Genomic DNA, 57069 nt, shown 5'->3' on the forward strand with positions numbered 1-57069 from the left:
GTGATTGGTATAAAACGTCTGCTATTCCATCAATGGCCGTGATTTGAATGCTTGTTCGCTGAGGATTAATGGCACACGCGTAGATACGGCATGTAATGCAATATTGTGAATCATTTCATTCACGGTAGTGGTGCAGTCCATTAGGATTGAGACTTTGTATTTCTCTGCAGCTTTTGAAATCGCAGTATGCGTGACACAGTTTTGCGTCATCATGCCACAGATCAAGAGTTCATCAACCGCGAACTTTTGCAGTGTTTCTTCAAGGGTGGTCTTTTCAAAACCATCAGCAAAAGACTTGATTACCACCGCTGAGTTTGGTGCTAATGCCATGATTTCATGATGAATCTCAGCCCCATGACTGCCTTGATTAAAAAAAGGTGCAATCCCCATTGCTGGATCGGCAATATGCTGAATATGGATGACTGGGATATTACGGGCATTGGCGTTGTTAATGGCGGCTTTTATGTTGCTAAGGGTTTGCTCGGTATTCCAAAGAGGGAATTTTCCCTCCGCGAAGTAATCATTTTGTAAGTCGATAACTAACAGTGCTTTTTGGCTCACATCAATTCTCCATTAAATCTATTGTTGTTTTGCTATGAGAGAGATTATAGATGTGTTGCAGTGCGCATATAACAGTCTAAAATGACATAAATCATGTCGAAAACGACACTTTAAAGAGGTTTGCTTATGAAACGGATCTTGATAGGCATCTGTCATTACCCAAACGCTCTGCAATCGGCGATTTACGGTTTACAATAAATGTTGCAAATGGCAAACAGCATTTGTGCAGAGCAAGCACTTAGCGTGGAGTTTGACGCGGTTATTTTTAATAGTCATTCTCTACCAACGCAACGTTTTTCTGTGATTGTGCTTCCTCCTAGCTTGCATAGTGAAGGTTACATAAGTCCTGATATCGAGCTGATTGATTGGCTTAAAAAGCAGCATAGTCAAGGTGGTGTTTTGGCCTCAGCCTGCGCAGGAGCGTTTATTCTGGCTGCAACCGATACCTTATCGAATCGAAGCGTAACGACTCACTGGGGATTATCGGAATTGTTTTATCAGCAGTTTCCTGATATTTCTTTAGATACTCATCAGATCCTTATCGACCATGGTGATGTGATCAGTGCAGGTGGCATGATGTCATGGCTTGATCTTGGTTTTGAATTAGTGACCAAATACACCTCAGTGAGTGTGATGCGCCAATTAGGGAAAAGATTGGTAGTGGATACAGCCCCCCGAGAACAACGATTTTATCAACAATTTAATCCATCACTCTTACACAATGATACGGCGATCATTGCTATTCAGCAGGCAATGAATGTGCGTTTTGCTGAATCATTGTCGGTTAAGTGGCTTGCTGAACAAGCCAATCTCACTGAACGCACGTTGCAAAGGCGATTTCTCAAGGCCACGGGATACAATCCCAATCAATATTTACAGCGACTTAGGGTGCAAAAGGCCTGTGATTTTTTGGAAAGTACTCAGTTCTCTTTTGATTGGATTGCCAATCAAGTGGGTTATGAAGATAGCAGTGCGTGCCGTAAAGTGTTTATCAAAACGATGGGGCTTACGCCTAGAGAGTTTCGCGCACGCTTTAGTTAGAGGGTGAGAATACTTACTCACTTTTTTGATACTTAGCCAATGCGCTGTGTAAATTATCGATCACTTTATCGCGAATATGTGGCGGTGATAGCACTTCAATTAAGTTGGCGTTTTTCATTAACCACCATTCAAAACCTAGGCTGTCGCGCACTTTGGCTTTGATGGTGGTGATGTTTTTATCTTTATAGATGATTTCTTGGCAGGCAGAGAGCTTGCTTTCTTCTATTAAGTGCAAGCCCTCATAATTGTCAATATTGAGTACGATTTCAATAAACTCACCACCGGAAAAGTGTGGTACGTTTCGCTGAATATACTGTTTTGCGTTAAAGGATTTGTGCGCATTTTGTAGGCTAAAGCCGAGCTTTAGTCGTTTGATCCTATGAATCGCAAAGGTTCGATATTGGTCGGTGTTTTCTTTGACTGCAATCAGATAAAAACTACGGCCATGCAGTACGATCCCGACAGGTTCGACGCTATATTCTTGAGTGTAGGAATCTCCGCGTTTTTGGTAGCTAAGATGTAGGCTACGCTTGTCGACAATGGCCTGTTCAATGTCCTCAATAATGGACTCTTCAAACTGAGGAGAAGTGAGCTGAAACTCTATCGGAGAATAGGTAAAGCGCTCCTTCCACAGCTCGGTTCTTTTATCCAATTCGGCATTGCTGGTACTGATAAGGTTCGCCACTTCTTTGCGCATCGTTGGGGGGAGCATCTGCAACACTTCATGTTCAATAATTTTCAGTGATAGCACGCTACTCATTGCAGAAGGGTTGATTGGATGGGGATGACCTTGGGCAATCTTAATTTGATGAGGGCGAGTATCGGTATTGATCTCAATTGAATAGTAATCAGAAGCCACTTTCGTGATGACTCTTTGCACGGTTTTCATTTGGCTTTTGTCATCAAGGGACGAATCGAGCAATTCGTGTGAGAGGAGCATTTGTTTAAGCTCTAAACTGGTGACATAGGCGGGATGGCAAGGAATGTTTTGCAATACCAACTGATAACGCTCAAATGTTTTCGACACTGTGAGTACCTGATTCATCAACGAAAGACAATAATTGTATATTAAGAGACACTTTTTGTCTCTATGTCAGGCATAATAGTCCCCAGTATTCCGCCATGCTCTGCATAGCTCTTTGATTCAAGGAAAAACCATGACCTTAACGTATGTGATATTTGGCTTAGTATTAGTGATTGCCTCAGTGGTATCGTATTGGGCAGCAAATCGCGCCCAAGCTCAGCTGAAACTAGAGCTTGAACTGGCCAATGCTGAATTGGCGAATCAAACTGAGTTTGCACAAAGCTATCAGCAAAAACTAGAACAAGCGCAGGAAGATATTGGTGATTTAGAAGTGCGCTGCGCACAACTTGGCTCAGAGATGCAAGCATTGCGCGTTTCAGAACACGCTTATCGTAAACAGTCGACCGAAAATGAGCATAGGCTTCGTCAAGCAACGGAAGCTCTTGGACAAGCACAAGTTGCACAAAGCTCAGTCAGTGCCAGTTTAAAAGCCAAGCAAGAACAGTTGCTGGCACACAATGAACGTACCTTAGTATTAGATAACGAACTCAAAGAGCTTAATGATAAATACTCCTTAGCCACAAGGAAGATTGGCGAATTGCATACTGAAATGGATACCAAAGAGGAGCACTTCAAAGCACAAATAGCCCTGCTAAAAGAGAATAAACAAGAGCTGAGCAAAGAGTTTGAACGTTTAGCCAATGAAATCTTAGAGCGTAAAGGTAAGGCTTTTAAAGAGCTGAATACAGAAAGCATGAGCTCCATTTTAAACCCTATTCATCAAGAGCTGAGAGGCTTTAAAAACAAAGTTGAAGATATTCACAGTAAAGAGAGTGAGCAACGTGTTCAGTTGCGCACTGAGTTGCAAAACCTGCAAAAGCTGAATCGTGAAATCACCGATCAAGCCGATAAACTGACCACCGCCTTAAAAGGCGAAAAGAAAGTGCAGGGCAATTGGGGCGAGTTGATGCTGGAGAATGTGCTGGACAACTCTGGGCTGAGATTGGGCACCGATTACAAACGAGAAGTAAGTATAGACAGCGAAGAAGGCCGCTTTAGACCGGATGCGATTGTTTACCTTCCGCAGAAGAAGCATTTAGTCATTGATGCAAAAACGTCATTGAATGCTTACACAAGATACGTCAATTCGGAACAGGCTGCTGAGCGAGAGGTGGCGTTGCGTGAACACGCGAGTGCGGTACGCGATCGCATCAATGAGTTATCGGCTAAGGAGTACAGCAAGCTACCGGGCATTAACTCACCGGAAGTTGTGGTGATGTTTATTCCCATAGAATCGGCCTACGTTGAAGCGCTTAAGGCCGATCCTAATCTATTTCAGTCGGCATTAGAGAAGAACATATTAGTTGCTACTCCAACGACATTGTTAACCAGTTTAAATATTGTTCGTCAATTGTGGCGATTTGAAGAGCAAAATAAACACACGGCTGAATTAGCCAATCGCGCTGAAAAGTTCTATACCAAACTCAATACTTTCTTAAACTCTATGGAAGGTGTTGGGAAGCAGCTGGACAAAGCCAAAGAAACTTATGATAGAGCATTGGGACAGCTGCATACTGGGAAAGGGAATTTAATCAAACAAGCTTCAGAGTTTAAAGAGCTGGGCGTTGCCGTCACTCGAGAGTTACCTCCAGAGTTGGTCGAAAAGGCCAATTTGGAGCTAGAGTATCCAGCAACAAGCTCCGAATTTACGGTGATAGAGCATCGCCAAAATCCAATGATTGAGGAATAAACAATGGCATCACGCGGCATTAATAAAGTCATTATTTTAGGTAACCTAGGTACTGATCCTGAGCTAAGACATTTCTCCAATGGCAATGCGGTAGCGAATTTCACAGTGGCGACTTCGGAAACATGGCAAGACAAAGCGACGGGTCAGCAACGTGAAAAAACGGAATGGCACCGTGTTTCAGTGATGGGGAAATTGGCTGAAATTGCGGGAAATTACCTTAAAAAAGGCTCGCAAGTATACATTGAAGGTCAATTGCAAACACGTAAGTGGCAGGATAAGTCGGGTCAAGAACGGTATACAACAGAAGTGGTTGTGCAAGGCTTTAACGGCACGATGCAAATGCTGGGTGCTCGTCAACAAACGCAACCATCGCAACCTCAATATCAAGATCAATCTCAGCAAAATACGTCTAATCAGCCAGGGCAGTTTACGCCAACTCCTGATGACTACGATGATATTCCGTTCTAGCGAGTGTTATGTCAGCAAGAAGACTGAATAAGTGAGATAAAAAGCCGCTCTATTCATTTTAAGAGCGGCTTTTTAGTGCTTAGTGTGCTTTATTATTTAACCAATCTAATATCTCAATGAAACGGTCGTCATCAAGGTTGAGTAGGGTATCGCCTACGTAAATTTCAACTACCGATTGATTTGGGTTTCCGGTCACTTGAGGAAAGCCGAGCCACACTTTGTGTTCGCTAGCCAGTTGATCTCTGACTTCTAGGGCCGTTTTATGATCAAAAGGCAAAATTAAATGCAGCATATTAGCCTGTGGCTGCGTGGGAGTAATGGCAAACTTAGGGTATTGAGATATTAACGCATACAACTGTTTAGTACGTTCAAATAACGCTGGCATTTGTGCCAACCTTTGATCAAACTGCATCGCTGCTGAAACAATATAAGGGCTTCGGTGAACCACATTGCCCCCTTGTCGCTGCATCCAACGTTTTGCGCGTTTTATAAAGGCGTCTTCTCCCAACAATACCGCGCCGCCTAGACCGCCAAGCCCTTTATATAAAGAGACATACGCGCTATCAAATCCAGCGCTGATTTCATGGTAAGGCTTTTGGTAGTAGGCCGCTGATTCCCATAATCTTGCACCGTCCATGTGTAGGTGAATATTATGATCTTGGCAATGGGATTTTATCTTTTCTAGCTCTGCCCAAGGCAGCAATTGTCCGCCAATTTCTCGCATTGGTAATTCATACAACACAGCGGCGAGTTCGTCAGGACAGTTTTTAAGATCGTCAACGGTCCAAGGTTGGTATCGATTTCCTAATGTGGCGACGGTAAAGCGTTGCTGTAACTGATAGTTTTGGTTTTCGTGGCGCACTATGTGGCTACTTTCGTGCATCGCGACTAATGGGTTTCGTTTATTGCGGCAGGCCAGATCCAGCGCGGTGACTTGCGCCATGGTACCTGTGATGACAAATAAGCCCGCTTCATAACCCAATAGCTTAGCGACTTTCTCCTCGAAGCTTTGAATCAGCTCCCCTGAACCATACACATCGTGATGAATGTCATTTTCTTCACACCATTTCGCCATTTGAGCATAGGTTTCGGCAGGGGTTGGTTCATGATGCCCATAAAGAAACAAGTTACATTGATCTTGCAGATGTTGTGTCATTAAAGTCATCCTTTAGTGAGAGAGCTTAACTTAAGAATAGTGCGTTATATCATTCTGTTGTCAAACCAAATGGTAGAGAGGTTCATAAAGCCCAAACCGTTGACCTCAGTACCTCTAAGGCTCTGATGGCTTTGAAACGAAATAGATTTTCGCCAAAGGGGTACAATTCTATTTTGCTCTAAATACCGACGTTCTAGTTGGGCTAATATGTCTTGAATATTGTTACTTTTTTGCACTTCTGACTGCCATTGTTGTCGCTTAAATGGCGTCAAGAGATTCACCGCAGGTTCACTTAACAGCATCCAGTAATAGTGATCCAATATTGAATCTTGTCCCACGAGGAAATCATTGATCCACAGCTCGGCTTTACTCAGCTCTTCCACGTATTCAATTTGCACCCCAAGCTCGCTAAAACGATGCCACATATGATGTAAATCTTGATGATGATTTGCCAAAATTTTTATGGAATGAGGCAGTGCTACTTTGAGTTCAGAGTCATTGTCGGTCAGCGATAAGGGCATGTCACTGGGTTGAAATAGATGACTGCACAGATGATGCGTTTCTTGGTAGTGACTGAGTAAAATTTGACGACAAACTCGCGCGATGGCATTGCGACTGGTGTTATCGAGCCTGTGGCTTAAGCATAAGCTCTTAGTGCCCAGTTGAGAGGTGTGAATACCGTCTCTTGCTTGAGACTTAGTGTCCAGTTCTTCATATTCGAACAAGTGGCCAATAGAAGTCTTATTTGTTCTGATGACATGCCAAAAATCGGCTTTTCTTAATATGCCGTGCTGAGCGAAATATTGGGTGTTTTTTTGCAAGCTCCAATGATCCGTCTTGCGGTTTCCCCAATAATAAGGACCCGTACCATAAGGGTATTCAGGTTCACTTGGGTTATCTAGAAATATCGCCGCATGAATATCCGCTAAAGCATGTAAAAAGATAGGGTCATCGTAATGTAGGGTAATAGATACCCATTGTTTATCGACATCAATGCTTTTTACGCATCGGTAAAGATCATTGGCAATGATCGAATCATCGCTATGCGCAAGTAAGGAGTCTTTAACATGCTCTGGGGTCAATAATACGCCATTATGAAAATACACATCAGGCCGAATACGGAAATAGTAAGTAAGATCTTCTTGGTAGTATTGGTGCGCAAGATGAGGCTCGAATTTTTTCGTCGCCTCGTTGAATCTAATTAACGTATCAAACAATACCGTGACATACATACCGGCATTTCGGTCTTGCATGTACATAGGATGACAAAGGGGCAGGGTGTACGGAACCAATGAGACAAGTTCGTCAGAGCGTTCGCCACCGTTTGATAGCTCTGCTATCCAATCGGGAAGGTGCTGTTTAAATACGGTTTGATATTGAAAAATATCGGCATAACGAGAGGCTTCATTAAGCTCTCCTTTAGCAACGTAATCTTTTATCACGTCACAGAGTACTTCGTGAAAAGAGCGTTTGACTTGCAGTTGAGTTTTGATGCCGCGTCCGCGTCCAGGAGTCCAATCTATCCAATCTAGATCGCGCAGATTCTTCATGGTTTTCGCGACATTTCGCGTTGAACATGACATGACCTGAGCTAACGTTTGGCTATCAACCACTGTAGCTTCTGTACCGAAAAATCGGTCCAGTTGTTTAAGACGATTGAGGTGAATGGTGCTGCTGGTCTTTTCGGTCATTATGCCTAACTTAAGATGAACAAATAGATGAACTACTAATACAATAGTTCATCTATTTTAAGGATCAACACCTAAGGCATTGCCTTGGAAGGTTTATTTGCAGGTTACAAAGATTAGTCGTCTTCTCTGTTCTCTGGTCTCCAGCTTAATGCGCTGGCAATACTACCCACAACAACGGTATCACGTTGGCTGTCAGTTAGCTCAGGAAGCATTTGAATGCTGATTGAACCATTGGTCTGTGTTGCTGCCACTTCTTTACCGTCAATAGTAAAGCTGTAACCTAGAGGTTGACCTGTTTCAAATGCAGAACCTTGTGCTTTCTTCACTGCTGCAAGTTGGATTTTAACGCCGTTTACGCTAACAAAACCGCTTTCTTTACTGGCACCCATTAGAGAGTGTTCTGCGGTGATTTCATAAGTACCAACAGATTGACCATCTTCTGTGATGTCACATTTGAATGGTTTAGCTTTTGAAGATAAGCCTAGGCTTGCAAGACTTAGGTTAGATTCTTTACCAGAACATTGAAGTTTCCAGTGTTTGCCATCTTTACTATCTAGCTCAGCCATCATGCTGCCTTGGGTAGAACCCATAACACCAAAGTAGCTTGATTTGTTAGAATCACGAGTAAAACGGCCATTATATAGCTCAGCAACTTTAAAAGAGCCTTCGTCACCAAAACCACCAAATTTACCGTCAACTGTTACAGGAAGAACAGGTTGAGCGCTAACAGCGTCTGACTTAACCATAATTGCTGTAGAGGCACAACCAAATAGGCTGCTTGCAACCAGTAGACCTAACGTTAACTTTTTCATAGTATTCCTAAAATATGCTCTATCGATGAATTCACTATATGAAACACTCACAGACAAAAAGAGGAAGAGTCTTCTCTTGGGAGTTCCACTTTTAAAATGCATAAATCGATGTTGATTTGCGTGAAGGGTCTCAGAAAGAAGAGTTCAAATGCGTCCTATATTTTGCATTCGATGCGTAAACCCCTTGAATAAAGGTGAATAGCAACGGCTATTTTTGCTTATATAGAAAGCAGAATAGCAGGTACAGTGTTCGGTATCGTCAGGTAAAAAGGCTTGAAGCTTCTGGCTTTGTGTCAATATTGAAACCATTGTTTGAGTATATGCGTGCTTATTTTGCGCTTGATTAAAAGTGGGGGTGTCTTTATTTAGGCTTGTATGTCCAAAAGTGTTCTTTTTATCTTCATGAAGCATAAAAGTGGAACTGGCTAAATATCACTGTTCGCTTTTTAAGTGTGATTCCGGTCGTATACTTTTTGCATTCAAGTTGAAGGAGAATTCACAATGAAAAATTTCAAGTGGGCAATTTTAGGCGTTGCATTAGTAGCGGGTTATGCAAGCGCAGACGAAGCCAACACGACAACAAGTAATGATGATGCCGGATTTTTCTCTGGTATTACTCTTGGTGCAGGTTATGCGAGTGACAGTAACGTCGATGGTAAAACGTTAAACGGTTACACAATTTACTCTCGTGGCTACCTAGTACCGTCATTAAAAGATTACTTGTTCACCGATTTTCGTTGGTCACACACATCAAGTGATGATGAAGATCCGGCGGTAACTGGACCAAATCATATTATCTCATTTTCTAAATATGATTTAGAACGCACTCAAGCAAACATTGGTGTTGACTATCCATTCCAAGCGACTCAAAGCATCAGCATCAAACCATACTTAACCGCGGGTTGGGCATGGGACACATTAGAAGTTGATGGTCGTAAAGGCCACGACAACGGTGTGATTGCAGCATTAGGTCTAGAAACTCAATTCGGTCAACACGTTGTGACTAACTTGGGTTATTCAGAGCAATTCTCTGGTGACTTAAAAGCAGACCAATTTATGCTTGATGTTGGTTACAAATTTAAGTAATCGCAAAGTTGTAAATAGTACCGTAAATTACACGTTATCTATCGCCCCCAAATACTTCGGTATTTGGGGGCTTTTTTTGTCTTTATGCTTCTCAATGTTGTCTTAAGAAAGGATTGAGAAGCTACACAGGGTCATTTATTATCTATAGTCTTCAGTATCCTGTGATAGCAGATACTGTGACCATTCAATCTCATACATTGCACCTAAACCACTCTTATTCGTTGGTCTTAATGAAAATACTGCACACTTCAGATTGGCACCTTGGCCAAAATTTCTTCAATAAAACCCGTCTTTATGAACATCAGCAGTTTATTGATTGGCTATTAGATACCGTCGCCTCAGAAAAAGTAGACTGCGTGATCATCGCCGGTGATATCTTTGATACCGGCACTCCTCCTAGTTATGCCCGTGAATTGTATAACCGTTTTGTGGTAGAGATGCATCATTTGAATTGTCAGCTCGTGGTGTTAGGGGGCAATCATGATTCTGTGGCAATGCTCAATGAATCCAAGCAGTTACTAAAGCAACTGCACACTCAAGTAGTGGCCAGCGCCAGTGAAGAAGGCACGGTATTAGAGGTGCAAAACGCGCAAGGCGAAACGGGCGCCATCATTTGTGCGGTTCCTTTTATTCGCCCCAGAGATGTATTGAAAAGTGTGGCGGGAGAATCTGGCGCGGAAAAACAAAAAGCGCTAGGTGAAGCCATTAAAGTGCATTACGCCCATTTATATCAACAAGCGCTTGAGCATCGTCAGTTGCTAGGCGCGCAAGTGCCTATCATTGCAACTGGGCACTTGACTGCGTTAGGCGTGAGCCAATCAGAGTCTGTACGTGATATTTATATTGGTTCCCTTGACGGCTTTGCAGCTGATGGATTTCCTCCTGCTGATTACATTGCACTAGGGCACATTCATCGACCGCAAAAAGTAGCAAAGACCGAACATATCCGATACAGCGGTTCACCTATTTTCCTTAGCTTTGACGAGCTAAAGTCAATAAAAAAAGTGATGCTGGTAGAGTTTACCTTAGACACTCTAGTCCAGATAGAAAGCAAACCAATCCCCAGTTTTCAGCCTATGTATAGCTTAAAAGGGGATCTTCTGAGCCTAGAGCAACAAATTAATCAACTGGTTGTTCCTGACGAGCAAAGCGTGTGGCTGTCGATTGAAGTGGAAGTGCAAGATTATTTGAGTGACTTGCAGCAAGCCATTCAAAAATTGATTGGTGATCGTAATATTGAAGTGCTGCAATTGCGCCGTTCTCGCGTTCAAAAACAGCGTACATTGTCACAGCAGAGTGTCGAAACCTTATCTGAATTGACGCCAATGGACGTATTTGAAAAGCGTTTAGCCATTGAAGAGTTTGATGGTGAACACGATCAAGCGCGCGCCAAGCGTATTACCACCAAATTTCAACAAATTGCCCTTGAAGTGCAACAGGAAAGCAAATGAAAATACTGCGTTTGACCTTTGAAAACTTGAACTCTTTAAAAGGTAAATGGCATATAGATTTTACCTCTAAGTCCTTTGTCGAAAGCGGTTTGTTTGCGATTACAGGCCCAACAGGGGCAGGAAAAACCACCATTTTAGATGCGATTTGTTTGGCTATTTATCATGAAACGCCACGTCTTGGTCAGCTCTCCACTAGCAACAATGAGATCATGACGCGAGGCTGTGCAAGTTGCAGTGCAGAAGTTGAATTTGAGGTTAAGGGCAAGGCTTATCGTGCGCACTGGAGCATGCGACGCTCTCGCAATAAAGCCGATGGTAATTTGCAACCTGCCACCGTTGAGTTAGCGGAGGTGGCGTCGGGCTCAATCATTGCGGATAAGGTGAAGACCAAGCTTGATCAGGTAAATAGCATTACAGGGTTAGACTTTGCCCGTTTCACCAAATCCATGATGCTGTCACAAGGGCAGTTTGCCGCCTTTTTAAATGCCAATGCGAATGCGCGCGCCGAGTTACTTGAAGAGTTAACGGGCACAGAGGTGTATGGTTTGATCTCTGAACGCGTACACCAAAGTTACAGCCAAGCAAAAGTCACACTGGACACGCTTAATGCCCGAGCTGATGGCGTGGCGCTGTTGTCCGAAGAAGCTCGCCAAGCGTTAGATGCGCAATTAGCAGAGCTTGCCGATACAAGCGATAGGCAACAACAACAATTGGCTCTGCATCAAAAGCAGCAGCAGTGGTGTGTTGAGCACAATAAACTGCAACAAAACGTGACAGTGCAACAAACTGCGTTAGAGGTTGCGGCGGTCGCGCACCAAGAACTGCAACCTCAACGGGGCAGACTGCAACGCAGTCAACCCGCGGAGCGAATGCGTGCAGACTACGAGTTGTGGAACAGTGCGCAACTTGAACAAACCCGTATTGCTGAGCAAATACAAAGTCAAAAATCACACTTGGCCTTGCAACAAGATGCGTTGCAGTCTCTGCAAACTTCAGTACAAACCGCTGAGCATGCACTACAGCAAACACGACAGGCGCAAACGACGCTTCGTCAATTGATTCAGCAACAAGTAGTGCCTCTAGATACGCGCATTCAACAGCAAAATACCGCCCTTGCTGAGCAGAAACAGAAAAGCGAGCAAGCGAATAACGCATTTAAGCAGCTTAATGCGAAAAAGGTGAACATTGAATGCGAGAGAGAGCAGGCAAAGCAGTCGCTTGAAAAAGGCCAAGCCTATTTAAAAACGCACGCCGGTGATGCGATTTTACAAAGTTCACTGGCGCTGTGGGAGCAGAGGTATAAACAGAGCGTTGAAGCCCATCAAAAGGCACGACAAGTCACGCAACTTCTTGAACAGTTGAGCGCGCAACGTACTGATAAATTAGCGACGCTCAGTCAAAAACAGGCACATGAACAACAGACAGTGCAAGCACTGGATGTGTTGCAAAAGGATCTCAATACCGCCCAGCAACAGTTTATGGAATTATTGCAACAAGGGGATGAATCGTCACTTCTGGCTAAGTTACAATCGTTGCAAAACCATCATCCAAATTACCTAAAGCTCGAACAAGGTAATAGCCTTTATTCTGATACCGTAACAGAACGTCAGCAGTTGATTCAAGCGATTGAGAAGCAACGCATAACGCTTGAAGCACAAACGAAACAAGTGTCACAGCTTCGCCATGAATTAACGTTATGTGAGCAAAGCATTGCTGATATTAATCAGCTATTAGCGCAAGAAAGTGAGCTGGCAAAATACCGTGCCCAGCTACATATGGGGGAAGCGTGCCCTTTGTGTGGATCCCTTGATCATCCTGCGTTAAGCACTGCGGATAACCTCGACAATGATGTGCTTGCGTTAGGTCAGCGTTTGACACAGACCCAAGCCCGTTTTACGTCACTGAATCAAGACTATAAACAGCAAGAAGCTCAGCTAAATACCTTGAGTAGTCACTTGCAACACAGCGTAGAACAAGAACGTCGTTTGGCTCATAAATGCGCGGAACTAGAGCAAAGGTGGCAGAGCTTTACGCATCAGTTAGGTTTATCTTTGAGCTTAGGTGAGCCTCAAGCCGTTACGCAGTTAATCGATGATAATCAAGCGCGACAGAGCTCAATTAATAATCAGCTTAATCAGTTGCTGGCATTACAAAAAGCCAGAGATGAAGCACAGCGGATTTTTCATGCTAAGCAAAATGCCTTAGTCGAGGTGAAGCGAACCCTTGATGCTGAGCAAAATGCAATCGCTTTGATTGAGAGTCAATGGCAAGTGGCTACTCAAGATGCTAAGCAGTGGCATGAATCTGCTGTTGTGGCTGGGCAACAACTGACGCATGACATTCAAGGAGCTGGCTTTGATTTTTCAATTGAGCGTGCTGATATCTGGTTTGATCAAAAACGAAGTGATCTCGCCATCTGGAATACGACTTCTGAAGACACCCGCAAAGCTGAACAGGTGCACGCTAATCTTCAAACTCAAATGGGTGCGCTACTTGAATCAATAGAGGCTAGTGCGTTATCTGCGAGCAATGAAGATGCTCGGCTGCAAAAAATCCAATCACAGCTTGATGAAGATCAGCACCAAAGGCGCGCTGTATTTGGTGATAAGTGCAGCAGTGGTGAATCTGAGAAAATGCGTATTGAGGTTGAACGTTGTGAGCTTGCCTGCAACGATGCGCGCGCTACGCGTGACAACGCATTGGCAAGGGTGGCAAAGCTTGCTGGTCAACTCGATACGATGACCGTTCAATATACTCAGTTAACGAATGATGTAAAACATCGAGGGCAAGTCTGGAATCAGCAGTTGCAACAAAGTCCTTTTGCTGAGGTTGCTGAGTTTAAAAGTGCGCTGCTGTCTGAGCAGGAAAGAGACGCGCTTGTTGAGCAAATTGAACGCAGTAATCATGCTCTTGAAAATGCAAAAACGCTGTACGACAGCGCATCAACGGCTTTCTTGGAACATCAACGCCAGTTTGAACAAGCCAGTGGCGACAATGAAACATGGGCTACATTTTCATCTCAGAGCAAGGCGTTAGAGGATCACCCACTGACCGATTGTTCTATTGCGGATATTGAGGCAAGTATGGCCGAGCTTAGTGCAAGCATAGAGCAGACGATGAAAAGACAAGGGGAGCTGTCTCAACAACGCGTAACCGATCAGAGTAATCGTGAACGTTTAAAAGATTTGGTTGCTGAAATTGAGACGTTTGAGCAAGAGTTCAGTGATATTTCTCATCTTAATTCTCTCGTGGGCTCTGCAAAAGGGGATAAATTTAGAAAATTTGCCCAAGGCCTGACTTTAGAAAATTTGGTGTATCTAGCCAATAAGCATCTCTCTCGTTTTTATGGTCGTTATGAATTGCAACGGAAATCGGATGATGGCTTGTCGCTACAGGTACTCGATACATGGCAAGGGGATAGCGTGCGGGATACTAAAACCTTATCCGGCGGAGAGAGCTTTTTAGTCAGTCTGGCATTGGCACTGGCGCTATCGGATTTAGTCAGTCACAAAACCAGTATTGATTCTTTATTCTTAGATGAAGGTTTTGGCACGTTAGATGCGCAAACATTAGATATGGCGCTTGACGCGCTCGATAATTTGAACGCTTCTGGAAAAATGATTGGCGTCATCAGTCATGTCGATGCGATGAAAGAGCGCATCCCAGTGCAAATTAGAGTTTCCAAACGCAGTGGGCTAGGAGTGAGTGCGCTTGAGAGTGAGTTTTCGGCGTAAATGCATCGCTAAACTTGAGCTTAGATGAGGAATTTCAGGCAATAACTTCTTTATATGACGGTTAATATGTCATCTGTAACATAACTGCTGTATAAAGGCGCCATGAAAATACCTAAAAGAATACAGCCTTTAGTTGACGACGGTCTGGTCGACGAGGTTAAAAGCCAACTGATGAGTGGCAAAGAAGCTTCGGTGTACATTGTGCGCTGTGGTGAGACGATCCGTTGTGCCAAAGTGTATAAGGAAATCAGCCAACGCAGTTTTAAGAAAGCGGCAGCCTACCGTGAAGGTCGTAAGGTACGTAATAGCCGCCGCGCCAGAGCGATGGAGAAAGGCTCTGGATTTGGTCGCGATCAACAAGAAAAAGTGTGGCAAAACGCCGAGGTGGATGCGCTGTATAAATTGGCGGCCGCTGGGGTAAGAGTGCCACAGCCCTTTGGCTGCTTTGATGGCGTACTGCTGATGGAGCTGGTCACTGACGATGAAGGCTATGTTGCGCCTCGCTTAAATGATGTGTTGATGTCAGAAGAGCAAGCCATTGAAGATCATCTAGTGATGATGAGCTACGTGGTGAAAATGCTATGCGCGGGTTTGATTCACGGTGATTTATCCGAATTTAATGTGCTGGTTGATGAATACGGGCCAGTGATTATTGATTTACCGCAAGCGGTGGACGCATCCGCCAATAACAACGCTGAATGGATGCTTACTCGAGATATTAATAACATTCGTGATTATTATGCGCAGTTTGCCCCGCAACTTGCCCAGACAGAATACGCCAAAGAAATCTGGTCACTGTTTGAAAAGGGCGAGCTAAAGCCTGACAGTGAGCTAAGTGGCATATATCAGGAAGTGGAAACGGCGGCAGATATTGACATTATCATGCAAGAAATTGACGCCGCGCGCGCAGCAGAGCTTGAACGTAGAGAGCGTGCGAAAGAAGCCAGTGAAGGGATAGACGATAGTAAGTTTAACTGGTCTGAGTCTTAATTAATCTATTTTTTTACCAACACTATGAATATAGCCCTGTCATCGCTTCATCACAGTCTGCGATAGGGCTATTTTTGATTTGCATCAGCGAATGCAAACTTAATTGTGAAATGTATATAACCGCGTTAAATTGTCAGAAAATCTCTGCAAAACCTTACTTTTCTTAGCACAACGTATACCATCAAACTGTCTCATTTATAAATTCAGGGAAGACAGTTATGAGTGCACTACGTATCCCAATGATCAAGTTTGGCTTTGACTTCGATTTATTGATTAAGTCTTGGGAGGATAAGTTAGATGGTTTTCGCGTGGTCGATGACACGCTTACGCCGCTTGAGGGCGGTTTAGGTATGGGCTTTGATATCCTTCGAGAGTTTGATACCGCAGGTTGGCGCGAGCAAATTCCTACCAAACTGCTTGAGATCACCCAACCTTTTCCTGAATATCAATACCAAATGTTATGGCTTGCCGCCAATGAGCCGACGGCGCTTGAGTTCTTATACCAACGTCCTATTTTATTAGCGCTGATTTGTCGTCACTGCAATGTGGATAACAAAGTGGCACAAATACTTTGTAGGCGAGGGCAACTGGGTGCACTTGAAGCTCTAGGACTGGATGCGACAGATGCCGCACTATCGTTTATTGATAAATTAACGTTAGATTTTGATGTTGGCGATGAGTACGTACACATTAGTCGACTGCTCGATAACGGTGAAAAACGCTACCGCGAATTCAAAGAGTATCCGCATATTACTTACGCATGCCTTAGGCTAGACAGCATTTTTCCAGAATTTAGTGGTAAACCGTTAGGTTTAGCGATGTTAAATCATGGAGAGGCACAAATTAGCCCCGCGGATTTTCAAAAAATCTATGAGGTGGGTAAACAATTGAAGATTGAGAATGTGTTAAGTGTGATGAGTGAGCAAGACTCTTCTTTGCAGTTGAGTGCACTGTATGAACGCTGGGTAGCATTAAAACGACAAGATACGCATTTATCACTGGTGTAAGTACAGCGTGACTCTCTATTGTGTGCTGAATTTTTCGGTGAATTTAGATTGAGCGGCCAAATTACTTGATAGAAGTGATTTGGCTTTTATCCATCAACAACCTAGAACCGTATTAATAACTCTTGTTTTAAATAACCCTTCTTTTTGCACAATTCTGCACCCAAATTCGTAGTTTGCACTCTTTATAGCTACACTCATCTGACCACCTTCGTGTCGATTGAATCTACAACTTGATTCTCCATGTTATTGTTTAGGGAGAGACAAACATGTATCCATTGTTCCGACTTGCTAAAGTGACTTGGCAAGCCAACAAGCAACCCTCGTTAACCATAGCGGACAAAAGCACCACTGAGTTTTATTGTCACCCTTGGGATTTAGACATATTCAATGAACTAAATAATGGTCGAGTGCTGACTCTATACGATCTTGGTAGGACTAATCTTGGTATTCGTTGTGGGTTAATGAAAGTACTTGCTCGGCATCAATGGGCGCTGGTGGTTGCGGGCAGTTCTGTACGTTATAGGAAGCGGGTACATCTATTTAATAAAATCACGATGCACACGCAATGTGTCGGTTTCGATGATAAGTGGCTGTATGTCGAGCAATCCATGTGGGTGAAAGGAGAACCGACTTCTTCGGTATTAATTCGAGCAGGTATCACCTCCAAACAAGGTATTGTCAGTCCTATTCGAGTATTAGACGCCATACAACAATCTAATCCATTTACTGAGCTTCCTATGTGGGTTAACGAGTGGGTTGATTCCGAGCAGCATCGCCCATGGCCGCCTTTAGCGGGCAATAACGAAGCTGAAACGGCGCAGCAAAGCGTATAATGAACTGGCGATAGAGGTGCATAAATAAGATGAGAAAAGCCAGCATGGGTTGCTTTGCAACACAAAAGTGGCATGAAGTGATAAAAGTATTGGGTGTGATTAAGGTATTATCTTAGTTTCGTTGCCATATTGCTTGCTAAAAGCAGGGCGCATGAGTTTTGGCTAGGGTAAATAGATGGATTGTGATTCAGAGAGCAGTTTTGTTGGCAACTTGCTAGGCATGGTCTTATTTGGCTTTATGTTTTATGGGCTATATAAAATGGCCGTATTGTGCTTTAAAGCCCTTGCTCTGCTTATCATTGGCATATACAAAATTTTTGATTTTTGCGTGCTAGTGATTGCCTTGCTCATCAGCCGATCTGAAAGAGACGATCATTGGTATGATAGTTCGGGTCTGCGTGCCTTGCTCACGATACCGCTCATGATATTGACTTGTACATTGACAGTGTTTGCGATGAATAGCTCAAATGAGCATATGGAGAGAAGTCATCTAGTGCGCAGCGCCATTGCTCGACAATCCCAAACCGCACTTACAACAGATTCCTCTCAAATTAAGCAATCTCAAACAAAACAAGCCGCCACAAAGCCTCAAGTTGTTCACGCGCAGTTATTGAATATTCGCTCTAACCCCAACGCAAAAGCAGGCGTTGTTGGTCAAGTAGGGCGAGATAGCATTGTTTTGGTCAATAAAACTCAAGGTGCATGGTCTGAAATTAGCGATAACAACACGCGAGGATGGGTAGCATCTCGTTATTTAACAGCGGCACAGAATACGATTTACGCTCATGTTTCGGCAATTAAGTTAAACGTGCGCAATGCACCGCAAACTGGCGCAGTAGTGTTTCAGCTAAATAAAGGTGACACGATCACCATCGACTCTAGCCGTAATAACTGGGTAAAAATCAAATATAAAGAGAAGTCTGGTTGGGTTGCTCAACGATTTTTAGATTTAATGTAATGAATGATGGGGGACTAACATTTCCGATAACTTAGGGATTTCGTTTGTCTTATTCGTTTTTTATTTACTTTAAGTGAGCAAGGCAAAGTGTTGACCATATGTATTGCTAGTTGTTCTTTCGATTTGTTATACGAACCGCTAACTGACTTGCCGTCAATCACTATTACTTCACCTTGTCTGAGTTCATTCCCCTATTTTATCCACTCAATAAAATTACTGAGGGTTAACTATTTCCATGTCTCTAGCAATCGTTTTGGCCGAAGGACTACCTTCGGCCAAATATCCATAACTCTTTAAAAATTCAAACGAATATTTCCGTAATCTCGGATGTCTTCTAATGAATAGTTCATTTATTTATAGGTTAAAAGTTGCGCGTAGAATTTATATAGAATGCATATCTTTCTTGTTGTTCTGGCTAATATTAGTGTCTCGGTAAATCTGTTTAGCGATTTTCTCAGCCCCATATTTTGAAGGTTCAATTGGAGATACTGGCGCATAATCTTCAGGTTGATCACAGAGTACCCGTAAATCTAGAACTGACAAATTACGAGTCTTAGCTTCATGGAGGATCACCTCATTAAACAAGCCTAAAGCACATTTTTCCTGGTTTGATAGCGTAGGTATTTTGTCATATACAGTACATAGAGTAATGTCATCGCAGAAAGGGTGGTTGGCAAACTTCGATTCCATCGTATCTAACATTGCTTGGTAGGTTGAACGAAATTTCTCTCGAATATGAAAGAGTGTATCCAAGGCCTCACCTACGTTTTCGATAGGTTCATCCATTAGTCCTGCGAGATTGAGATACAACAAGTCATTTCCACCACAAGAGACGAACGGGAAGTAATGTGTAACTGGGTCAATAGTCAGCTTACGTAACTGTTCTTCAACGTGATGCAAACAGTTCCCATCCACAGCGAGTAGATTCACTTGTGGTTTATGTTCTCCTAAGTTGTCGTTATCCATAAGATTTTGTAACTGTTCTGAAACAGATTCCCCTTGATTGACATAAGGCGCATTGTCGAAGATAGAATCGCCGAGTAAAACAACTTCATGTTTCAAGTAAGTGGTAGTAGGTTCGTTTATCGTCATTAATCGTTATCTCTTGGTTTTCGAGCTCGTTGAATGCATCATGAAATGCGATAGGTAGCTCTTCTAGATTAAAGGTTCGTGCTATGTTCATAATCAGGGGTAAACCACTGATAAATAAAGTTTGGATACGCTTGAGCGAGTAGTCACCAGTGTTTGCACCAATGTCTTTTCTCAAAACGACTTTAAATCAATATTGTCTAAGGTTTATAGATGGCAGATATCTGGAAATGCTTGCTCTATGATTGAACAACTTTTATTCCATGTATTCGTCTTCATCGTCTTCGGGATCGAGTTCAATTTTCACATCACCAAGTAGCTCTTGAATGACAGTGATGGCCTCTTCAATTGTGATGTCGTTCAGTGCTTCAATGAAAAGGCTGGTGGTTTGTGCCCAGCAGAAAATCACACCATCTAGATTGTCTCCCAATTCAGCATTAAGAAGTTCGACTAACTCATTATGTTTATAGGCACTGTGGATAAGTATTTCGTACATTGATTATCCTTTCGTTTTTGTTAGGTAATGTCGGTTGATCCGCAATAAATCGTCAATCGCTTCACTAACGGTGTTGCAGTTACAATCAAAGTCTTTGAGAATAAAATCTGGAGCTTGGATTGGGGATCTAGAAGCATCAACCCCCATAGTTTTCCCATAGTTTTGGATAAACCTTCAGACCAAGCGAAAAGGTTAATTAGCCCTTGGTCTGATATATTGCCGTCACCGTTGGAATCACAAAAAATACGTCCAGCCCCGACATTGGCATCGTGAACTCGTGCTAATTTGTGCAAAGTACTGTCCTCAGAAACATCTAAGTCAATGATGTCGAATGTATAACGTAAAAAGAGAGTGATGTGATTGAGTCGTGTTTCTCGGCTCTGAGGCACTCTCAAATCCAGCCTTGGACAACAGGGTTTTTGTATTGAGTTTTCATCTTTTTTGTCACAACTAATTGCGGATACAGTAACAGGCCAAGTAATGAACCTTGAGCGCGTGAAAGAAAATTGTTATCGGTCAATATTTTAGGCTCCTTGAATCGTATATCAGATGCAATTATGTTAAGTTGCCTAGCTAAAATATGATATGTGGTAAAAGTGTACATATCCGCAATGTATTGAGGCTTTTATGAAGTGGGATCAACACCAAAGGTTTAGATTGATTGAGTTAATTGCTTACTGGGAAGGGCGGCTAACAACCAATCATTTATGCGAAAGCTTTGGGATTGGTCGACAGCAAGCCTCTAAGGATATCAACTTCTACATCCAGCATATTTCTGCAACCAATCTGACTTATGACAGAAGCATTAAAGGGTACGTTACTAGCGATACTTTTGAGCCAAAATTCATTACTGGTAACGCACAAGAGTTTTTAAACTTACTTGCTAGTCAAGAGGCGAATGCTAATATCTTTGCCCCAATGGAATTTACAGGCGGGGCAGCATGTTCATTACCCATTCCTGTACGTGAAGTGAATGCAGATCACGTTAGAAAGATCTTACTTGCGGCAAAAGCGGGTCTAAGGTTAGAGATTAGCTACCGCTCGATGAATAAACCTATGGCAGAAAAGCGGGTGATTGCCCCACACTCTATCGTCTGTACGCCACTGCGTTGGCATGTACGCGCGTATTGTGAAAAGAACAACGAGTATAGAGACTTTATACTAAGTCGGTTTGAGGGGCAGCTGACTCCGCTTGAAGGATCAACCAATACCAAGCAGCTTGATGCGAAGTGGCAGGAGAGCGTCGATATTGTCTTCGCGCCAGATCCCCGTCTATCTGATGAGCAAAAAGTAATTATTAGCTATGAATACGATATGGTTGAGGGGAGATTCGTTGTTCCATGCCGCGTTGCACTGCTTCGCTATACTCTTTATGCACTCAATGTATTTCTTGAATATGAAGATACGGTGGTTGGACGACAGCAATTGATTGTTGTGAATCGAGATGAGATATATCAGCATATTGCTAGTCCTGCATAGATGACAATCATCGGCTATGCAGTTTCAAAGCATAGCCGATTTCATTATTATCTTGCGTGAATGGTGCTAGCTCAATTGCAAAACAGATGCATTTTTACCCGTTTCGCCAGAATCCCAAAGTAATACAGTTTCACCGATGCCGCCTTTCTTGTAGCCGGAAGTCAACTGAAGGTGTCCTAATTTTGGCGCTTTTATCTGTAAGCAAACACGAAGAACAAAATCCAAGTCGTAAAAGTTATCGTATTTTTCAATTTTGACGGCGTTCCCATGAGGTACGTTTTCGTAACGATATTGTATGTCACTGCTAGTGATGCTCACAGTTTCATCGTCTACAGTTTGAAAGCCATTGCTATCTGAAAATACTAATTCAAGCGTTTCATTCGTGTGGTTTACCAAATAGACCTCAGCACCCTGACGAGACAACCATAGTAGCGGTAATCGAGTCTCTGCTGGTCTTGGAGGTACATTGCCTCCGAAGCGACTTTTTCGTTTTTCAGGGGAAATCCAGGCAATCCCCTCTGTTTTGATCTTATGTTCGCGCATTACATTTCCCCATCTTTACTTTCTGGTATGCGGGTAATCCTGACGACCATGAACAGAGAGTGGGTCGACTAGATAGGCGATTTAGTAAAGTGAATCGCCAATATAAGAGTGGTCAGAAAGCAAATTAGACCGATGTTTGTTAGATAGTGATGATTCACAAGTTGGTAGTGGGAAAGTGCTCAACTGGACGCAATACTTAAAGCAACCAGAAAACATGAGTAATAGTGAAATTAAACAAATCTTACCCGGCAGAATTCTCATCAATGGATTCATAAATACATGATTAGGGTCAGCTAAAAACAAAAACGCCAAGCAAAATGCTTGGCGTTTTTGTAAATTTGGTGGGTCCGGGCGAATTCGAATCGCCGACCCCTACCATGTCAAGGTAGTACTCTAACCAACTGAGCTACGGACCCAAATTTTTGTTGTTCAATACAATTGCATCTGAATGCAAGAGGATGGTGGGTCCGGGCGAATTCGAATCGCCGACCCCTACCATGTCAAGGTAGTACTCTAACCAACTGAGCTACGGACCCATCTTCTTGAACGAGACTGATGTTAGCGATAAGCGGGGTTGGGTTCAAGCATAAATCTTCGCTTTGTGAACTGTTTGCTGTTTTTGTAATCGAGATTGATGTTTTTTAATCAAAAGAGCATCCAATATACGTTCAATATTACTCAGAGAATAGGTAAAAGGCGTATAGCGCACACCTTGTAATCATGAGTTTGCCTTTAATGTTTTAGCATGTCGCAAAATGCCTATTTAACATCTACATTTTAGTTACAGTGACTGTATATCAACTAAAACTTATGGTGAAACATGGCGTTAACTGCAAAATTCTTTCTAACCTCTTTTTCTGTAGCGGCTTTGCTTGCAACTCCTTTAGCGATTGCTGAAGCGGCCAACTTTGAGGGACCGGATTCGGTGGAAAACACCATTGCTAGCCAAAAGAAAGAGCAAAAAAATTGGCGAACAGATTTAGCAGATAAAGGGTTCGTATTTGGCGGTGATTATGTTGCGCTGGGACTGCACAGTGGGGATGCGAGCGATGGCGGTGATGCCTCTTCGGCCTCTGGCGTTGCGCGAATATACGGACAATGGAATTTAATCGGTCGAGAAAGTGGTCATACAGGTAGCCTAGTGTGGAAAGTTGAGCATCGCCACAGTTACAGTCATACACCCCCGAAAGATTTTTCAGGGACGACATTTAATCCCGACGCTGACAATATTGGGTATATAGGTATGGTTGGGCCAGCGTTTAGTGATCAAGGCTTTAGAGTTACGGATCTTAATTGGAAGCAAAGCTTTAACGGTGGAAAAAGTACCGTCATTATTGGCTGGCAAGATGTGACTAACTACGTGGATACCTATGCCTTAGCTAGCCCATGGACAGGGTTCACTAACTTGGCGTTTAGTACTGGTGCAGGTGCGATGGGATTACCCGATGATGGCATTTTGGCGTTATCAGCCGGTCACATGCTAACGGACAACTTTTATATAGTGGCAGGTGTGGCCGATGCAAAAGGTCAGTCTGATGATATTTTTAATGGCTTTGATACCTTATTTAACGATCATGCATTGTTTACCACTTTAGAGCTGGGCTGGACAGCTGCTAAAGATCAGATTTATACAGAAAATATGCACGTCACTTTATGGCATATGGACGAGGGATCTCGCCACAGCTTATCTTCATCGGTGCTCGCTAATGGTGATGTTAATGGTGGTGAGTCAGGGCAAGGCATTAACTTTTCTTATAGCACTTTTATTACTCCAACCATCATGCCGTTTGTGCGTGGCGGATTTTCAAGTGGTGATGTGGCGCTATACAACAAATCTATTTCTGCCGGTGTAGGGGTGTTTGGCTTAGGCGGTGAGAAAAATAATTTAGGTGTCGCAATTAACTGGTCAGAGACAAATGATGTTTTTGATAATAAAGATCAGGTGACCGCTGAGCTCTATTACAACATGCAGTTTGGTGATCACCTGCAAGTTACGCCGGATGTGCAGTTTATCAACAATCCAGCGCTATCAAATGAAGATACAGCGCTGGTGGTTGGGGTGCGTGGACGCGTCTTTTTCTAAGTTAGATGTTACTCATCATAGACTTTTAGGGTGACGTCTCTTTTATAACAGACAAACCACGCTAGTGGCAGTGCCATAACGAATGCCATGATATGAAGTGACGCTAAAGGCATTAGATTTACTATACCAACCAAAGCGGATGCGCCGGCCATTTGGAAAAAACCCAGTAGAGAGGCCGCAGTTCCGGCGCGCTGAGAAAAAGGCGCTAATGCTGAGCTGCAACAAATGCCTAATATCAAACAAAAGCCGGTGCTTGCGATAAAAATAGGCCCCATAAATGCGAAAGGATGGTCGATGTTACTGAGCAGTAAGATAAGCAGAGCAGCAAGAGTGCACATGCTAATGGCAAATTGAAGCGCTCTTGTTTTCCCTAGCTTTTTGATTGCGATTGGCGCCATAAACGAGGCCATAATATTGATGATGGCGTTACTGCCAAACCACAGTGAAAAAGAGGTGGGATCTAAGTGGAGTTCGAGCATTAATCTTACTGGCGCAATGCTGACAAAAGCAATAATGATGGCCATCGCCAGCATAACGAGTCCGCTATTAAACTGAAAAGTGGCGTTGTGCAAAATGGGCTTGTATTGCTGCCAATTGATTAACTTAGTACTACACACAGTATTCGCTGGGCGGGTCTCAGGTAAGCGCCATAAACAAATAATGGCAATCAGTAGCGCATATCCGCTCATGAAACAGAAAGTGGCGCGCCAGTTCCAAGTTTCGCTGAGCCACCCGCCGACAAACGGAGCTAACGCTGGAATCACGCAGATCACCCCGTTGATATAACTGTAAATTGATGCGGTTCTTTCACTGGAGTAGCTGTCTCTTACTCCCGACATGACACTGACTGAAACCGCGCAGGTCCCCAGTCCTTGAAAGATTCTCGATAACCACAGTATTTCTATTTGTTGTGAAAGCGCGGCAATGCTAGAGCTGATGATATAGACAATTAAACCTGCAATGATCAGTGGCTTACGGCCATATCGATCGGCTAACGGGCCTGCGATTAACTGCCCAAGCCCTAAAGCGGCTAAAAACAGAGTGATGGTTACTTGGATATCATTGATGGGAGAATTTAGATTTTGCGCCATTTGTGGAAAAGCAGGCAGATAAATATCGATGGCCATTGGGCTAACGATGATAAGCAGTAAAAACAGGTAGATAGGTGGTTTCTGATTCATTATCACATTGTCATGGTCTTGATTAAGTGTTGTGCGAGAGCTTATCAAGCTTGAGATATGAATAATATTGAATTATCGTCATCTAAGAGTTTCCTTAATGGAATATTATATGAAGTTAGACCATATTGACTTAAATCTATTGCGCTTAATGCTGATCTTACTTGAAGAGAAAAGTGTTAGTCTTGCGGCTGACCGATTAAATATTAGTCAATCGGCTGTCAGTAAGCAATTAACCAAGCTTAGGGAGCAGTTAGGCGCTGTGCTTGAAGATCCGTTGTTTATTCGTAGTGGAAGAGGGCTAACCCCAACGTTACGTGCCAGTCAGCTAGAACAGCCTTTGCGTCAATGGTTAAGAGACTCACATACTCTGTTGTTACCCGAGTCTTTTGACCCTGTAAAAGACACCCGTAATTTTACCATCAGTATTTGTGAAACGGCATTCCCTGTGATCATACCAAGATTAATGCCAATGTTGGCTCAGCGCGCACCCGGATTGCAGTTGAGCATAGTGCCAAAGTCAAAACAGAGCATGAACTTGCTTAATCAGGGAGAGTTAGATTTATTGATTACTGCCAAAGATACTGATTTACGAGCGCAAGCCAATACTTCGGTGTTAGATATCGCAGAGCAACCGAATGTAGAGCTGTATCGCGATCATCATGTGTGTCTTATAGGTAATTCAAATCATATACCGATTGAGCATTGGAATATTGAGTCATTTTTGCAAACTGATTTAGTACGAATATACGTTGAAGAAACTGAGTTTTGGCTATTAGATAGGGTAGCGGCGGATCAAGGACAAAGGTTAAAAGACAAAGCTAAAGTTCCTGATTTTCATAGTGCAGCGTTGTTGGCTCAACACTCAAATATGATGTTAGTATGTACGTCTATTTTTGCCGAGCAATTGGCGAGTCGATACGCTTTACAGTCGTTACCTTTACCGTTCGATTTACAACCCGTCAGCTACCGAATGTTATGGACAAGCATGCTAGAGAGCGACTCTGCTCACCAATGGTTAAGAGAATTAATTCGCGCATGCTGCCATGATCTTTAACACGGAGATAATTCATCAATTTTAAAGTGAATCGAATACATTCGGACTGAGTGAACATACAAAGAATATCGTTTTTAATTTATAAGGAACAAAGATGATCAACATTGCCTTTTTTAGCACTAAGTCATATGACCAAGAAGCGTTTGAGCAGGGGAAGTCTGACTACGATGTGCAGTATCATTTTTATGATTTCTTACTGAGTGAAAAGACCGCCAAAATGGCAAAGGGCTGTGAAGTTGTTTGTGCATTTGTTAATGATGATCTCTCTAAGTCTGTTCTAGAGCAGCTTGCGGCGAGAGATGTAAAAATGATTGCTATGCGTTGTGCCGGTTTTAACAACGTGGATTTAGACGCGGCAAAAGCATTAGGCATTCAAGTCGCACGTGTACCTGGCTATTCCCCTGAGGCGATTGCTGAACACGCCGTGGGCTTAATGATGACCTTAAATCGACGTTTTCATAAAGCCTACCAGCGCACGCGTGACGCTAACTTCTCCCTTGAAGGTTTAGTCGGTTTTAACTTTTTTGGCCGTACTGCTGGCATTATAGGTACTGGTAAAATTGGTTGCGCGACTATTCGTATTCTAAAAGGTTTAGGCATGAACGTGCTGTGTTATGACCCGTATCCAAATGATTTTGTGGTTGAAGCTGGCGCGACGTATTGCGATTTAGATACGCTAATTCAACAGTCTGATGTGATTTCGTTACACTGTCCCATGACTCCTGAAAATTACCACCTTTTAGATGCAGCAGCCTTTGGGAAAATGAAAGACGGCGTAATGATCATTAACACCAGTCGCGGCGAGTTAGTTGACTCTTTAGCGGCAATCGATGCACTAAAAGCTGGGCGTATTGGTGCATTAGGATTAGACGTATACGAAAGTGAAAAAGAGCTGTTCTTCCATGATAAATCAAATGATGTCATTGTTGATGATGTTTTCCGTCGCTTATCTTCTTGTCACAACGTGTTATTTACAGGCCACCAAGCGTTTTTAACTAGAGATGCATTGAGCAGCATTGCATCGACAACATTGGCTAATGTTGAAAACTTCAAGCAACAAAAAATTGACGGCAACTTTTTATAAAAGCAACGCGTTATTTAGCTTTGTTTAATAAATGACACAGTTTTGTTTGATAAATCCGCAAAGGGCTCTAGTTTTCTAGAGCCCTTTTTTTTTGGCTAAGGACTAAAGGACTAAAGGACTAAAGGACTAAAGGACTAAAGGGGTAAGGGTTTCATCAATAAATATGCCCAAGCCGCGATTCTACGCCGTACTTGTTTAAGTGGTAAAAGATGAGAGAGGCTTCACGAAAAGTGGCGCCTTGGCGTGTCGTTCAAATCATTGTCGCGATCTACAGCGCAACTATGCCTTGTTCATCTCTGAGAGTTTGCATGGCTTTTCTAGGCTTGAAGGCAAAAGCAAATTCGCTCTGAAAACAAACTCGCTTTAAAAACAAAGCGTAAACAAAGGAGTTGTGATTGTGGCAACCGTAAATCACTCAAATGGCGTCTCTTTAATGATGCTGTCGTGTGCATCAATCCCATTTTATAGCGCAGGTGCTGAAAGTTTGATGCTGGCACAAACCTATCAAGGGCAGGCACTAACACAAGATCATTTAGTCAGTGAGAAGCTAGATGGTATTCGCGCCATTTGGGACGGCGCAACACTGACAACTCGCAATGGTACTCAGATCGCCGCTCCTGATTCATTTTTGAGTCAACTACCGTTTTTTGCCGTGGAGGGAGAGCTTTGGGCGGGACGAGGCGGCTTTTCGGTAGTACAGCAGACCGTATTAGATACCACGCCTAATCACTTGGCATGGTCGCATATTACCTTTGTATTGTTCGATAAACCTGATGCGTTAACCTCATATTCTCAGCGATATGCGACATTGTTGCACTGGAAGTCTGTTCATCGTCATTCATCAACCCAAGTCGTGATTGCACAGCAACGTGAATTCCGTTCTTATCAATCCTTAGGAAGCGAGCTAAAAAAGGTTGTGAAACTGGGCGGTGAAGGGCTGATGGTACGTAACAAACATGCTGTGTATATTGCCGGCCGTAGTGAGGCCATATACAAAATAAAACTCAACCAAGACGCTGAGGCTAGAGTGATCGGCTATAAGCAAGGAAAAGGTAAGTATCAACATCTTGTCGGTGCGTTACACGTTGAATCACCTCAAGGTGTGCGTTTTTATATCGGTAGTGGTCTTAGTGACGAGCATAGACGAAACCCACCGAAAATCGGCACTCTCATTACGTACCGTTACAACGATAAGACGGACAATGGGGTGCCTAAATTTGCCCGCTTTATGCGTGAGAGAAGTGAGCTTTAGAGTCGATTTCGAAAGTCGGTTTAGATGGACGCTCGATGATCATTGCGGCGCCCATCATGCATCATCATGTATTGGAGCTATTGGAAAACGCGCAATTACTGTGAGGCAAATTTCAATTGAACCTCAGCGGGTTGGCGGTGCATCCATTTGATGCGCGCCGCGAGCAATACGGCAGCCACACTCAATCCAGCGATAAAGCCAAACCAGTAGCCGTGTGCGCCCATAGGTTCAACAATCCAGTCAGTCGAACCCAGAATGTAGCCCGAAGGCAGGCCAATGATCCAGTACGCAATAAAGGTGCGACTGAAAATGGACCTCATATCTTTATAGCCACGTAATGCACCTGCGGCGACCACTTGTACGGTATCGCTAAATTGGTAAATCGCCGCAAGCAACAGCAGTTGCACCGAAATGGTGGTGACCGCTCTATTATCTGTGTATAAGTCGGCAATGTTTTCTCTAAAGACGACCGTGAGTATTGCGGTGACCAGCGCCAGCGCTAAGCCCAATAAAATAGCAACATGAGTGGCGATCTTAGCCCCCTCAATATCTTCTTCCCCAAGCTTATGTCCAACACGAATACTGACCGCGCCACCGATGCTCATCGGTATCATAAACACCATTCCTGATACATTGATGGCAATTTGATGTGCCGCCACCATGATAGGCCCTAAAGGAGAAATCAATAGCGCGACAACGGCAAATAACGTGACTTCAAAGAAGATAGCCAGTGCCACAGGAAGTCCAAGTTTAAATAAGCGGTATTGAGCCTTAAAGTTGGGTTTGTGCCATTGTTTGAACAAACCAATGTGCGCCAGTCGTTTTGAGGTGATGGTATAGAATAGTAAAAATGAAAACATAAACCAATAGACGATCGTGGTGGCAACGCCACAGCCAATCCCGCCAAGTGCTGGCATACCTAGCTTACCGTAGACAAAGATATAGTTGAGAGGGATGTTGATGAGCAAGCCTAGAAACCCAATCACCATAGCCGGTTTGGTTAAAGACATGCCATCGGTAAAGCTACGCAAAGTTTGGAAAAACAAAAACGCAGGCACCGCGGGTAACATGGCGTGCATATAGCCCGTGGTGATGGTCGCCATGGTGGCATCCACGTCCATTAGGCGCAAAATAGCGCTAGTTTGTAATAATACTAAAGCAATAGGGAAGCCAATTAATAGCGCAAGTCCAGCACCTTGTTGTATCTCATTGGCAATTTTATGTGGGTGTCCACGACCATTCAGTTGCGCGACGATAGGGATCAATGCCATTAAGATGCCAATACCAAATAAAATGGAGGGCAGCCAAATACTTGAAGCAATTGCGACAGCGGCCATATCGGTCGCGCTGACGCCGCCGGCCATAATCGTATCGACAACTCCCATTCCTGTTTGCGCGATAGAGGCAATCAGTATAGGTGTAGCCAGTTTGATAAGATTGTTGGCTTCTTTTTGGTAACGATACACGGCGGGACCCCAGCATTTATTTGGCAAGAATAGTAATACTAAACGCTTGAGCGTGCTATGTTTTTATGTCATGTTTTGGCGTGTTTGTATTTGCCAGATAGTGTTTCAATCTGGCGTATTTTTACATGGCGGATATCAAGGAATTACTATGTTTACTGGGATCGTGCAAGGGATGGCTAAGATTATCTCTATTGATGCGAAGCAAGACTTTCATACTCATGTCATTGAATTACCGGCTCAATTAAGTAAAGACATCAATATTGGGGCATCCATTGCGCACAATGGTTGCTGTTTAACGGTCACTAATGTATCAGGTCAACAGGTGCATTTTGATTTAATGAAAGCCACGTTAGATTTGACCAACCTTGGCCAACTTAAGCCTGGGGATTGGGTCAATGTCGAGCGCGCGGCACGCTTTGGCGACGAAGTCGGCGGACATTATATGTCAGGGCATATCTCTGACACCGTGACTGTGGTTGAGGTGGTGCGAAGCCCGAATAATCAAACGATTTGGTTTGAGACCAATGATAAAAACATGGGTTACATTTTGAAGAAAGGCTACATCGGCCTTGACGGTTGCTCGCTTACTATTGCAGAAGTAGAAGGCAATCGATTTAGCGTCAATTTGATCCCAGAAACATTGACACGCACTTTGTTTGGTCAGCGTAGCGTCGGTGATAAAGTCAACCTAGAGGTAGACCCGCAAACTCAAGCAATTGTGGATACGGTGGAACGCGTATTGGCAACAAAATATCGCTCATAGTAATGGCTCATAGTAATGGCTCATCACGATGGCTTATCTCGCGTTGGGCCATTAACTTAGCGTCAGTTATTTTTAGTCGCGGTGTACTCGCTAAAATATCTGTTCATCATCAGAGTCAATATCCAAATCAATATTGTCTTTGACTTGATTGAGCTGCATCCGCAGGTGAATCGGGTGACAACACACAGGGCAGTCTTCATAAAAGTCTTGATTGCCCTGTGTAGTATCTAAAATGACACCAACGTGTCCACCGCAGTGAGGGCAAGAAATGAATTGTTCGCCGTACTTTTTCATAATAGCTCTCCGCTTAAGTATAACGTTCTAATAATCGGTCAACTCTTTGTTGAGCTTCAACTAAATAGTGCCCCGCAAATAAGTTGCAGTGATTTAATATGTGATAAAGATTATAGATCTCTTTTCGTTCCTCATAACCTTCTACAAATGGCTTAATGGTTTTGTAGCCTTGATAGAAAGAGTTTGGGAAATCCCCAAACAGCTCTGTCGTGGCCAAATCACATTCATGATCGCCCCAATAACAAGCAGGATCGTAGCAGATTGGGCCAAAAGGGGACTCTGCGCAGTTGCCGTGCCACAAGTCACCATGCAGCAGTGAGGGTTTAGGCTGGTGGTTCACAAGCGCTAATTTTACACTGTTGATGATGCGTTCTTGAGGCGCAAATTCAATGCCTTTCTCTTTTAAAAGTTGCAGTTGCCAACCGATGCGTTGCTCTGCAAAGAACACATTCCATTTCTTTTGCCAACGGTTTGGTTGCAGCGTCGCACCAATATAATTGTCGTGGTCAAAGCCGTATTCTTGTTGCTCGCCCCATAAATGCAAACGAGCGACCTCTTGTCCGAACTGGTAACTGCTTTCAAGGTGGGATAACGGTTGGGTGGGTAGGTAATTTAAAATTAAAAAGGCGCACTCTTTCGTCGAGCCTAAGTGGACGATTTCAGGAGTGTAGACGGTGTTTGAGCGCTGTAATTGCGTGAGGTTATCGACTTCGGCGGTAAACTTGCTGAGAAAAGCTTTATTGTTCAGCTTTACAAAGTAGCGCTGTTCACCGTCACTAATCATGTAGCTTTCATTGATATTGCCAGAGGTAATACGGCTTTTCTCTTGAATCTTAAATTCAAACATCAAGATATCAGAAAGTTGTTGGGTAATGGCCTGCCACATAATGAACGCCTCACTGTCTACTTATGTGTTTAAGTTTAGGTCAAATATGACAGGCGAAGAGCAATAGAGTGGGATTCTCTAATTTGGATCAAATATTAATAGAGAACTTACCGTGTAGTTTGAGGTTGTTCACAGTTATTGCGCTTTGGTTTAAGACGTCAGTTAACTCGTCGAACTTGCCAAAATGTATCCGCCCAGTAGGGCGAGTCCATTCGGGAAATAATCACCCCTTTTGAGGACGAAGCATGCATAAAGCTGTTGTCTTCAAGATAAAACCCTACGTGCAATGTATTAAATCCAGTTTTGAAAAAGACTAAGTCACCATATTGTCTGTCGTCATAGTCAATGGGAGTACCAATATGGCTTTGTAGGTGTGTCGTGCGAGGTATCGACTGATGGAACAGTTGAGCAAAGGCGATTTGTACGAAGCCTGAGCAATCTACGCCTTTGTGAGTGGTCCCTCCATAGCGATACGGTGTTTTATGCCAAATTTTATAAAAATGAAACAGCTCATCGGTTTTCTTCGACGACACATGGCTCTCAAGTTGAACATCAATTTTCTTGATGTTCACTTTTGCCCTTGGGTTGTTTTCTGGCCCGCTTGCACATGCGGTCAATAAAAATACGGCCACTAATGTAACGAGTGTCTGCGTGCCAGTGTGCTTCATTATTTGTTCCTAAAAGGCTGGGTTAACATTTTATCTAATCGCTGTTCCTTGCGTGAGCGAAACTGCGATATACCGATATTCATGCCAAGATGACCTAATTTGGGTCTCGCAATATGAGTATCGAAGATATGATCCCATATTGACAAGAAAAAACCGAAATTAGAGTCCGCTTCACTACGAATGGTCGAATGGTGAATACGGTGCATATCGGGTGTGACAATGCATTTTCTTAAGCGCATATCCCATTTTTTAGGAATATGGATATTACTGTGGTTAAACATCGCACTGGCGTTTAATACTATTTCAAACACAATCACCGCTATTGGAGGGATCCCAAAGCTGATCACGATACAAATCTTGATCCACATGGATATCCAAATCTCTATAGGATGAAAGCGGGCTCCAGTGGTGACGTCTATGTCTTGATCTGCGTGATGAACCTTGTGCAAACTCCAACATATCGGGGCTGTGTGAAAAAGTCGGTGCTGCCAATAGATGGCGAAATCTAAGATAAGAACACTCAGAATCACCTCAATAGGAAAACTGATAGGCAGTTCGTTAAACAAACCAATTTGTAAGCTTTGTGCCCATAATGCGGCTTCAACTGCCAGTAAAGGCATCGTAATGTAAACCAATACCGAATTTAGCCCAGTTAGGCCAAGATTATTCATCCAGCGATAGGACTTAAGCTGACGCAGGGGACGTTTAGGTTTCCAGTATTCCGCTAATGCGCAACAGACCAGCACGGTAACGAATATACTCACCCGAATAAAGGCGACATCCATGAATTATTTTCTCCAAGGTGATGACAAGCTCTGTTGGCTTGATTACTCTTACTTTCTTTTACGTGACAGGGCAAACAATGCGTGTACATGCCGTTCACCAATTGGTGGAACATAGACTGAACCAATCAACGAAACCATTTAGTGCTAGAGGTTCAAAAGTAGAACGTTGTCCTTATTGCCGCATTGCGCGTAAATATTGTATCTGTACTCATCAGCCCAAAGCGCACACTGGATTTGCGACTTTATTGCTTTATTCAGATAACGAAGTATTAAAACCCAGTAATACAGGACGGCTTATTGCTGACGTATGTCGTGATGTTCATGCCTTTCAATGGAGCAGAACCGAGCCTGATTCTAACATGCTTTCTTTGTTACAAAACCCAATCTATCAACCAATTCTGGTATTTCCTGAGAGTTATCTATTTGAATCTAATACTCTTGTGTCCAATAACCACCAACAACTGATTAAAGATAAAATTCCATTATTTGTGTTTATCGATGCCAGTTGGCGAGAGGCTCGTCGTATCTATCGCAAATCTGAATACTTACATCATCTGTGTGTGATCTCAATTCAACCAGAAAAAATTTCTGAATATGTGATGAGGAAATCAGAACATGATCAGCATCTTGCAACGTGTGAAGTGGCGTCTTTAGTTCTGCAAGAGTTTGAATTTGATGTTGTTAGTGCGCAGTTACAAGCATGGTTTGAGGTCTTTAAAGAGAGTTACATGCTCAGCAAAACACGAGAGAAAAGAGACTTTAGTCGTCCAATACTGACGGAATATCTATCGCGTTCCAATTCTTAGTTCAGTCGTGCACTTATATGTCACTGATTGACTATCTGATACGTTGGGCGTGTTTTATGGGTGTCATCACGGTATGTGCGACCAAAGATCGCGATAATAAACTTAATTTGTTAATGAATTTAAGTATTTAGGTTGGGAGATGTAGGATGTTTTATGGCTTTGATGTCGGCGGGACCAAAATTGAATTCGGTGCGTTTAATGACCGCCTAGAGCGTATGGCGACGGAGCGTGTTCCCACACCGGGTGACGATTACCCTAAGCTTGTCGAAACATTAGCGTCTTTGGTTGAAAAATACGATGCGCAATTTGGTGTTGAAGGGTTGATTGGGTTTGGCCTTCCTGGCATGGAAGATCCGAAAGACGACACCATTCTTACGGTCAATGTGCCGGCAGCCAAAGGCAAACCATTACGCTTTGATCTTGAATCTCGTATTGGTCGTAGCGTTAAAATCGAGAACGATGCCAACTGCTTTGCCTTGTCTGAAGCTTGGGATGAAGAGTTAAAAGATGAAAAGTCGGTCATGGGGCTTATTCTTGGTACCGGTTTTGGTGGTGGGATTATTCACGAAGGTAAAGTCTTTTCTGGCCGTAACCATGTTGCAGGAGAGGTAGGGCATACTCGACTCCCTATTGATGCCTGGTTCCACTTAGGTGACAACGCGCCGTTATTAGATTGCGGGTGTGGTAAAAAAGGTTGCTTGGACAGTTATTTGTCAGGGCGTGGCTTTGAACTCATTTATGCTCATTATTTTTCTGAAAAGAAAAAGGCGGTTGAGATCATTAGCGCCTTTTATGAAGGAGAGGCCAAAGCGTGTGAGCATGTTGAGCGTTTTATGGAGCTACTGGCCATCTGTTTGGCGAATATCTTTACCGCTTACGATCCACACGTAGTGACCTTAGGCGGCGGTTTGTCTAATTTTGATCTTATTTACGACGAAATGCCAAAGCGCGTGCCTAAATATTTACTTTCAGTTTCGAGCTGCCCGAAAATTATCAAAGCCAAACACGGTGATTCTGGTGGTGTACGCGGCGCGGCATTTCTAAATATTCGATAATTTCTATCTAGCCATGCCAGTGAGCTGGTGGATGATCTAATAAAACCGAGATACTGTTTATTTAAACAGTATCTCGGTTTTTTATGACTTAAATAAAGTGGCGAATTAATGAATACTGAGTGTTAGCAGTAGGGTGCATATATTTAGGTTATGAATGCACTAGTATTGAGTGCTTTTTGTATAAGTATTGATTTTTTATATATAAAAAATGTAAATTGAGGCGGTTGTCACCGTAAATGTCTACAAATTACCTTCTGATTTTGCTATAAAGCTCGTTTCAAATTTCCATACCGTCTGAAAGCCGTGAATAGGGGAATCATTTAATGAGACTTGCACATAAACGTAAAGTGCAGATGAAATTGCAAAAGCGTACTCATACTACTGCTAGCAACACGTCATCGAAGCCTTCAATCCAATCCAATGAGCCACGTGTTGAAACTGCTACATTGGTTGAGCCTAAAGTTGAAGCTAAGATAGAAAAAACCGCTGAAGTAGAAGTGCCTGCCATTGCACTTACACCAAAGCAACAACAAGTTCTAGATATTGTTGCTGCGAATGCTGAAGGCATCAATTCTAAAGGAATTGGCCTAGCTGCAGGTCAAGAAGAAGCAAAAGCTGCTGCATGGGCAACGGGTGCTTTGAAAAAACTAATTAGTGAAAACCTTGTTCAAAAAGAACAACTTTCAGGAAACAAAGTGATATATAAACCGGCATAATTTTTATCGGTCACTGTGTAATGAGAATGCCTCGACTTGTCGGGGCATTGTTGTATTTGTACCCCACAGAATACATGTTTAATCATGCGAAAAACACCTGGCACTGTGTTTATATGGCTCTGTTGTACTTGTGTGTTGTTATAATTACTACATAGAGGCTCCAGATGTAGAACAGACCAAAAAGCCTCCCTGTAGGAGACTTTCGTCAGTCATCTTATTGAACTGCTTCCTTATCAATAATGCCTTCAAAATCTGGGTTGGGGTGAATTACAAAACGCCACAACGGCAGTTGCTTTCCTTTATAGTCTGGCGGTATGAGGATTCCGAATGAGGATGGGTTGATGCCTAGCTTCATCGCTACTACGTTGCCATCTTTTATCGTGTGCTCTCTAAACCCGTTGGTGACCATTTGACTCAGACGCCCGATTAGCGCGAAGTTTGGCTCCGTTTGATCTTGAGGTGAATAGACGAACTTAGTACCGCAAACTTTCCCGTTTTGAAAGAGCGCTTCTTGCTCGCTTTCCACCCAATCCCCGTGACACATTAGGTAAAAGGCAATCTTCTTTTCTTCTTCGTCAGTAACTTCCTCACCGTCGCAGTAGATTTTGACATCCTTTACGATGAACTTGGCTTCACCCTCTTCATCGACGGGGACTTCTTCTTGCGGGTCTGCTAAAAGATGCAACTCTAGATCAGGAGCAACCCCAACTTGACAATCACCTAGTAAGTACATCTCCGACATTGCCAATGCACGACCGAAATCAATCGTATAAGAGTTAGGGTGCTCATCAAAAGCATCAATGCCAAGGAGAGTCCAATGATTCCATGCTGAAAAATAGACTGCAAATCTCAACGGCAGTCCATTCAAATCAGCATACGTCTTGAGCTTGCTGTAATAGCCTTTGTTTATTGAGTATTTATTGGTTGGTTGCTTGTGGTGGCAATTTTTAACTTCGACTAACATCTGTTCATTATCATCAAATGTTAGTCTGTAGTCCGGTGCTAACAACTCTTCCCCAGAGTAATAAATGTCACCAAAATCCTCTTGCTTTATAAGAGATACCTTGCCTAATGCGCCTGCAACATAGGCGAACAATGATTCAGTACGTTTGCCAAAGATCATTGTTTGACTCTTCTTACTTTCTTCTATTGATACTTTTACTCGATGGAGAAAGTCTTTTTGATCGGCTTGATCAGTGAAGTTGTAACCATGTTCTGTTGCCATTTCAGCAAACAACTCCAACACATCAAACTTTTCGGCATTTCTTTTTAGTTTTTTCACTTTTTTCTTAGTTTATGATTTAAAGTGAAAAGAAGTCTACCTATGTGCCTGCTAAATCTCTGTGACACAACTCTATGATTTGATTGGATAGATCGCCTTATCCAAGCGAGCTTATCTTTATAATAATCATTCGAGTACAGCGCCGAGCCACAACGATTCCTCACCATGCCCTTTACCTCCGCCCCTTTTGCGTGGTTCTCTAGGCATTTGCCGACATCCTTTGAACGATTCAGGTAAGAATGCCTCATCGGCCTCTATTATGCCTGTAAAAGAAGTCGGCTGACTCTGATTAGGCATTAGCAAAAACCGATGCCGCCAGAAGAAGGCGGTTCTTAAATTGATGTTGAGGTGTCGAGCTATTCTTCTCAACGATACACCATCCCACATCAAGGCAGCATACGCTAACCACTTGTCTTCCTTTCGCATTTTATACAATGGCGTCCCTGTTAGGGAGCAAAAGGTCTTCTTGCAATCCTTACAGCGATAACGCTGTATTCCTTTTGCAGTCACTCCGTGTTTGATGAAGCTCATTGAGTGGCAATGGGCGCAGTCAGCAACTGTTTGCTCTCGCTCTGCTATTACCTTTCCAACGGTGTTCTCATCGAGTTTACCTTTGACTGAGTTATTTAATCGTTTGGTGTCAGCGTAGTTGAGAGTGGGAATTAGCTGGAGTATCTTATCTAAGTTGTTGATTCCCATAAATTGCCGCCATTTGTACTGATCTTGTAGGGATCATCAGTATAGACTAGCAACATGGAAGTACAACAGAGCCGTTTATATACACTATCGGGTGTTTTGTGCATCTATCCTTCATAATTAGCCGTAATTTTGTTCCTTGTTGTGAGTAAGAATATGAAACAGTCATGTGTTTTTCCTGCGCTATTTCTGAACACTTATTTAGCGCGACTGGTATGCGATTATGAATAAAAAAAAGAGCCTTGCGGCTCTTTCTGTCATCGGTGTAAATAGAGGCTCTATTTCTTACCAATCGGTCTATTTTCTTTTGGCTTTAGGGTAATTTTGCCAAAGCCCAGTTTTCTAAAATAGTTGTCACGATAGTCGCGAACGGCTTTGGTATCAGATACGGCTTCTACTTGCAGTTCCATCTTGAGAAACTCGGTTAAATCAATTCCTTCAGCATCAGCTACGGCTTCGTGGATATTACGGAACTGCTGATAGGAGAACAGCAGTTCTTTGTGTTCTTTTTTGTATACGTACTGGATGGTTCTAGACATTGTGCTCTCTTATGACGCTTGTTTGTACAAGGGCTAAATAGTTTGGGTATTTACGGCAATTCTTGGTGGAGTAATGCCGTTTTTCTTAAATTCTTTCATCACTCGCAAGGTGATGTCGGTTTCAAACAGTTTCTCATATCCTGTATCAACAACATAGGCTTTGCAGGTTAATTGTATCGCCAAGTAGTTATCTGTGATGGTTTGCTTTACCAATACCACAACCGGTTTAGGTAAATGGATGTATCGACTGGAAGAGGCCGCTTCTTGAATTAAGTTCCGTGCCAAGTCAATGTCTTGATCCATGCCCACATAGAAAGGAATGACCACTTGCATATCTAACGCGCCATAGTTGCCACTGACGGTCACTTCATTAAGAAATTTGTTGTTAGGTATGGTGATGATGTCATCGGTCAAGGTACGCATACGCACAGAGCGCAAACCAATGGTAATAATGTCACCATAATTCCCTTCAAAGGTGACACGGTCACCAACTTGGAATGGGCGGTCAATCATAACCGTTAATCCAGCAATGAAGGACGCGGCAAGATCTTTCAATGCAAAGCCGACGGATACCGCTAGCGTACCCCCGATGAGCGCGAGGATATGATCGTTGATTCTAAAACTGATCATAAATACGACGATACCGGCGGTAATATAGATAAAGAACTGCAAAAACGATTGTGCTTTTTGCAAGATCATTCGGTATTGAACAAACTGTGTGCTTACGCTAGCAACAATCGAGTCGATAAACCGAAGCAGCAGCCATGTACAAGCAATGATCAGCACGGAGAATAAGACGCCACCCCAGCGAACTAGGCTGGCGAAATCTTGAATAGCGGCCACATCAGGCACTTCTTCTATCGCAAAACAGTGGCTACTGAATGAAAGGCTGAGCAGAATAAAAAGTAGTCTTATCATGTTATTTTACCAAAAGATGTTGACGATGAAGGACATTGGTAATGTGACGATACCAGTGATCGGAAACTTTGGCTTTATCATCGTTCCAATCGATATAGCCACGACTTTGGAAGTAACGAAGCGTACCCAGTACTTCAGCATGACTTAGCTGTGTACACTCAGACAGTGCTTCTTGACTCGCCACTTCTAACTGTACGATAGAGCGCAATACCGCCAACATAGGTTTGGGCATTTTTTCAAGCTCTTCTGACTCAGGTGCTCGGAATAAACGCACCACCACAGCATCATTGGTTTTATTGCGACGCAATGACAGCCTAAAGAATCGAAGTGCAACGGTAGGGTTACCATCAGCGTAATGCCACAGGATACGATAGAAGCCATTACGTGCTCGGTCTTCTTCGCTGATATTGTCATGATCCCATTGTTTAGGCACGACTAAGCCTTCAAATGAGACTTTGTAGTGTTCATCCTCGGACTGGTTGATGCGAGAAGCGAGTAATTCAGCCACTTGAGCTTCGCTCCATTTTGGCAAAAATGTCACCCAATCAAATAATAAACGCTCACCGCGAGCTCTATCCACAAAGCGCCAGCTGGCTTTTTCAATCGCTAAAATCGCGCGGTGATTTTTCTTTGAACGGCGAAGTAGATTGGTAAATTTTAGTAGTCCACTTAATCCACCCACCATAGGTTTTACTAGTCTTTGACCGTTATCAAGTGCGATAAGATAGCTTTCGTTGCTTTTTCGTAGGTGATTCAATATTTGAATCTCACCGGCATCGCGGTTTAATCCTAACTGCTCAGCAAATTCTTGAATGAGTTCGATATAGCCCGCATAAGGGCAGTTTAAATAAATAGGTGTGGCGTTTTTTACCTTAAACAGCATCTGTTTTAGGAAAGTAGTGGTGCCCACACCGCGCTCTCCGGAGATCACGCATACCGCTGGGTTGTTGGATAACACGTAGCGTGATATTTCTTTAAACTCATCTGAGGCATAGTTAATGAGCGTACTGTCTTCATGCCCAGGGGTAATGTATTTAAAGGTTTCATCACCTTTTACGCGCACAAAATTTTGTGACTGAAGTTCGTTTTCATTTTGTTTTGCCACTTCAATTTTAAATAGGTAAGCCAGCCCCTGACTAAAAAAGGTGTAAGTGGACAGCTTAGAGACAAAAATGGATTGGCATGTGGTGGTAATTATCCACGCGATACCAATGGTAGTGGCAAGAATATTGAGTAAAAATGTATTTTCGTTTTTTTCAGCCCAAACTACCCACAAAGGTTTATCGGATGCTTTGTTGATCCGGCGAAATACAATCGGGCGCCATTTGCGTAATATCTTTAAGGTAATGAGCACAAACCAAAAGAAGACGAGGCTTGATATCCAGTAGTAAATGGTGCCTTTACCAACCATGCGTTGCGATATTTGTAATATGACGCCAACAAAAATGAAGCTCCATACATACCAGCGAATGGTCGATAGTCGAAGACGGGTGATCTCTTTACTGGATGCGCGACTGTTTCGGTAGGCAAATTCCAAGATAAAACTGATCGCAATTGAACCGCCTAAGATCCACCAAGTGAAAATCTCCAGAACAATCAGCTGACTCAGACTCGGTATGGTAGAGAGCACACGTAATGAAAGGGTAATGGCAATTAACACTGCAATTGCGCGATGCGCACGACTGATGTACCAAATGAGTCGGATCCATAGCGGTGGACGAGTGCTACTTTCCAACTGAACTTTCTTAAAGCTTTCAATAAAACGTTTGCTGTTCGCAAGCCACCACGTTAAAGCGAAGTAGATGAACAACACTTTTATGATGGCCCAGATTAAGGGTACAGGGGAGATGAAAATGTCTTTGATGAGTGATTTAAAGCTGCGAATTTGCAGATGAATGAGAAATTCACCATTAAGTCGGGTGACATACCACTCTTGTTTAAATTGAATCACCCCTGAAGGACCAAAACCAGTAACCAGATCTTGGGTGGAGTGTGTCGAGAGTTTGATTAAGTCTTCTTTACTTTTACCTAGACTGCGCAATGTCAACCAAGTGCGTTCCGCTGCCTTCCAGTGTTGGTCGGTGTCATCATTGCTGTAGGTTTTGATTTGATTGGCAAACTGATCAGCATGAGTTCGCTGCTCGTTGATCACCGCTTCCATGAGTTGGTTGACTTTTTCTTTGTCCCCATGGCTCATGAATAAAGGATCAGGAAGTTTGTTCACTTCCGCGGCAATTTTGACAGCCACCTCGTCAATTTGAGGTTCATCAGCCAGTTTATATTCCCATTTTGCTTGAGCGCTAAAAGAAAGCAACATCAGTAAAATAGGAAGGAAGAAGAATTTTGCTCGCATGGTTCTCACTTGTTCGTTTAATTCCAAGCAAAGTTTAGTGCAGAGAAAGGCTTTAACGAAACTTTTTTAGATAAAACATCAAATTAGATGCAATCTATTTCGGTAGAAGTTGAGAACTGTGTCTCTTTATTAACGCCATGTATGGATGTTAATCTTTATTTACATTCCATTAGCAACGTGACAAGGATTCAGTATGGTATTTCCCTATAAGAATATAGTGATATTAACGGGGGCAGGGATTTCTGCTGAGTCTGGAATTCAAACATTTAGAACTCAAGACGGTTTGTGGGAAAATCACCGAATTGAAGACGTTGCTACGCCAGAGGGGTTCGACAGAGACCCTATACTGGTGCATTCCTTTTATAATGGTCGTAGACAGAAATTATTATCGTCTGACATAAAGCCTAATGCTGCTCACATTGCGCTAGGAAAGCTAGAGCAGGAGCTTGAAGGTTCGGTGACAGTCGTGACACAGAATATTGACAATCTGCATGAGCGTGGAGGGTCGAGTCAGATTATTCATATGCACGGTGAATTATTGAAAGTCCGTTGCAGTGGTTCAGGGCAGGTAATTGAGCAAGATAGTGATTTGAATGATGGAGATCTTTGTCATTGCTGCCAGATCCCACAACAAATGCGTCCGCATATAGTTTGGTTTGGTGAGATGCCATTGCAAATGGATAAAATCTATACCGCGATTGAGCAGGCCGATTTGTTTGTTTCCATTGGTACTTCTGGTGTTGTTTATCCGGCCGCAGGTTTTGTTCATGACGCAAAGCTGCACGGGGCTCATACCATAGAAATTAACCTTGAACCGAGCGCAGTACAAAGTGAGTTTGATGAAAAGCGCTATGGTCTTGCCAGCGTCGAAGTGCCTAAGTTGGTTGAAGAGCTATTGGGCTAAGTTATCTGAACTGACAGACAGACAGTGGTGTGTATGAGAGTGGTGCTGTGTATGGGCTTAGCTTGCTATTGGTGACGTTGTCACGATAATGTTCGTTATCACGGTAGTGGTGTACGCAGGCCTTCATTGAAGATTGCTTATTTTCAGGAGGTTTTTGACGGAATAGTGTTCGCAGAATGGGCTTATACCAATCGTTCTTAATAACGAAACATTCTCGTTTGCTATCGAGCATTTTTCCTGCGCTATTTCTGATCACTTACTTAGTGTGATTGGTATTAGGGCTATGCTGTAGTGGCTATTTACAGGTATACTTGCGCCAGAATATTTTCTTTTAAAGGCAAGGACCTAAAGATTAAATGAGCAATCCGACAGAGAAAAACTTTAACCTTGGTGGCAGCATTGAAAAGGCATTGTCCGGAGATTTTGAACTAAAGCCTGTCAGTGTGATTACTGAGGCATGGCAATTAACCATGCGTAACTTTCTGGCATTTTCTCCAGCCGTGATTCTATTGATTGCGATCCAAGCCATTGTATTTATTATTGCTTTAAAGCTTCAGATTGGAGACGTTTCTTTAGTTTTAAAGATGTTTCAAAGTCCTGAGTCATTAGACCCTTCTATTTTCCAATCAATTTTTGTGGCCAATTTCAGCTTTGAGGTTGTCGCTGCGCCTATTTATGCCGGTGTTGCGCTGATGGCGATGAGCCATGCTGCGGGCTTATCGACCCAAACCCGACACATCACAAAAGGGTTGGCATTTATGATGCCGGTGATTTTGGTCACCATGATTAACTTATTGCTGCAAGCTGTGGCTGGAGCATTGGTGCCTTTTATTTCAATTTATCTGTCGCTGGCCTTTAGTAATGCGGTTTTATTGGTGTGTGAAAAACGATTGAGCCCAATTCAAGCCATGTGGACATCACTGCGTGCGGTGAATAAGCGTATTTTTTCCATTGCGGTGATTTATCTCGTCACTATGTTGGCGTTTTTTGCCGGTATGATGATGTACGGACTTGGCCTAGTGGTTGCGGTGCCGTTTTTCTTCCATGCCAAAGGAATTATTTATCGTAATATGTTTGGCATTCGTTTGCAGGTCGTGGCTAATACAGCAGATACTCAAGCTGAGTCAACTGAGCATGAGCGTGATGATTCAGACAACACGCCGCCAACACCAGGGCCTTCTGGTGGCTCAAGTACGTTTGATGCATAAGGGTAACGACTCAATGAAATGGCGTTTGTTTACGGCAGCCTTGTTGATTGCCGGATTATCTAACTCAGCGTATGCCCAAGAGTACATGTTTACTTATAGTAAACTTTATTCTCCGTTAAAACATAATCTTAAGCAGCTTGATAGTGATGTCAAAGTGGGGCTGTTTTTTACCAATTTTGCAACCAAGCAACCGTGCAGTATCGAAAAGGCATGGATGGAGAAAGAGCAACATCATGAAGATTTACGCATCAGTGAAAACGGTGAAGTGAATGTTCCTGTTGATGATAATTTAAGAAGCGCTAATCCATTGGTGTATATTCATACGCCGGCGAACGCTCGTTGTGATTACTCTTTGGTGGTGTTGACCAAAAAACCGTTTTTTGGAAACATTGACCATAGCCAGTTAGAAGTGACAGCAACCGAGATGCAAAATCTGTTAGGCGATCTTGGCGGCATGTTTTCGAGTTGGTTCGCGCCAGATATTGAAGGGGTAACATTAGAGTTTATCCCAGGCGTATCAACTGAGATCCTATTGTCAAATGGGAAAGTGATCCCGGTGTCAGAGCAGGGTAAAGCAATATTGAAACTGTCAGATTTACGTGACGGTGTCACTGCTGATATTCCGGTTAAAACTCAAAGGGTTATGCCATATATTAAACAACAGGCATGACAGGTTACTGCTGATCATTTCTGTTGTAACCACTATTGATAGTCACTGAGTGATCGTGTGATTTATGCCAATTAAAAGAGCAGAACAATCAAAGATTGTTCTGCTCTTTTTTGTATTGTAAAGCCTGATATCGCGACTTGCGATTACATTCTTATTTGTGAAATGCTATTAAACGTTAGTGACATCTAGCTGTAGCTTTGGATCAAACTCTACCGCTTCAATTTCGTCGGACACTACCGGCAGTTCTTCTTTATCAAACCCAATATCACCGCCGTTAATAACGCCTGAGTCTTTATCGATAGATTTAAAGTCAAATAAGTTAAAGTCAGCAAGATGGCTTGGCACAACATTTTGCAGTGCGCGGTACATAGTTTCAATGCGACCAGGGAATTGTTTATCCCATGCATTAAGCATTTGTTTGACATTCTGGCGCTGCAAGTTTGGCTGAGAGCCACATAAGTTGCACGGAATGATAGGGTAATCGCGCATGTTGGCAAACTTAATGATGTCTTTTTCTCGACAATAAGCCAGCGGACGAATCACAACATGTTCACCATTGTCAGACACTAGCTTTGGTGGCATCGCTTTCATTTTGCCACCGTGAAACATATTCAAGAATAAAGTTTCGATAATATCGTCTCGATGATGGCCAAGTGCAATTTTTGTTGCACCTAGCTCTTTAGCAGTGCGATACAAAATACCGCGACGTAATCGAGAACATAGAGAGCAGGTCGTTTTGCCTTCTGGGATCTTGTCTTGAACAATCGAATAGGTATCTTCTTCGACAATCTTGTATTCAATGCCTAAGTTTTCTAGGTATTCAGGAAGAATATGATCAGGAAAGCCCGGTTGTTTCTGATCCAAGTTAACAGCAATAAGAGAAAAGTCGATAGGCGCGCTTTTCTTCAAGCTCATAAGAATTTCAAGCATAGTAAAGCTGTCTTTACCACCAGATAGACACACCATAATACGGTCGCCTTCTTCAATCATATTGAAATCTCTGATGGCATTGCCTGTATCGCGACGGAGGCGTTTTTGCAACTTGTTGAAGTTGTACTGTTGTGCTTTGGTACGTTCTTGAACTTGTTCGCTCATTTGACTATCCGAATTCTTACTGAAAAATAGAGAACGTATGATACGGATATCTGTAGTAGTTTCCAGTGAAAATTATGAGTATGAAGAGTTGTTGCTAAAAAGCGGTGTATGAAGTGACCCCTTAAAGTTGGACATTTCTGTTAAGCTGCTTTCAAGGCCTGATTTCGATACTCTATCGGAGTCAGGCCTTTTAATTTCACTTTAATTCGTTTGGTATTGTAGTATTCGATGTATTCGTCAATATGAGCTATCAGATCATCGGCATCTTCAAAGTACTGGTTGTGGTACATTTCTGTTTTCAACAAGGCAAAGAAGTTCTCTGCAACTGCATTATCTAGACAGTTTCCTTTCCGTGACATGCTCTGCGTTAAGCCACTTTCAGATAGTTTTTTCTGATATTTCTTATGCCTATATTGCCACCCTTGATCGCTATGAACGATTGGTTTAGCGTTTTCATCTAAAGTCGCAACCGCATCTGTCAACATGTCAGTTACCAGAGGTAGACGTACATTTTTTGCGACCTTATAAGCCACAACTTCCTGTGTGAACAGATCAACGATGGGGGATAGATAGACTTTCTGCTGTTTAACTTTAAACTCAGTGACATCCGTTACCCACTTCTCATCTGGCTTCGTCGCTTCAAAGTCTCGTTCAAGAACATTAGGGGCTACAGTCCCCACTTCTCCTTTGTAAGAGCTGTACCGTTTTGGTCTGACGGTAGACTTCAAGCCTAGTTGACCCATGAGCCGTTGAACCGTTTTGTGGTTAAGCATAACACCCTGTCTTCGCAGCTCTAAGTGAATACGACCGATACCCATACCTACCTTTATGCTCATGGTAAATTTGCCCTATTAGATCCTTTTCATCTTGATACTGTTCGGTGTCGTTATCTGCCTTAGCATGATAATAGAAAATACTTCTCGCTAATTTTAAGGCATGCAAGAGGTGTTTTAGTGGATAACGGCTTTTAAGAGCTAGAGCTACGTTCGCTTTTTCTTTGTTCGGCGATGCTTTTCCTGCTCCAGCTCCTCTAACTTTTTTAGAACAGCATTCTCGGCTCGTAAGTAGGCTAATTCCTCTTTTAGCTCCTCTAGCGTCTTTTCATCATCACTTTTTTGTTTGATAAAAGGGTGCTTACTCATTGGTTGTCGTCCTCTGCTACGTTCAAGCCCCTGAATACCATATTGTTTGTACTGTTTAAGCCAAACGGAGAGTGTTCCAGGGGAGGAAAAATTTAATACCGCACTAGTGTGGTTAATAGACCAGCCATTCGTCCACATTTTTTTTAACGCATGCAACTTGGTTTGAGCATTTTTAGCACAATCATGAGGCTTAAACGAATCAGAACCATGAATCTCAAACACTTTTCCCCAGTAACGTATTATGGGTGGTGCAATAGAGTAGGTGTGAGAAAGATCGTAAGATGAACACTCACCCAGTAAAAATTGTTTAGCGACCGCACACTTGAATGCTCGGCTATATTTGGACATAAAAAGACCCCCAATAATCGGTGTCCAACTATTGGGGGTCAGTTCAGTTTCCACCGCTTTTTTTTGCTCAAATAACGCTGAGTTTGAACGTTAGCTTTGGTTTGGATCAAGAGGGCTGATATAACCACTAGGTTTAAGTGCTAACACATCGCAGTTGATCTCATCGATAATGTTTTCTGCAGTATTACCAAGAAAAACAGCGGAAAGTCCGGTTCTTCCTGAGGTGCCGACCACCACAAGCCCGGCTTTAAGCTCTTTAACAGCTTTAGGTATAACATCTTGTGGCAATCCTTGTTCAACAATGGTTTGTTCTTCGGGGATCGCATACTGTTGGCGAAGTGCTTTCATGCTTGTTAAGTGGTGACCACGTACTGAGTCGGTATAAATAGTCGGGTCAAACTCTGGTAATTCTACCGTGATGTTAGGCGGCGTCATTGGGTAGGAGTTCACCAAATGCAGCGTAGCACCTAAACGAGAGGTGATATCCATACCTTGTTCAACCATTCTATGGTTGAGTTCAAGGTGAGCTTCTACTTCTGAACCGACGTGTACGGAAACCACGACGTGTCCGTTTTCAGGCCAGTCGTGATTTTTGACTAATAAGACTGGGCACGGACATTTTCTGAGTAAGTGCCAATCGGTCGGTGTGAATAATACCGATTCGATAAGATCGTGTTGACGAGTGGTTTTGACCACTAATTCATAGTCTTTGGCGAAGACTTCGCTGATGATCGCTTCATAAGGTCGATTATGCCATACCACTTTAATGTCGAGCTCTACGTGTTGATCATCACGATAAGGTTTGGCGATCTCCTTCATCCATTGTTCGCGTTGATGGATAACACCAGCACGCATTGCATTACGCTCGTCGGGAGAGAGCATGGATGTCATTTCATAAGAAAAATCATAGATAACAAGAAAGAAGGTAATTTTACTTGGCGATTTACTTTTCTTTCCAATTTGCATCGCTCTAGCCAAGGCTGGCTGTTGCTCTGTATCGATATTCGCAACAACCAAGATGTTGTTGTATATACTCATAGACCACCCACTTTATTTTGTTAGCGATTACACTCACTATATCTTTATCGTGAATATACTTGTGAGAGTGTGATCTAAGATTAGCTGAAAAGTAGGGGATTTTTAGGTAGATACGCGAAATAGTTGAGGAATTTGAAGTGACTCAAGTTTGAGCCACCTTCTAGACATATGATTTAGTCGCGACAAGCACCGGCCAGTTTTGCTAATGCGTCATGATCATTGATCGTAATGTATTTGCCTTTCACGGCTAAAATATCCGCCTTTTGGAAGCGGCCTAATAAACGACTGATGGTTTCAACCGTTAGCCCTAGATAATTACCGATATCACCACGGGTCATGGTTAAACGAAACTCTCGTGGGCTAAAGCCGCGTTTCGAGAAACGTTCTGATAAATTATACAAAAATGCCGCTAGACGCTCTTCTGCATTCTTTTTTGAAAGCAGCAAGATCATGTCCTGGTCGCCTTTAATTTCACTGCTCATTAGGCGCATGATTTGTTGGCGAAGCTTTGGCATTTTTCCGGATAAATCGTCTAGTATCTCGTAGGGGATTTCACACACCATCGAGGTTTCTAGAGCCTGAGCAAAGCTTGGGTGAGATTGTGTGTTTATGGCATCAAAGCCCACTAAATCACCAGCCAAGTGGAAGGCTGTTATTTGTTCGTCACCTTGCTCCGTAATCGTATAACTCTTGATGGTTCCAGAGCGGATAGCGTATAGGGATTTCAATTCATCGCCGGCTTTAAATAGCTCTTGGCTTTTTTGAATCGGCTTTTTACGCTCAATGATCTGATCAAGCTGGTCTAGCTCGCTATCATTAAGTGTAAAAGGTATGCAAAGTTGTGAAATGCTACAGTCTTGGCAATGGATCGCACAACCGCCGGACTGTATGCGTTTTGTTACTTGTTTTTCAGTATTAATAATCATACTTTTTAGACATACATAAAATTGATATACGTCAATATATTAGCACTTTAACCCCTAAATGGGTAGTAGTATAATTGTTAACTGTCCACGCGTGATCGCAAATTTCAGCTTTTTATATAAGGATGTATAGGGAATAAACAGCATAAACAATCATTAAGCTACCTATAACACGCCGAGTAATAGGTAATCGCACTATTGTAGAAAAGCGACTTGAGCTAGTGCCAACGAATAGCATCGCAGGCAGAGTACCTAAACCGAAACAGCCCATAATCAACATGCCGTGAGTCGCACTGCTCGAGACCGCTGCCCAACTCAGCATTGAATAGACCATACCACAAGGTATCCAGCCCCATAAAATGCCGACCGGATAGGCATACCATACTGACCGAAGTGGAAGCATGTTACTTGCCACAGGAGCGATGAATTTCCATATCGCTTGCCCGAGTTTTTCTATTCTAAGCAGTCCATTCCACCACTGTGCCAAATATAGGCCAAGCAGTAAAATCATCACAGCAGCCACCCCACGTAATGCCGTTAACAGGTATGTAGAGTCAAATAGACTCAAACTGTTGGCCACAGTGCCACCAATTAAGGCGCCAATGATAAGGTAGGACGATAGACGCCCAAGGTTGTATAGCAGCGTGATGCGAAAGGATTGGTGACGTCCGTTTAACGCAACGGCGCTGGCGATGCCACCGCACATTCCCATACAGTGCCCAGCGCCGGCTAATCCAATAAAAAATGCGCCCATCCAATCAATCGTTAGCATTAGTGATCTTTCTTGTTGTGCTTAGGGGCGTCATCTTCTTCAAACAGGATAGTGTGCCCTTGACGATCCAGATCTTCAAACTGCTCGGTTTTAACGGCCCAAAGAAACACGGCGACTGCGATGGCCACCAGAATGATTGCTATGGGGATAAGTATGTAAAGGCTTTCCATTTTTATTTAGTAATCTCAGTGAGTTAGTGACTACGATGATGGAGCTAGCGGACATGCCCACCACAGCGATATAAGGTGCGACTAAACCACAAACAGCCAGTGGTAAAATCAATAAGTTGTATCCTAAGGACCAGGCCAAGTTCTCTCTTATTATCTTGCGAGTTTTAATGGCAAGAAAGCGAGCCTCTATGATCTTATCGAGTTTATCTCCCAACAGTACCATATCGGCAGAAGATTTTGCGACATCAGTACCACCGCCCATCGCTACTGATAAGTGCGCGCCAGCTAGAGTCGGTGCATCATTGATTCCATCTCCGACCATGAGCGTCACGTCTTTATCTGATAGTCCATGTAAATAGGAGAGCTTACCTTCCGGGTTTACGCCAGACACTAGGGTCTCGATACCGAGTTCTTTCGCCACTGGCGTGGCATTAATTTCATTGTCGCCCGTCAGCAGTGTGGTTTTAATCCCCAGTTGTTTTAACGATTCAATGAAGCGTTGACTGCTTTCTCGTATTGGGTCGCTATAGGTAAATGTGGCGACGACTTGCTCTTCGACTGACAGGTAAATCGTATGTGCTTGATTCGGCATGTGACGGTTGCCCGCAAAGGCGTAGCTGCCAATTTTACAGTGCTGTCCGTCGAGAATACCGGTCAGTCCTAATCCAATATGATTCTCTACCGCATCAACTTGGACGTCATTATTTAAGTATGGACGAAACGCAGCTGCTATGGGGTGGTTGGCGTGTGCCTCAAGGGAGGCGGCAATAGAAAGCACCTGCGATGTCGACCAGTTGCCAAAGGTTTGAGTATGAGCAAGGGATACTTTCCCTTCGGTTAATGTGCCAGTTTTATCCACGATGACATGATTGATTTTACAGAGCGTCTCAATAGCATGAGATTTACGCAATAAAATCCCGAGATCGCCCATACGCGAAGTGGAGCAGGTGATAGCGGTAGGCGTTGCCAAAGACAGAGCACAAGGGCAGGTGGCAACCAATACTGCCAGCATGATCCAAAATGCATCTTCGGGCTGATGGTGTTGCCAGTATAGGTAAGTACATGCCGAGATAATTAAGATAACCGCGACAAAATAGCGTGCAACAATGTCAGCAATTTCAGCAATTTTCGGCTTGGTGGCTTGTGCCTCATCTTGCAAGCGCACAATGCTGGCGATCATGCTTTCCTGCTTGCGACAAGAGACTTCAAGCGTAAAGGTTTGCTCACCGTTGATGGTGCCCGCATACACAGTTTCAGTTGGGTTTTTCTTTATATGTAATGATTCACCGGTCAGCATAGACTCGTCCACATAGACGGCTTTATCTAGCACGTAACCGTCTGCTGGCACATGCTCGCCGGCCAATACTCGCACGCGATCGCCTATGTTAAGGGTCTTAACCGGGATCTGGGTGCCGTCTTCAAGGGTTGCCATCGCCGGAACCAGTTTCAGAAGGTTAGCGCTGGCTGCTGCCGCTTTTCGACGAGCGCGCATTTCTAAGAAGCGTCCCAGTAACAAGAAGAAGGTAAACATGGATATGGATTCAAAGAACACCTCGCCGCTTTGAGTAAAAGTGGCGACGAGACTGGCGATATACGCAAAAATAAGCGCAATAGAGACCGGAACGTCCATTCCCAAAGTGCGCGCTTTTAAGCTTCGCCATGCGTTGGTATAAAAAGGCAGCGCGGAATATAGCAACACGGGAGTGGCAAAAATAAGGCTGACAATCCGAAAATAGTGCTTAAACTCCGGCTCCAAATTACCAAAGACTTCTAAATAAAGCGCTACAGCGAGCATCATGACCTGCATCGTCGCCAGTCCGGCAATCCCGAGTTTATATAAGTATTGCTTCATAGCTCGGTAGTAGCTTTCTTCTTGTTTATCAGCCTCAAAAGGCGCTGCTTTATAGCCCAGTTTATGAATGCTATTGAGGAGATCGCTCAGTTTAGTTTCGGTGTTATCCCACGCCAGCAGTGCTCTGTGTGTTGCGGTATTGACGCGAATTCGGACCACGCCTTGGTGGTTGTTCATTTGTCTTTCAATCAACCATGCACAGGCGGCACACGACACGCCGTCGAGTGACAGGGTCACCTCTGATACGTTGTCTTGATTACGTACAAATTCAGATTGTACTTGTTCATTGTCGTAGTGAATGAGTGATTGTAGCTGTTCAGGCACTAAATCGACCCGTTCTGCTTTTTCTGTACGGTATTGATAGTAAGAGCTTAAACCGCTATCGACAATGGTTTGAGCGACAGATTCACACCCAGGACAACACATGGCTCTAGGTTCATCAAGAATGGTGACACAAAAGTCAGTATTGTCAGCGATTGGCTCACCGCAGTGATAACACGAATTATCCATAGTCATTAGTTCATCAAAGGAGTTGGTGTGGTCGTTGGAAATGACATGCGGCCTTGCACCATCCACTGTTTGTCGTGCGGTTGCATCTCAATAAACCAAGGGCCTTGCAGTGGCGTATCTAAATGCACTTTATACGTGCCAGAGGGGTTAGCTGTCGCTAAGTAGTCAAAATCCCTATCGGCAAGCGTGCGGTGCGAAAATGTGATATTCAGTGCTGGGTAGTGGGCAAGTTCGCCTTTGTTTAATTCAATAACTATGTCTTGCGCGTCGGAATAGACCTTAGCTGAAATATTAAGATCCTGAGCCACACTCACTTTAGACAAGTCAACATTTATGCCTTTGCCTTTTTTATAGTAATCCTCAGAGACCAGAGAAACGGAATGTTGAGACAATATATACACTCTGAGTAAGGTACCAAAAATGGTAGTTAGAATGATGAGTAGAATGAACCAAGCCCAAAACTGCTTATACCAAGGCTTTACCATAAAAAAGTTCTCAAATTAGGAAATGAAAAGATGATTGTACTGAAATGTCAGCCCCTTTTTACAGGGGCTGCTATTAGGTTGTTACTCTTTTTCTGTATTGCTTAGGCTCCATACGTATGCCGAGACAAGTTGTACTTTTTCTTTACCCAGAATGTCTTTCCAAGCCGGCATAACGCCAATACGACCATGTGCAACGGTTTCAGTTACCGCCGCGCGCGAATCGCCATATAACCAAGTGTTGTCGGTTAAATCAGGGGCGCCAAGTGCAGGGTTACCTTTACCGTCCGTACCATGACATGCTGCGCAGACCACAAAGCGAGATTTACCTGCGGCGGCTTCACGTGCATTCACTTTACGCCCTGAAAGAGACAGGGTATAACTGACCACTTCTTCCACGCCTTCAGCGCCAAGAACATCAATCCATGCTGGCATTTCGCCAATACGACCGTCCATAACCGTAGCCACAATGGCGTCAGGCTCGCCGCCATAAAGCCATGCCGTGTCCGTTAGGTTAGGGAAGCCCAATTGACCACGAGCATCGGAACCATGACATTGTGAACAGTTTTGCAAAAATAGACGCTGACCCACTTTGATAGACTCTTCATTGCCGGCGATGTCGACAATGGCACGTAGCCCTTGTCCGTCATCCGTCATTGCCATCTTTCTGAATGCTTCACCAAAGTGCGCATCGGCGTCATCAAGCTCTTTTGCGTATTGATCTAACTGCTTGTTTGCTTGAGCACGAGCAATCGATGCTTTCGACTCCTCGATGCTTGTGACGGTTTGATCCGAACTTTGCCAGCCAAGTAAACCCTTAAAGTTACCCAGCCCAGGGTACAGAGCAAGATAGACTACAGAAAAGATGAAAGTAGCAATAAATAGGTAAGTCCACCATTTCGGTAAGTCGTTATTAAGCTCGCGAATACCATCGTATTCGTGGCCCATATCCTCACCGCTAGGTACACCCATCTTGTCTTTTACACACCAATATAGGATAAAGGCTACGCCTACCAAGGTTCCGATAGTGATGATGATTATCCAAAGACTCCAAAACGTACTCATTATTTAGTCTCTCCTTTTGGGTCCGCCTCAGGGCGTTGCTCGTCTGCAAATATCATGTTTGCATCTTCTTCAAAGCGAGCTTTTCGGTTCTTGCCAAAGGCCCACCACACGACGCCAGCAAAGCTGACAAATAGCACAATGGTCCATATGGTATGAATCATACTGATATCCATAGTTACCCCTTATTTCATCGCGTGACCAAGAGACTGCAAGTAGGCGATCAGAGCATCCATCTCTGTTTTACCTGCGACATCTTGTTGCGCTGATTGAACTTGCTCGTCGGTGTAGGGTACGCCAAATTGATTTTTAAAGATTTCGAGTTTCTTCTGTGTCAATTTGCCATCAAGTACGTTCTCTTCCAGCCATGGGAAACCAGGCATGTTTGACTCAGGCACCAACTCTCTTGGGTTGATTAAGTGCACGCGGTGCCATTCATCAGAATAACGTCCACCAACACGGGCTAAGTCAGGACCAGTACGTTTTGAACCCCAAAGGAAAGGGTGTTCCCAAACACTTTCACCGGCAACGGAGTAGTGGCCGTATCGTTCGGTTTCTGAGCGGAAAGGTCGGATCATTTGGCTATGACAAACGCTACAGCCTTCACGGATATAAATATCGCGTCCTTCCATTTCCAACGCAGAGTACACACGAAGATTCTTCACCGGCTCTGTGGTTTGTTTTTGAAAAATTAACGGGGTAATTTCTACTAAAGCTCCCAAACTGATTGCAAACACAATCAAAATGGCCATTAACCCGACGTTTTTCTCAACTAACTCATGACGATTTTTTGAATTGTTAGCCATATCATCATCTCCTATTGTGCAGGTTGAGGAATAGCTTTCAGGCTATTCTTTGGAGCGTTGATGGTCTTGTAGGTGTTGTATGCCATTAAGAACATACCCGACAAGAAGATGGCACCACCGATGAAGCGCACCGTGTAATATGGGTAAGAGGCTTGTACCGATTCAACAAAGCTGTACGTCAATGTACCGTCCGCGTTCACGCTGCGCCACATCAGGCCTTGCATTACACCTGAAATCCACATGGCTACGATGTACAGCACGGTACCCACAGTCGCTAACCAGAAGTGCACATTGATGAGGCCTACAGAATACATGCGTTCTTGACCAAATAGTTTTGGCACTAAGTGATATACCGAACCAATAGAAACCATTGCCACCCAACCTAAAGCACCAGAGTGTACGTGTCCTATCGTCCAGTCAGTATAGTGTGAGAGGGCGTTAACGGTTTTAATTGCCATCATAGGGCCTTCGAAGGTCGACATACCATAGAAAGACAACGAGACAATTAAGAATCGTAAAATAGGGTCGTAGCGCAATTTATGCCATGCGCCAGATAACGTCATAATACCGTTGATCATGCCACCCCAAGATGGAGCGAATAGCACCAATGACATCACCATGCCAAGAGATTGGGTCCAATCCGGAAGCGCGGTGTAATGTAGGTGGTGTGGTCCTGCCCAGATGTACAGAGAAACCAATGCCCAAAAGTGAACGATAGAAAGACGGTATGAATAAACGGGACGTTCAGCTTGTTTAGGGACGAAATAGTACATCATGCCAAGGAAACCGGCAGTCAATAGGAAGCCAACAGCGTTGTGCCCATACCACCATTGCACCATGGCATCCACTGCGCCAGAGTAAATAGAGTAGGACTTCATCGCTGACACTGGAACCGCCAAACTATTAACAATGTGCAGCACTGCAACGGTTAGGATAAAGGCTCCAAAGAACCAGTTGGCAACGTAAATATGCGATGTTTTACGCTTGATGAGCGTTCCAAAGAATACCACAGCGTAAGCTACCCAAACGATAGTGATCGCGATATCGATTGGCCACTCAAGCTCTGCATATTCTTTACCTGAGGTAAACCCAAGAGGTAATGAAATAGCCGCAGCTAAAATGATCGCCTGCCATCCCCAAAAGGTGAACGCCACCAAAGGGCCACCAAATAGACGTGTTTGACAGGTACGTTGCACCACATAGTAAGATGTGGCAAATAGGGCGCTTGTTCCAAACGCAAAAATAACGGCGTTTGTATGAAGCGGTCGTAGACGGGAGTAGGTTAACCACGGCGTATCAAAGTTAAGCTGTGGCCAAACCAACTGAGCGGCAATCAAAACACCTACACCCATGCCGACAATACCCCAAAGAATGGTAACTAGGGTAAATTGACGAACTACGGTGTAGTTGTAGTTTTGTTCAAGCTGCTTATCTTGGCTCATTTGCATGCTTCCAATTATTAATAACTACACTTTTCCAACACAACGTCAACAAGTTGACGCACGACAAATGTCACCAAAATCAAAGGCAAATGAGTTAAAATCACTCTAATTCCTAAAATCCATTTTAAAGATGACATTAATAACCAGAATTATACGGATTTAACATTTGAATGACAGGTGTTCAACGTTAGGTATGATTAGAGTTTTACGATTTAATGTGAAAAGTTTGAAGTTTGTAACAAAGGAGTGCTTTTATGGCGGTAGAAAAATTAACCAAAGGGCGGTTAATTCAAATTATTGTGACTTTTTCGGTGCTTATCATCGCATTTACTTGGCGAACATTTAATCATGATTCATCACTGAAACTAAGTGATTTAACATGTGGTATACAAAATGTTTGCTGGATATCGCTAAATAATAACGAATATCAGTTAGGTTTAGACGTAAAATTGAAAAAATTTAGAGTGCTAGCCGTGGAAAATAGAGAAAATGACACGGTGATTGAATTTAATGGCGAACATTATCAAATATCTGAGTTTATTGCGGTAGAAAACGCGAATAGCTTCTCTTTTATCATTAAAAATGGGCAGCAAAG

57 protein-coding genes and 2 tRNA genes (1 of these 59 only partly in view) are annotated in these 57069 nt (G+C 43.3%); 23 read left to right on the top strand and 36 right to left on the bottom strand.

All coding sequences use genetic code 11. From position 1 onward, the window contains the following. Positions 1-21: 21 nt before the first annotated feature. On the bottom strand, positions 22-561 hold the full coding sequence (locus tag VEZ01S_RS06535; RefSeq protein WP_021713223.1) for an isochorismatase family protein: 540 nt from the start codon (positions 559-561) through the stop codon (positions 22-24). A gap of 198 nt (positions 562-759) precedes the next feature. Between VEZ01S_RS06535 and VEZ01S_RS06540 the strand changes: the two genes are divergently transcribed. Then, positions 760-1602 (top strand): GlxA family transcriptional regulator, encoded by an 843-nt coding sequence (locus tag VEZ01S_RS06540; RefSeq protein ID WP_021713224.1) that lies wholly within the window; start codon positions 760-762, stop codon positions 1600-1602. A 13-nt stretch (positions 1603-1615) separates the two neighbouring features. Here the strand turns inward: VEZ01S_RS06540 and VEZ01S_RS06545 are convergent, their stop codons facing one another. Continuing rightward, positions 1616-2629, bottom strand: a complete 1014-nt coding sequence (locus tag VEZ01S_RS06545) for a helix-turn-helix transcriptional regulator (protein ID WP_021713225.1) — start codon at positions 2627-2629, stop codon at positions 1616-1618. Positions 2630-2759: 130 nt separating this feature from the next. Between VEZ01S_RS06545 and VEZ01S_RS06550 the strand changes: the two genes are divergently transcribed. Both VEZ01S_RS06550 and ssb read left to right on the top strand, forming a co-directional pair. Then, on the top strand, positions 2760-4376 hold the full coding sequence (locus VEZ01S_RS06550; RefSeq protein WP_021713226.1) for a DNA recombination protein RmuC: 1617 nt from the start codon (positions 2760-2762) through the stop codon (positions 4374-4376). Between the two features lie 3 nt (positions 4377-4379). Further along, on the top strand, positions 4380-4844 hold the full coding sequence (gene ssb, locus VEZ01S_RS06555; protein WP_021713227.1) for a single-stranded DNA-binding protein: 465 nt from the start codon (positions 4380-4382) through the stop codon (positions 4842-4844). Between the two features lie 79 nt (positions 4845-4923). On the opposite strand, the gene VEZ01S_RS06560 is transcribed toward ssb, so the two are convergent. From VEZ01S_RS06560 to VEZ01S_RS06570, 3 genes are all read right to left on the bottom strand, one after another. Then, entirely contained in the window at positions 4924-6000 is a 1077-nt protein-coding gene (locus tag VEZ01S_RS06560) for a threonine aldolase family protein (RefSeq protein ID WP_021713228.1), read from the bottom strand. Between the two features lie 44 nt (positions 6001-6044). Further along, complete coding sequence (locus tag VEZ01S_RS16515) at positions 6045-7691, bottom strand: SgrR family transcriptional regulator (RefSeq protein ID WP_021713229.1); 1647 nt, start codon at positions 7689-7691, stop codon at positions 6045-6047. Between the two features lie 113 nt (positions 7692-7804). Next, on the bottom strand, positions 7805-8503 hold the full coding sequence (locus VEZ01S_RS06570; RefSeq protein ID WP_021713230.1) for a VV20781 family protein: 699 nt from the start codon (positions 8501-8503) through the stop codon (positions 7805-7807). Positions 8504-9004: 501 nt separating this feature from the next. Between VEZ01S_RS06570 and VEZ01S_RS06575 the strand changes: the two genes are divergently transcribed. The 7 genes from VEZ01S_RS06575 to VEZ01S_RS06605 all read left to right on the top strand — a co-directional run bounded on the left by VEZ01S_RS06575 (position 9005) and on the right by VEZ01S_RS06605 (position 18562). Then, a complete protein-coding gene (locus VEZ01S_RS06575; protein WP_021713231.1) occupies positions 9005-9589 on the top strand; it encodes an outer membrane beta-barrel protein in 585 nt (194 codons plus the stop codon). Between the two features lie 230 nt (positions 9590-9819). Continuing rightward, the gene (sbcD, locus tag VEZ01S_RS06580) at positions 9820-11040 is read left to right on the top strand and encodes an exonuclease subunit SbcD (RefSeq protein ID WP_040890348.1); all 1221 of its coding nucleotides are present in this window, start codon (positions 9820-9822) and stop codon (positions 11038-11040) included. After that, positions 11037-14774: an SbcC/MukB-like Walker B domain-containing protein gene (locus VEZ01S_RS06585; protein ID WP_021713233.1), complete on the top strand. Its 3738-nt coding sequence runs from the start codon at positions 11037-11039 to the stop codon at positions 14772-14774. The genes sbcD and VEZ01S_RS06585 overlap by 4 nt, the downstream gene beginning before the upstream one ends. A gap of 102 nt (positions 14775-14876) precedes the next feature. Next, entirely contained in the window at positions 14877-15764 is an 888-nt protein-coding gene (locus VEZ01S_RS06590; RefSeq protein ID WP_021713234.1) for a PA4780 family RIO1-like protein kinase, read from the top strand. 218 nt (positions 15765-15982) lie between these two features. After that, complete coding sequence (locus VEZ01S_RS06595; RefSeq protein WP_021713235.1) at positions 15983-16771, top strand: hypothetical protein; 789 nt, start codon at positions 15983-15985, stop codon at positions 16769-16771. Between the two features lie 266 nt (positions 16772-17037). Next, a complete protein-coding gene (locus VEZ01S_RS06600; protein WP_021713236.1) occupies positions 17038-17604 on the top strand; it encodes an acyl-CoA thioesterase in 567 nt (188 codons plus the stop codon). 175 nt (positions 17605-17779) lie between these two features. Continuing rightward, complete coding sequence (locus VEZ01S_RS06605; RefSeq protein WP_021713237.1) at positions 17780-18562, top strand: SH3 domain-containing protein; 783 nt, start codon at positions 17780-17782, stop codon at positions 18560-18562. Between the two features lie 381 nt (positions 18563-18943). On the opposite strand, the gene VEZ01S_RS06610 is transcribed toward VEZ01S_RS06605, so the two are convergent. The 3 genes from VEZ01S_RS06610 to VEZ01S_RS06620 all read right to left on the bottom strand — a co-directional run bounded on the left by VEZ01S_RS06610 (position 18944) and on the right by VEZ01S_RS06620 (position 20536). Continuing rightward, on the bottom strand, positions 18944-19654 hold the full coding sequence (locus tag VEZ01S_RS06610) for an SGNH/GDSL hydrolase family protein (protein WP_021713238.1): 711 nt from the start codon (positions 19652-19654) through the stop codon (positions 18944-18946). Between the two features lie 253 nt (positions 19655-19907). Further along, positions 19908-20147 carry a hypothetical protein gene (locus tag VEZ01S_RS06615; RefSeq protein ID WP_021713240.1) on the bottom strand — a complete coding sequence of 80 codons (240 nt, stop codon included), beginning with the start codon at positions 20145-20147 and terminating at the stop codon, positions 19908-19910. 20 nt (positions 20148-20167) lie between these two features. Next, positions 20168-20536, bottom strand: coding sequence for a hypothetical protein (locus tag VEZ01S_RS06620; protein WP_040890350.1), 369 nt, complete (start codon positions 20534-20536; stop codon positions 20168-20170). A 238-nt stretch (positions 20537-20774) separates the two neighbouring features. Here VEZ01S_RS06620 and VEZ01S_RS06625 point away from each other — a divergent pair, with 238 nt between their 5' ends. After that, positions 20775-21626, top strand: a complete 852-nt coding sequence (locus VEZ01S_RS06625; RefSeq protein WP_021713243.1) for a BrxR family helix-turn-helix transcriptional regulator — start codon at positions 20775-20777, stop codon at positions 21624-21626. Between the two features lie 66 nt (positions 21627-21692). Here VEZ01S_RS06625 and VEZ01S_RS06630 read toward each other — a convergent pair whose 3' ends face one another. The 3 genes from VEZ01S_RS06630 to VEZ01S_RS06640 form a co-directional block, all read right to left on the bottom strand. Continuing rightward, complete coding sequence (locus tag VEZ01S_RS06630; protein WP_021713244.1) at positions 21693-22169, bottom strand: hypothetical protein; 477 nt, start codon at positions 22167-22169, stop codon at positions 21693-21695. Positions 22170-22508: 339 nt separating this feature from the next. Beyond that, a tRNA-Val gene (locus VEZ01S_RS06635) sits at positions 22509-22585 on the bottom strand. Between the two features lie 43 nt (positions 22586-22628). Further along, a tRNA-Val gene (locus tag VEZ01S_RS06640) sits at positions 22629-22705 on the bottom strand. A 284-nt stretch (positions 22706-22989) separates the two neighbouring features. Here VEZ01S_RS06640 and VEZ01S_RS06645 point away from each other — a divergent pair. Further along, positions 22990-24252, top strand: a complete 1263-nt coding sequence (locus VEZ01S_RS06645) for a carbohydrate porin (protein WP_021713245.1) — start codon at positions 22990-22992, stop codon at positions 24250-24252. Between the two features lie 8 nt (positions 24253-24260). Here the strand turns inward: VEZ01S_RS06645 and VEZ01S_RS06650 are convergent, their stop codons facing one another. Further along, positions 24261-25433, bottom strand: coding sequence for a multidrug effflux MFS transporter (locus VEZ01S_RS06650; RefSeq protein WP_021713246.1), 1173 nt, complete (start codon positions 25431-25433; stop codon positions 24261-24263). Between the two features lie 109 nt (positions 25434-25542). On the opposite strand from VEZ01S_RS06650, the gene VEZ01S_RS06655 reads away from it, so the two are divergent. The 3 genes from VEZ01S_RS06655 (at position 25543) to VEZ01S_RS06665 (ending at position 28823) form a co-directional block, all read left to right on the top strand. After that, positions 25543-26487, top strand: coding sequence for a LysR family transcriptional regulator (locus tag VEZ01S_RS06655; protein ID WP_040890351.1), 945 nt, complete (start codon positions 25543-25545; stop codon positions 26485-26487). A gap of 94 nt (positions 26488-26581) precedes the next feature. Further along, a complete protein-coding gene (locus VEZ01S_RS06660) occupies positions 26582-27571 on the top strand; it encodes a 2-hydroxyacid dehydrogenase (protein WP_021713248.1) in 990 nt (329 codons plus the stop codon). Positions 27572-27968: 397 nt separating this feature from the next. Beyond that, positions 27969-28823, top strand: coding sequence for a DNA ligase (locus VEZ01S_RS06665; protein ID WP_235868494.1), 855 nt, complete (start codon positions 27969-27971; stop codon positions 28821-28823). Between the two features lie 95 nt (positions 28824-28918). Here VEZ01S_RS06665 and VEZ01S_RS06670 read toward each other — a convergent pair whose 3' ends face one another. Then, positions 28919-30289: an MATE family efflux transporter gene (locus VEZ01S_RS06670; protein ID WP_021713250.1), complete on the bottom strand. Its 1371-nt coding sequence runs from the start codon at positions 30287-30289 to the stop codon at positions 28919-28921. A 148-nt stretch (positions 30290-30437) separates the two neighbouring features. Here VEZ01S_RS06670 and VEZ01S_RS06675 point away from each other — a divergent pair, with 148 nt between their 5' ends. Continuing rightward, positions 30438-31052, top strand: a complete 615-nt coding sequence (locus VEZ01S_RS06675; RefSeq protein WP_021713251.1) for a riboflavin synthase — start codon at positions 30438-30440, stop codon at positions 31050-31052. A 90-nt stretch (positions 31053-31142) separates the two neighbouring features. On the opposite strand, the gene VEZ01S_RS06680 is transcribed toward VEZ01S_RS06675, so the two are convergent. From VEZ01S_RS06680 to VEZ01S_RS06695, 4 genes are all read right to left on the bottom strand, one after another. Further along, on the bottom strand, positions 31143-31346 hold the full coding sequence (locus VEZ01S_RS06680) for a CPXCG motif-containing cysteine-rich protein (RefSeq protein ID WP_021713252.1): 204 nt from the start codon (positions 31344-31346) through the stop codon (positions 31143-31145). Positions 31347-31359: 13 nt separating this feature from the next. Next, the gene (locus VEZ01S_RS06685) at positions 31360-32232 is read right to left on the bottom strand and encodes a fructosamine kinase family protein (RefSeq protein WP_021713253.1); all 873 of its coding nucleotides are present in this window, start codon (positions 32230-32232) and stop codon (positions 31360-31362) included. A 158-nt stretch (positions 32233-32390) separates the two neighbouring features. Then, complete coding sequence (locus tag VEZ01S_RS06690; protein WP_021713254.1) at positions 32391-32900, bottom strand: C40 family peptidase; 510 nt, start codon at positions 32898-32900, stop codon at positions 32391-32393. Further along, complete coding sequence (locus VEZ01S_RS06695; RefSeq protein WP_021713255.1) at positions 32900-33685, bottom strand: sterol desaturase family protein; 786 nt, start codon at positions 33683-33685, stop codon at positions 32900-32902. Before VEZ01S_RS06695 ends, VEZ01S_RS06690 begins: the two co-directional genes overlap by 1 nt. 77 nt (positions 33686-33762) lie before the next feature. Between VEZ01S_RS06695 and VEZ01S_RS06700 the strand changes: the two genes are divergently transcribed. The 3 genes from VEZ01S_RS06700 (at position 33763) to VEZ01S_RS06710 (ending at position 36262) form a co-directional block, all read left to right on the top strand. Beyond that, entirely contained in the window at positions 33763-34491 is a 729-nt protein-coding gene (locus tag VEZ01S_RS06700; RefSeq protein ID WP_021713256.1) for a tRNA-uridine aminocarboxypropyltransferase, read from the top strand. 146 nt (positions 34492-34637) lie between these two features. Then, entirely contained in the window at positions 34638-35546 is a 909-nt protein-coding gene (nagK, locus tag VEZ01S_RS06705; protein ID WP_021713257.1) for an N-acetylglucosamine kinase, read from the top strand. Between the two features lie 323 nt (positions 35547-35869). Further along, the gene (locus VEZ01S_RS06710; protein WP_021713258.1) at positions 35870-36262 is read left to right on the top strand and encodes a hypothetical protein; all 393 of its coding nucleotides are present in this window, start codon (positions 35870-35872) and stop codon (positions 36260-36262) included. Positions 36263-36476: 214 nt separating this feature from the next. On the opposite strand, the gene VEZ01S_RS06715 is transcribed toward VEZ01S_RS06710, so the two are convergent. The 5 genes from VEZ01S_RS06715 to VEZ01S_RS06735 all read right to left on the bottom strand — a co-directional run bounded on the left by VEZ01S_RS06715 (position 36477) and on the right by VEZ01S_RS06735 (position 42050). Continuing rightward, entirely contained in the window at positions 36477-37544 is a 1068-nt protein-coding gene (locus VEZ01S_RS06715; protein ID WP_040890352.1) for a hypothetical protein, read from the bottom strand. A 126-nt stretch (positions 37545-37670) separates the two neighbouring features. Then, positions 37671-38243, bottom strand: coding sequence for a transposase-like zinc-binding domain-containing protein (locus VEZ01S_RS06720; RefSeq protein WP_021713260.1), 573 nt, complete (start codon positions 38241-38243; stop codon positions 37671-37673). 275 nt (positions 38244-38518) lie between these two features. After that, the gene (locus tag VEZ01S_RS06725; protein WP_021713261.1) at positions 38519-38779 is read right to left on the bottom strand and encodes a DUF2960 family protein; all 261 of its coding nucleotides are present in this window, start codon (positions 38777-38779) and stop codon (positions 38519-38521) included. A 33-nt stretch (positions 38780-38812) separates the two neighbouring features. Next, on the bottom strand, positions 38813-39697 hold the full coding sequence (locus VEZ01S_RS06730) for a mechanosensitive ion channel family protein (RefSeq protein ID WP_021713262.1): 885 nt from the start codon (positions 39695-39697) through the stop codon (positions 38813-38815). 1 nt (position 39698) lies between these two features. Then, positions 39699-42050 (bottom strand): hypothetical protein, encoded by a 2352-nt coding sequence (locus VEZ01S_RS06735; RefSeq protein WP_021713263.1) that lies wholly within the window; start codon positions 42048-42050, stop codon positions 39699-39701. Between the two features lie 193 nt (positions 42051-42243). Here VEZ01S_RS06735 and cobB point away from each other — a divergent pair, with 193 nt between their 5' ends. Further along, the gene (cobB, locus tag VEZ01S_RS06740; protein WP_021713264.1) at positions 42244-42954 is read left to right on the top strand and encodes a Sir2 family NAD+-dependent deacetylase; all 711 of its coding nucleotides are present in this window, start codon (positions 42244-42246) and stop codon (positions 42952-42954) included. A 1-nt stretch (position 42955) separates the two neighbouring features. Here the strand turns inward: cobB and VEZ01S_RS16725 are convergent, their stop codons facing one another. Continuing rightward, positions 42956-43186 carry a hypothetical protein gene (locus VEZ01S_RS16725; protein ID WP_156896008.1) on the bottom strand — a complete coding sequence of 77 codons (231 nt, stop codon included), beginning with the start codon at positions 43184-43186 and terminating at the stop codon, positions 42956-42958. A gap of 124 nt (positions 43187-43310) precedes the next feature. Between VEZ01S_RS16725 and VEZ01S_RS06745 the strand changes: the two genes are divergently transcribed. After that, complete coding sequence (locus VEZ01S_RS06745) at positions 43311-44162, top strand: DUF2189 domain-containing protein (RefSeq protein ID WP_021713265.1); 852 nt, start codon at positions 43311-43313, stop codon at positions 44160-44162. Continuing rightward, complete coding sequence (locus tag VEZ01S_RS06750) at positions 44155-44832, top strand: DUF2987 domain-containing protein (protein WP_235868493.1); 678 nt, start codon at positions 44155-44157, stop codon at positions 44830-44832. The genes VEZ01S_RS06745 and VEZ01S_RS06750 overlap by 8 nt, the downstream gene beginning before the upstream one ends. 168 nt (positions 44833-45000) lie before the next feature. Here VEZ01S_RS06750 and ttcA read toward each other — a convergent pair whose 3' ends face one another. From ttcA to ccoN, 13 genes are all read right to left on the bottom strand, one after another. Next, positions 45001-45927 carry a tRNA 2-thiocytidine(32) synthetase TtcA gene (ttcA, locus tag VEZ01S_RS06755; protein ID WP_021713267.1) on the bottom strand — a complete coding sequence of 309 codons (927 nt, stop codon included), beginning with the start codon at positions 45925-45927 and terminating at the stop codon, positions 45001-45003. A 140-nt stretch (positions 45928-46067) separates the two neighbouring features. Further along, positions 46068-46763 carry an IS3 family transposase gene (locus tag VEZ01S_RS06760; protein ID WP_021713268.1) on the bottom strand — a complete coding sequence of 232 codons (696 nt, stop codon included), beginning with the start codon at positions 46761-46763 and terminating at the stop codon, positions 46068-46070. Positions 46764-46907: 144 nt separating this feature from the next. After that, positions 46908-47417 (bottom strand): helix-turn-helix domain-containing protein, encoded by a 510-nt coding sequence (locus VEZ01S_RS06765; protein WP_021713269.1) that lies wholly within the window; start codon positions 47415-47417, stop codon positions 46908-46910. A gap of 90 nt (positions 47418-47507) precedes the next feature. Beyond that, positions 47508-48455: a universal stress protein UspE gene (gene uspE, locus VEZ01S_RS06770; RefSeq protein ID WP_021713270.1), complete on the bottom strand. Its 948-nt coding sequence runs from the start codon at positions 48453-48455 to the stop codon at positions 47508-47510. A 173-nt stretch (positions 48456-48628) separates the two neighbouring features. After that, complete coding sequence (gene fnr / locus VEZ01S_RS06775) at positions 48629-49381, bottom strand: fumarate/nitrate reduction transcriptional regulator Fnr (RefSeq protein WP_021713271.1); 753 nt, start codon at positions 49379-49381, stop codon at positions 48629-48631. 112 nt (positions 49382-49493) lie between these two features. Next, positions 49494-50150, bottom strand: coding sequence for a sulfite exporter TauE/SafE family protein (locus VEZ01S_RS06780; RefSeq protein ID WP_021713272.1), 657 nt, complete (start codon positions 50148-50150; stop codon positions 49494-49496). Continuing rightward, positions 50150-50320, bottom strand: a complete 171-nt coding sequence (ccoS, locus tag VEZ01S_RS06785) for a cbb3-type cytochrome oxidase assembly protein CcoS (RefSeq protein WP_021713273.1) — start codon at positions 50318-50320, stop codon at positions 50150-50152. Before ccoS ends, VEZ01S_RS06780 begins: the two co-directional genes overlap by 1 nt. Continuing rightward, on the bottom strand, positions 50241-52682 hold the full coding sequence (locus VEZ01S_RS06790) for a heavy metal translocating P-type ATPase (RefSeq protein ID WP_040890368.1): 2442 nt from the start codon (positions 52680-52682) through the stop codon (positions 50241-50243). Before VEZ01S_RS06790 ends, ccoS begins: the two co-directional genes overlap by 80 nt. A 5-nt stretch (positions 52683-52687) precedes the next feature. Continuing rightward, on the bottom strand, positions 52688-53167 hold the full coding sequence (locus VEZ01S_RS06795; protein ID WP_021713275.1) for a FixH family protein: 480 nt from the start codon (positions 53165-53167) through the stop codon (positions 52688-52690). Positions 53168-53248: 81 nt separating this feature from the next. Beyond that, positions 53249-54229, bottom strand: coding sequence for a cytochrome-c oxidase, cbb3-type subunit III (gene ccoP / locus VEZ01S_RS06800; protein WP_021713276.1), 981 nt, complete (start codon positions 54227-54229; stop codon positions 53249-53251). Continuing rightward, positions 54229-54402: a cbb3-type cytochrome oxidase subunit 3 gene (locus VEZ01S_RS06805; protein ID WP_021713277.1), complete on the bottom strand. Its 174-nt coding sequence runs from the start codon at positions 54400-54402 to the stop codon at positions 54229-54231. Before VEZ01S_RS06805 ends, ccoP begins: the two co-directional genes overlap by 1 nt. Positions 54403-54411: 9 nt before the next feature. Next, complete coding sequence (gene ccoO, locus VEZ01S_RS06810; protein ID WP_021713278.1) at positions 54412-55032, bottom strand: cytochrome-c oxidase, cbb3-type subunit II; 621 nt, start codon at positions 55030-55032, stop codon at positions 54412-54414. Positions 55033-55043: 11 nt separating this feature from the next. Then, positions 55044-56474, bottom strand: a complete 1431-nt coding sequence (gene ccoN / locus VEZ01S_RS06815) for a cytochrome-c oxidase, cbb3-type subunit I (RefSeq protein WP_021713279.1) — start codon at positions 56472-56474, stop codon at positions 55044-55046. A 254-nt stretch (positions 56475-56728) separates the two neighbouring features. Between ccoN and VEZ01S_RS06820 the strand changes: the two genes are divergently transcribed. Continuing rightward, on the top strand, positions 56729-57069 hold the 5' portion of the coding sequence (locus tag VEZ01S_RS06820; protein WP_021713280.1) for a hypothetical protein. Its footprint extends 28 nt past the window's final position; the window shows 341 of its 369 coding nt (coding positions 1-341); its start codon is at positions 56729-56731; the stop codon falls past the right edge of the window.

Source organism: Vibrio ezurae NBRC 102218 (assembly GCF_000467185.1).
GTDB lineage: Bacteria > Pseudomonadota > Gammaproteobacteria > Enterobacterales > Vibrionaceae > Vibrio > Vibrio ezurae.

Bases quoted from the DNA above. Each gene is read 5' to 3' on its own strand.
- VEZ01S_RS06765 (WP_021713269.1), bottom strand. From the start codon at position 47,417: ATGTCCAAATATAGCCGAGCATTCAAGTGTGCGGTCGCTAAACAATTT.
- VEZ01S_RS06710 (WP_021713258.1), top strand. From the start codon at position 35,870: ATGAGACTTGCACATAAACGTAAAGTGCAGATGAAATTGCAAAAGCGT.
- VEZ01S_RS06680 (WP_021713252.1), bottom strand. From the start codon at position 31,346: ATGAAAAAGTACGGCGAACAATTCATTTCTTGCCCTCACTGCGGTGGA.
- fnr (WP_021713271.1), bottom strand. From the start codon at position 49,381: ATGATTATTAATACTGAAAAACAAGTAACAAAACGCATACAGTCCGGC.
- VEZ01S_RS06780 (WP_021713272.1), bottom strand. From the start codon at position 50,150: ATGCTAACGATTGATTGGATGGGCGCATTTTTTATTGGATTAGCCGGC.
- cobB (WP_021713264.1), top strand. From the start codon at position 42,244: ATGGTATTTCCCTATAAGAATATAGTGATATTAACGGGGGCAGGGATT.
- ssb (WP_021713227.1), top strand. From the start codon at position 4,380: ATGGCATCACGCGGCATTAATAAAGTCATTATTTTAGGTAACCTAGGT.
- VEZ01S_RS06700 (WP_021713256.1), top strand. From the start codon at position 33,763: ATGCGTGTACATGCCGTTCACCAATTGGTGGAACATAGACTGAACCAA.
- VEZ01S_RS06730 (WP_021713262.1), bottom strand. From the start codon at position 39,697: ATGATAAGACTACTTTTTATTCTGCTCAGCCTTTCATTCAGTAGCCAC.
- VEZ01S_RS06655 (WP_040890351.1), top strand. From the start codon at position 25,543: ATGAAGTTAGACCATATTGACTTAAATCTATTGCGCTTAATGCTGATC.
- VEZ01S_RS16725 (WP_156896008.1), bottom strand. From the start codon at position 43,186: ATGCTCGATAGCAAACGAGAATGTTTCGTTATTAAGAACGATTGGTAT.
- VEZ01S_RS06605 (WP_021713237.1), top strand. From the start codon at position 17,780: ATGGATTGTGATTCAGAGAGCAGTTTTGTTGGCAACTTGCTAGGCATG.
- VEZ01S_RS06735 (WP_021713263.1), bottom strand. From the start codon at position 42,050: ATGCGAGCAAAATTCTTCTTCCTTCCTATTTTACTGATGTTGCTTTCT.
- VEZ01S_RS06570 (WP_021713230.1), bottom strand. From the start codon at position 8,503: ATGAAAAAGTTAACGTTAGGTCTACTGGTTGCAAGCAGCCTATTTGGT.
- uspE (WP_021713270.1), bottom strand. From the start codon at position 48,455: ATGAGTATATACAACAACATCTTGGTTGTTGCGAATATCGATACAGAG.
- VEZ01S_RS06695 (WP_021713255.1), bottom strand. From the start codon at position 33,685: ATGGATGTCGCCTTTATTCGGGTGAGTATATTCGTTACCGTGCTGGTC.
- VEZ01S_RS06725 (WP_021713261.1), bottom strand. From the start codon at position 38,779: ATGTCTAGAACCATCCAGTACGTATACAAAAAAGAACACAAAGAACTG.
- ccoP (WP_021713276.1), bottom strand. From the start codon at position 54,229: ATGAGTACGTTTTGGAGTCTTTGGATAATCATCATCACTATCGGAACC.
- VEZ01S_RS06645 (WP_021713245.1), top strand. From the start codon at position 22,990: ATGGCGTTAACTGCAAAATTCTTTCTAACCTCTTTTTCTGTAGCGGCT.
- VEZ01S_RS06760 (WP_021713268.1), bottom strand. From the start codon at position 46,763: ATGAGCATAAAGGTAGGTATGGGTATCGGTCGTATTCACTTAGAGCTG.
- nagK (WP_021713257.1), top strand. From the start codon at position 34,638: ATGTTTTATGGCTTTGATGTCGGCGGGACCAAAATTGAATTCGGTGCG.
- ttcA (WP_021713267.1), bottom strand. From the start codon at position 45,927: ATGAGCGAACAAGTTCAAGAACGTACCAAAGCACAACAGTACAACTTC.
- VEZ01S_RS06660 (WP_021713248.1), top strand. From the start codon at position 26,582: ATGATCAACATTGCCTTTTTTAGCACTAAGTCATATGACCAAGAAGCG.
- VEZ01S_RS06745 (WP_021713265.1), top strand. From the start codon at position 43,311: ATGAGCAATCCGACAGAGAAAAACTTTAACCTTGGTGGCAGCATTGAA.
- VEZ01S_RS06560 (WP_021713228.1), bottom strand. From the start codon at position 6,000: ATGACACAACATCTGCAAGATCAATGTAACTTGTTTCTTTATGGGCAT.
- VEZ01S_RS06650 (WP_021713246.1), bottom strand. From the start codon at position 25,433: ATGAATCAGAAACCACCTATCTACCTGTTTTTACTGCTTATCATCGTT.
- VEZ01S_RS06610 (WP_021713238.1), bottom strand. From the start codon at position 19,654: ATGACGATAAACGAACCTACTACCACTTACTTGAAACATGAAGTTGTT.
- ccoO (WP_021713278.1), bottom strand. From the start codon at position 55,032: ATGGCTAACAATTCAAAAAATCGTCATGAGTTAGTTGAGAAAAACGTC.
- VEZ01S_RS06685 (WP_021713253.1), bottom strand. From the start codon at position 32,232: ATGTGGCAGGCCATTACCCAACAACTTTCTGATATCTTGATGTTTGAA.
- VEZ01S_RS06750 (WP_235868493.1), top strand. From the start codon at position 44,155: ATGCATAAGGGTAACGACTCAATGAAATGGCGTTTGTTTACGGCAGCC.
- VEZ01S_RS06790 (WP_040890368.1), bottom strand. From the start codon at position 52,682: ATGGATAATTCGTGTTATCACTGCGGTGAGCCAATCGCTGACAATACT.
- VEZ01S_RS06600 (WP_021713236.1), top strand. From the start codon at position 17,038: ATGTATCCATTGTTCCGACTTGCTAAAGTGACTTGGCAAGCCAACAAG.
- VEZ01S_RS06630 (WP_021713244.1), bottom strand. From the start codon at position 22,169: ATGCGCGAACATAAGATCAAAACAGAGGGGATTGCCTGGATTTCCCCT.
- VEZ01S_RS06720 (WP_021713260.1), bottom strand. From the start codon at position 38,243: ATGGGAATCAACAACTTAGATAAGATACTCCAGCTAATTCCCACTCTC.
- sbcD (WP_040890348.1), top strand. From the start codon at position 9,820: ATGAAAATACTGCACACTTCAGATTGGCACCTTGGCCAAAATTTCTTC.
- VEZ01S_RS06805 (WP_021713277.1), bottom strand. From the start codon at position 54,402: ATGGATATCAGTATGATTCATACCATATGGACCATTGTGCTATTTGTC.
- VEZ01S_RS06590 (WP_021713234.1), top strand. From the start codon at position 14,877: ATGAAAATACCTAAAAGAATACAGCCTTTAGTTGACGACGGTCTGGTC.
- VEZ01S_RS06615 (WP_021713240.1), bottom strand. From the start codon at position 20,147: ATGTACGAAATACTTATCCACAGTGCCTATAAACATAATGAGTTAGTC.
- VEZ01S_RS06625 (WP_021713243.1), top strand. From the start codon at position 20,775: ATGAAGTGGGATCAACACCAAAGGTTTAGATTGATTGAGTTAATTGCT.
- ccoS (WP_021713273.1), bottom strand. From the start codon at position 50,320: ATGGAAAGCCTTTACATACTTATCCCCATAGCAATCATTCTGGTGGCC.
- VEZ01S_RS06575 (WP_021713231.1), top strand. From the start codon at position 9,005: ATGAAAAATTTCAAGTGGGCAATTTTAGGCGTTGCATTAGTAGCGGGT.
- VEZ01S_RS06675 (WP_021713251.1), top strand. From the start codon at position 30,438: ATGTTTACTGGGATCGTGCAAGGGATGGCTAAGATTATCTCTATTGAT.
- ccoN (WP_021713279.1), bottom strand. From the start codon at position 56,474: ATGAGCCAAGATAAGCAGCTTGAACAAAACTACAACTACACCGTAGTT.
- VEZ01S_RS06595 (WP_021713235.1), top strand. From the start codon at position 15,983: ATGAGTGCACTACGTATCCCAATGATCAAGTTTGGCTTTGACTTCGAT.
- VEZ01S_RS16515 (WP_021713229.1), bottom strand. From the start codon at position 7,691: ATGACCGAAAAGACCAGCAGCACCATTCACCTCAATCGTCTTAAACAA.
- VEZ01S_RS06585 (WP_021713233.1), top strand. From the start codon at position 11,037: ATGAAAATACTGCGTTTGACCTTTGAAAACTTGAACTCTTTAAAAGGT.
- VEZ01S_RS06540 (WP_021713224.1), top strand. From the start codon at position 760: ATGTTGCAAATGGCAAACAGCATTTGTGCAGAGCAAGCACTTAGCGTG.
- VEZ01S_RS06795 (WP_021713275.1), bottom strand. From the start codon at position 53,167: ATGGTAAAGCCTTGGTATAAGCAGTTTTGGGCTTGGTTCATTCTACTC.
- VEZ01S_RS06550 (WP_021713226.1), top strand. From the start codon at position 2,760: ATGACCTTAACGTATGTGATATTTGGCTTAGTATTAGTGATTGCCTCA.
- VEZ01S_RS06690 (WP_021713254.1), bottom strand. From the start codon at position 32,900: ATGAAGCACACTGGCACGCAGACACTCGTTACATTAGTGGCCGTATTT.